Genomic DNA, 56,619 nt, shown 5'->3' with positions numbered 1-56,619 from the left:
AAAGAAGGCGACCGGGTTATAAAAGGGCAGGCGCTGTTCGAAGATAAAAAAATCCCTGGCGTGTTGTTCACCGCGCCCGCCAGCGGCGAGGTGGTGGCCATTCACCGTGGTGAAAGACGCATTCTCCAATCGGTGGTGATCCGCGTTGAAGGCGACGAGCAGCGAACCTTTGCCCGCCATGAGCGCGCCGCGCTGGCCTCGCTGCCCCGTGAAACAGTGCAAAGCCAGTTGCTGGATTCCGGGTTATGGACGGCGTTCCGGACCCGTCCATTCAGTAAAGCGCCGGTGCCGGGCAGCGTACCTGCGGCGATTTTCGTCACCGCCATGGACACCAATCCCCTGAGCGCCAACCCGGAGCCGATTATTCTCAGCCACCGCGCCATGTTTGATGCGGGATTGAGCGTGCTCACGCGCCTGACGCCGGGCAAAGTGCACGTTTGCCAGGCCAGCGGCGGCAAACTGGGCGGCCACACCAGCGGCCAGGTCACCTTTAACGAATTTGCCGGGCCGCATCCGGCGGGCCTGCCGGGTACCCATATTCACTTCCTGGAGCCGGTCAGCCTGCATAAGCAGGTATGGCACCTGAACTACCAGGATGTGATTGCCATCGGCAAGCTGTTCATCGACGGCGAGCTGTGGACCGAGCGCGTCATCGCTCTCGGCGGCCCGCAGGTGAAAAACCCGCGTTTGATTCGCACCCGCCTTGGCGCATCGCTGGATGAGCTCACCGCAGGAGAGCTGCGGGATGGCGATAACCGCATTATTTCGGGTTCGGTGCTCAACGGCGTGCGCGCCAACGGGCCGCATGCGTATCTCGGGCGCTTTCATTTACAGGTGAGCGTCCTGCCTGAAGGCGGCGATAAAGAGCTGTTCGGCTGGGTGATGCCCGGCAAAGAGAAGTTCTCCATTACCCGCACCACGCTGGGCCATTTCCTGAAAAACAAACTGTTCAACTTCTCCACCGATACTAACGGCGGGGAACGCGCCATGGTGCCGATCGGCAACTACGAGCGCGTGATGCCGTTAGATATCTTACCCACTCTGCTGCTGCGCGATTTGCTGGCGGGCGATACCGACTCTGCCCAGGCGCTGGGTTGCCTGGAGCTGGATGAAGAGGATTTAGCGCTCTGCACCTATGTATGCCCCGGAAAATATGAGTACGGCCCGGTGCTGCGCGACGTGTTAACCCGTATTGAGCAGGAAGGATAAGCATGGGTTTGAAGCACTTTTTTGAAAAGCTGGAGCCGCATTTTATCGAAGGCGGCAAGCTGGCGAAGTATTACCCGCTGTATGAAGCGACGGTCACCATCTTTTACACGCCGGGCATGGTCACGAAGGGCGCGTCCCACGTGCGCGACGCCATCGACTTAAAGCGCATGATGATCCTGGTGTGGTTCGCGGTATTCCCGGCCATGTTCTGGGGGATGTACAACGTCGGGCTGCAAACGATTCCTGCCCTTCACAAGCTCTACGAACCCGCCCAGTTGGCGCAGGTGATTGCCAATAACTGGCATTACCAGACGGCACAATGGCTGGGCGTGAGTTTTGCGCCGGACGCGGGCTGGATCAGCATGATGACGCTGGGCGCCGTTTACTTTCTGCCGCTCTACCTGACAGTGTTTCTGGTAGGCGGGTTCTGGGAAGTGCTGTTCGCTATCGTGCGCAAACATGAGATCAACGAGGGCTTTTTCGTTACCTCGATTCTGTTTGCCCTGATTGTTCCACCGACGCTGCCGCTGTGGCAGGCGGCGCTGGGCATCAGCTTCGGCGTGGTGATCGCCAAAGAGCTGTTTGGCGGTACCGGGCGTAACTTCCTCAACCCGGCGCTGGCGGGGCGCGCGTTCCTGTTCTTCGCCTATCCGGCGCAGATCTCCGGCGATCTGGTGTGGACCGCAGCGGACGGTTTTTCCGGCGCGACGCCGCTCTCTCAGTGGGCGACGGGCGGCGGCGAATCGCTGGTGGATGTCACCACCGGCCTGCCGGTGAGCTGGATGGACGCCTTCCTCGGCTTTATCCCCGGCTCGATTGGCGAAGTCTCCACCCTGATGATCCTGATCGGCGGCGCGATTATCCTGTTTGGCCGCGTCGCGTCATGGCGCATCGTGGCGGGCGTGATGGTTGGCATGATCGCCACCGCCACGTTGTTTAACGTTATTGGCTCCGACACCAACCCATTATTCTCCATGCCCTGGTACTGGCATCTGGTGCTCGGCGGGTTCGCCTTCGGGATGATGTTTATGGCCACCGACCCGGTGTCCGCCTCCTTTACCGAGAAGGGCAAATGGTGTTACGGCGCGTTGATTGGCGTGATGTGCGTGCTGATCCGCGTGGTCAACCCGGCGTATCCGGAAGGGATGATGCTGGCGATCCTGTTCGCCAACCTGTTCGCGCCGCTGTTCGACTACCTGGTGGTGCAGGCCAATATCAAGCGGAGGGCGTCCCGTGGCTGAGGTGAAAAGTTTCGATACCCCAGGCAGAACGCTGCTGGCGGTGCTGGTGCTGTGCCTGGTGTGCTCGGTGATTGTGGCGGGCTCGGCGGTGGGGCTGAAGTCGCGCCAGCAGGAGCAAAAACTGCTCGATAAGCAGCGCAATATTTTGCAGGTCGCCGGGTTGATGGCCCCTGAAATGACCAGCGAAGAGGTGAAATCCATTTACGACACGCGTATCAGCGCGCGTCTGGTTGATTTAAAAACCGGCGAATTTGTTAATAAAGATCCGGCGCAGTTCGATCAAAGCCTGGCACTGAAAGATCCGGAGCTCAGCATCGCGCTGCCAGCGGAGCAGGATCCGGCAGGCATAAAGCGCCGCAGCAATATTGCGGAAATCTATCTGGTGCGCGATGAGCAGCAGCAGGTTCAGGAGATCGTTCTGCCGGTCTACGGCAACGGACTGTGGTCGGTGATGTACGCCTTTGTGGCGCTGGATACCGATGGCCGCACGGTTAAGGGCATCACCTACTATGACCACGGTGAAACGCCAGGTCTGGGCGGCGAAATCGAAAACCCGAACTGGCAACAGCGCTGGATAGGGAAAAAGCTGCTTGATGAGAGTGGCAAGCCAGCGCTGAAGATTGTTAAAGGCAGCGCGCGTTCAGGCGATGAATTCGGCGTGGACGGGCTTTCCGGCGCGACGCTGACCTCCAACGGCGTGCAGCATAGTTTCGATTTCTGGATGGGTGAACTCGGTTTCGGCCCGTTCTTAAAACGCCTTCGTGAAGGAGCGCTCAACAATGGCTGAAATCAGCAACATGAAAGAGATCAAGCGGGTGCTGGTCAGCCCGCTGGTGGATAACAACCCGATCTCCTTACAGGTACTCGGCGTCTGTTCGGCGCTGGCGGTCACCACCAAGCTGGAAACCGCCTTTGTAATGACCCTGGCGGTGACGTTGGTCACCGCGTTCTCCAGCATGTTTATCTCGATGATCCGCCACTACATTCCCAACAGCGTGCGCATCATCGTACAAATGGCGATCATCGCCTCGCTGGTGATCGTAGTGGATCAGATCCTGCGCGCCTTCGCCTACGAGATCTCCAAACAGCTGTCGGTGTTTGTTGGCCTGATCATTACTAACTGCATCGTAATGGGCCGCGCTGAAGCCTACGCCATGAAATCGCCGCCGCTGGCGAGCTTTATGGACGGCATCGGCAATGGCCTGGGCTACGGCGTGATTTTGATTGTGGTCGGCTTCCTGCGCGAGCTTTTCGGTAGCGGCAAACTGTTTGGCGTAACCGTGCTGGATACCGTACAAAACGGTGGCTGGTACTTACCGAACGGCTTATTCCTGCTGGCCCCGAGCGCGTTCTTTATTATCGGGCTGCTGATTTGGGCGCTGCGTACCCTGAAGCCCGAACAGCAGGAAAAGGAGTAATTCCATGGCGCATTACATAAGCCTGTTTGTACGCGCGGTGTTTGTCGAAAACATGGCGCTGGCCTTTTTTCTGGGGATGTGTACCTTCCTGGCGGTGTCGAAAAAGGTGTCGACGGCGTTTGGCCTCGGCGTGGCGGTCACCGTGGTGCTGGGGATCTCCGTCCCGGTGAATAACCTGGTGTTCAACCTGGTACTGCGCGATGGCGCACTGGTGGACGGCGTTGACCTGAGCTTCCTCAACTTCATCACCTTTATCGGCGTGATTGCCGCGCTGGTGCAAATACTTGAGATGATCCTCGATAAGTACTTCCCGTCGCTGTACAACGCGCTGGGTATCTTCCTGCCGCTGATCGCAGTGAACTGCGCAATCTTCGGCGGCGTCTCGTTTATGGTGCAGCGCGATTATAACTTCAGCGAATCCATCGTTTACGGCTTCGGTTCCGGTATCGGCTGGATGCTGGCGATTGTCGCCATGGCGGGGATACGGGAAAAGCTGAAGTACGCCAATGTGCCAGCGGGTCTGCGCGGCCTGGGGATTACCTTTATCACCACCGGCCTGATGGCGCTGGGCTTTATGTCCTTCTCCGGTGTGCAGCTTTAAGGGATTGCTATGACAGAAATATTACTTGGCGTGGGGATGTTCACGCTGATTGTTCTGGTGCTTTCGGTGCTGATTTTGTTCGCTAAATCTCTGCTGGTTAACGCCAGCGATGTGGTGATTGAAATCAACGACGACGCCGATAAACAGTTCCGCGCGCCAGCGGGGGATAAGCTGCTCAACACCCTATCGAACCAGGGGATCTTCGTTTCATCCGCCTGCGGCGGCGGCGGCTCCTGCGGCCAGTGCCGTGTGACGGTGAAATCCGGCGGCGGGGACATTCTGCCCACCGAGCGGGCGCATATCTCGAAACGCGAAGCCAAAGAGGGCTGCCGTTTGGCCTGCCAGGTGGCGGTGCGCCAGGATATGAAAATCGAACTGCCGGAAGAGATTTTCGGGATTAAAAAATGGCAGTGCGAAGTGATCTCTAACGATAACAAAGCCACGTTTATCAAAGAGCTGAAACTGCGCATTCCTGAAGGTGAAGACGTACCGTTCCGCGCGGGCGGCTATATTCAAATCGAATGCCCGCCGCACGCGGTGAATTACGCCGATTTCGATGTGCCGCAGGAATATCGCAGCGACTGGGAAAAATTCAACCTGTTCCGCTTCCAGTCAAACGTGACCGAACCCTGTGTGCGCGCTTACTCCATGGCGAACTACCCGGATGAGAAGGGTATCATCATGCTGAACGTGCGTATCGCCACGCCGCCGCCGGGCGTACCGGATGCGCCGCCGGGGATTATGTCTTCTTATATCTGGTCGCTGAAGGCCGGGGACAGTGTGACCATCTCCGGGCCTTTCGGTGAGTTCTTTGCCAAAGAGACCGACGCTGAAATGGTATTTATCGGCGGCGGGGCAGGGATGGCGCCGATGCGCTCGCATATTTTCGACCAGCTGGTACGCCTGAAAACCAAACGTAAAATCAGCTTCTGGTACGGCGCGCGCTCGCTGCGCGAGATGTTCTACCAGGAGGAGTTTGAGCAACTGGCGCGGGATAACCCGAACTTTAGCTTCCATATTGCGCTGTCCGACCCGCTGCCGGAGGACAACTGGACCGGCTATACCGGCTTTATCCATAATGTCCTGTATGAAAACTACCTGCGCGACCACCCGGCCCCGGAAGATTGCGAGTTCTATATGTGCGGTCCGCCGATGATGAACGCTGCGGTGATCGCCATGCTGAAGGATCTCGGCGTTGAGGATGAAAACATCCTGCTGGATGATTTCGGAGGTTAATGATGCTGACCATTTTTATCGCCACCTTTGCTATCTTCCTGCTGGTGATTTTCGGCATGTCGCTCGGCGTGCTAATCAAACGCAAAACCCTCCAGGGCAGCTGCGGGGGCATCTCCGCGCTGGGGATGGAGAAGGTGTGTGATTGCCCCGAACCCTGCGATGCGCGTAAAAAACGTATCGCCCGGGAGGCCCGGCGCCAGAACCGCATTCTCTAATCTGAATCGCCTCCTTTCTGGAGGCGATGTCTTATCCGGCCCTTCTCAACTTGCCAAATCAGGCTGTATACTTATCCAGTGTTATTCCTGAGGTGGGCTATGCGCAAAATTATTCACGTCGATATGGACTGCTTTTTTGCAGCCGTGGAGATGCGCGACAACCCGGCGCTACGCGATATCCCCATCGCCATCGGCGGCAGCCGGGAGCGGCGCGGGGTCATCAGCACGGCGAACTATCCGGCGCGCAAATTCGGCGTGCGCAGCGCTATGCCGACGGGAATGGCCCTGAAACTCTGCCCCCATCTCACGCTGCTGCCTGGCCGCTTCGACGCCTACAAAGAAGCCTCCAACCATATCCGGGAAATCTTTCTGCGCTACACACCGCTGATTGAACCGCTGTCGCTGGACGAAGCCTATCTCGACGTCACCGATAGCCCACACTGCCACGGCTCCGCCACGTTGATGGCGCGGGAAATCCGCCAGACTATTTTTGATGAACTGCAACTCACTGCTTCTGCGGGCATCGCGCCGATCAAGTTCGTGGCGAAAATCGCCTCGGACTTAAATAAGCCCAACGGGCAGTGCGTGATCACGCCGGAAGAGATGCCCGCGTTTTTGAAAACCCTGCCGCTGTCGAAAATCCCAGGCGTTGGGAAAGTCACCGCCGGTAAGCTGGAACAGCTGGGGCTGGTGACCTGTGAAGACGTGCAGAAATGCGATCTGGCGTCACTGTTAAAACGGTTTGGTAAATTCGGGCGGGTGCTGTGGGAGCGCAGCCAGGGTATTGATGAGCGAGAGGTCAGCAACGACCGGCAGCGTAAATCCATCGGCGTGGAGCGCACCCTGGCCGAGGACATTCACGCCTGGTCTGATTGTGAAGAAATTATCGAACGCCTGTACCCGGAACTTGAACGGCGGCTTGCCAATGTTAAACCCGACCTGTTAATTGCCCGCCAGGGCGTTAAGCTTAAGTTTAATGATTTCCAGCTCACCACCCAGGAGCACGTCTGGCCGCGGCTGAATAAGGAAGACTTGCTCGCCACGGCGCGTAAAACCTGGGACGAGCGGCGCGCCGGGCGCGGCGTTCGGCTGGTGGGCCTGCATGTCACCTTACTCGACCCGCAGCTGGAGCGACAGCTGGTTCTGGGGCTTTGAATCTTACTTAAACAGGAGGCTGTGATGGTCAATGACGCGCCTGTTATTCGCCGCTATCATCCCCGGGATTTCCCAGATGTGGTGGAAGTGTTTCTCCGTTCGGTCGGCGAAGTGGCGGCCAAAGATTACAGCGAGGCGCAAACCCGCGCCTGGGCGCAAATTGATGAACAGCGCTGGATGGTTCGCCTGTCCCACGCCTGGACATTTGTCGCCTGTTATCAGGATGAGCTCGCCGGGTTTATTACCCTCGAGCGCGACGGCCACCTCGATTTGCTGTTTGTACATCCTGATTACCAACGGCAAAAAACCGCCACCGCGCTGTTGAATCGCCTGGAAAGCCAGGCCCGCGCCCAAAACATCGCCACGCTGTTTACCGAGGCCAGCATCACGGCGCGACCTTTCTTTGAACTGCATGGATTTAAAGTCATCACAAAACAGACCGTGGCGCTGCGCGGCGAAGAGCTGGTTAATTACCGGATGCAAAAATGGCTGGGCGAGGCGCTTACGCTGCTGGAATATCGTGAGCTGAGCGAATAAAAAAGGGCAACGTCGCGTTGCCCTTAACCTGAAACTTATTTCGCCGGAATGGCTTTCAGCAGTTCTGTGAGAAGCGTCCAGTACTGGCCGACGCTTTCAATATGAACCTGCTCATCCGGGGAGTGCGGCCCGGTGATGGTTGGCCCAATCGACACCATATCCATCTCCGGATACGGTTTCTTAAACAGACCGCATTCCAGACCCGCGTGGATCACCTGGATGTTCGGCGTCTTGTTGAACAGCTTCTGATAGGTTTCACGCACCAGCGCCATTACCGGCGAGCTGGCGTCCGGCTGCCAGCCGGGATAGCTGCCTTTGGCTTCGGTTTGCGCGCCCACCAGGCTGCCCAGTGATTCCAGCATGCCGACCACGTAATCTTTACCGCTGTCGATGAGCGAACGGATCAGGCAAATAATCTGCGCGCTGTCCTGCTCCATGGTCACCACGCCAACGTTCAGGGACGTTTCCACCACGCCTTTCGCCACGTCGGAATTACGGATTACGCCATTCGGCGTCGCGTTCAGCAGGCTGATAAACGCATCGCGGCTTTTCGCAGTCAGGGCGGATTTATCGGTGGTTGCGCTGTCCAGCAGCACCACCAGATTTTTCTCTACCATGGAGAGTTCGTTTTTCAGGATCTCCTGATAGTGGCTGGCGAGGTTTTTCAGCTCAGCGGCTTTGTCTGCCGGAACGGCAATGGTCGCGAAAGCTTCACGCGGAATGGCGTTACGTAGGGTGCCGCCGTTAAAGTCTACCAGACGCAGGTCCAGTTCTTTAGCGTGACCGGCCAGGAAACGCGCCAGCAGTTTGTTGGCGTTACCCAGGCCCAAATGAATATCGCCGCCGGAGTGGCCGCCCTTCAGGCCCTTCAGGGTCAGCTTGAAGGTTTCAAAACCGGCCAGAATCGCTTCGCGCTCCAGTTTCAGGGTAGTGATGAAATCGATGCCGCCGGCGCAGCCCATGTAGATTTCACCTTCTTCTTCAGAATCGGTGTTAATCAGAATATCGGCTTTTAACCAGCCCGGCTGCAAACCAAACGCGCCGTCCATACCCGCTTCTTCGGTCATGGTCAGCAGCACTTCCAGCGGGCCGTGGGCGACGGAATCATCCGCCAGCACCGCCAGCGCGGACGCCATGCCAATACCGTTATCCGCGCCCAGCGTCGTGCCGCGCGCTTTCACCCATTCGCCATCGATCCACGGTTGGATCGGGTCTTTGGTGAAGTCATGTTCGGTATCGTTATTTTTCTGCGGCACCATATCGAGGTGCGCCTGCAACACGACTGTTTTACGGTTTTCCATACCGGCGGTCGCCGGTTTGCGGATCAGGATATTGCCGACGCTGTCGCGCTCAGCTTCCAGTCCTTTCTCACTGGCCCAGCTTAAAATGTGTTCGGCGAGTTGTTCTTCATGATAAGACGGGTGAGGGATGGAGCAGATTTTGGCAAAAATATCCCACAGCGGTTGCGGGGAGAGTTGAGACAGTTCAGACACGTTAAGTCTCCTTGACGTTGGCCCGGCAAAAGGTGCTGCCGGTCACAGGTTTACCTGATGACGATGTACCACAAGCCAGGCTTGCGTGATGCCGTGAGCATACCACTTTCTGTTACGACATGTAGACCGCCTCACGTAAAAACCGCAGCGGATGCCGCACAGCACTGGTTTTTAGTGCGTCAGATCTCTATAATCTCGCGCAACCTATTTTCCCCTGAATACTTTTAAGCCGTTAAAAACAGGCCGGGACACTTCACATGAGCGAAAAATACATCGTCACCTGGGACATGTTGCAGATTCACGCCCGCAAACTGGCAAGCCGCTTGCTGCCAGCCGATCAATGGAAAGGCATTATCGCCGTGAGCCGTGGTGGTTTGGTGCCGGGCGCGCTGCTGGCTCGTGAACTGGGTATTCGCCATGTCGATACCGTCTGTATTTCCAGCTACGATCACGACAATCAGCGTGAGCTGAAAGTACTCAAACGCGCTGAAGGCGACGGTGAAGGCTTTATCGTGATTGATGACCTGGTAGACACCGGCGGCACGGCGGTCGCTATTCGTGATATGTACCCGAAAGCGCATTTCGTGACCATCTTCGCCAAGCCTGCCGGTAAACCGCTGGTGGATGACTATGTGGTGGACATCCCGCAGGATACCTGGATTGAGCAGCCATGGGACATGGGCGTGGTGTTTGTACCGCCATTGTCTGGCCGTTAATGCCAAACCCCGTTTTGCCTGATTGATATCAACGCCCGCTTGCCGGGCGTTTGTTTTTTTTAGCCCCTGACAGGCTACAATAGGGCCATTGAGCGTTATGGAGGCTGAACGACATGGCAAAAAATCTGAGCGAAACCCTGTTTAAACCCCGCTTTAAACACCCGGAGACGTCAACCCTCGTCCGGCGCGTGCATCACACCGGCCATCCCGCCATTCAATCCGCCCTTGATGGTAAAAATATTCCCCACTGGTACCGGATGATTAACCGGCTGATGTGGGTATGGCGCGGCATCGACCCGCGTGAAATCCTCGACGTGCAGGCGCGTATCGTGATGAGCGACGCCGAGCGCACCGATCCGGCGCTGTATGACACGGTGATCGGCTATCGCGGCGGCAACTGGATTTACGAATGGTCAAAGCAGGCCATGCTCTGGCAGCAGCGGGCAGGGCAGACGGATGATGAAGCGACCGCCGGCCGCCACTGGCTAAAAGCCTCTAACTTGTACAGCATTGCGGCGTATCCGCATTTAAAAGGCGACGAGCTGGCGGAACAGGCCCAGGCGCTGGCGAACCGCGCCTATGAAGAGGCGGCGCAACGCCTGCCGTGCAATATTCGCGAACTGGAATTCAACGTGCCGGGCGGTAGCCCTGTCAGCGGCTTTTTACACCAGCCGAAGGGCGACGGACCGTTCCCTACCGTATTGATGTGCGGCGGTCTTGACGCCCTGCAAAGCGATTACTTCAACCTGTTCGAGCAATATTTTGCCCCGCTGGGCATCGCCATGTTGACCCTTGATATGCCGTCGGTCGGCTTCTCCACCAAATGGAAACTCACCCAGGATTCCAGCCTGCTGCACCAGCATGTGTTGAAATCCCTGCCCGATCTCCCCTGGATTGACCACACCCGCGTGGCGTTGTTTGGCTTCCGCTTCGGTGCCAACGTGGCGGTGCGTCTGGCTTATCTCGAATCGCCGCGCCTGAGGGCGGTGGCCTGCCTGGGGCCGGTGGTACATCAGTTGCTGACCGACGCGGCGCTGCAAAATAAAGTGCCGGAAATGTATATGGACGTGCTGGCCAGCCGGCTTGGCATGTACGATGCGGCGGATAGCGCGCTGCGCACCGAGCTTAACCGCTATTCCCTGAAAACCCAGGGGCTGTTGGGACGCCGTTGCCCGACGCCGATGCTGTCAGGCTACTGGAAAAACGATCCTTTTAGCCCGCCTCAAGAGTCGCGCTTCATCACCTCGTCATCCTCGGATAGCAAACTGCTGGAGATACCCTTTAATCCGGTGTATCGGAATTTTGATAAAGCGTTAAAAGAAATTGCCGACTGGATTAACAAGCGATTTAGTTAATAGATTGCTAAATTCTAGTGATTTGGTAAAACAGTTGCTTCACCAAAGGAGATCGCAATGACGTTACCGAGTGGACATCCGAAGAGCAAGATGATTAAAAAGTTCACCGCCCTTGGCCCGTATATCCGGGAAGGGCAATGTGAAGACAACCGTTTCTTTTTCGATTGCCTGGCAGTTTGCGTCAATGTCAAACCCGCGCCGGAAAAGCGTGAGTTCTGGGGATGGTGGATGGAGCTGGAAGCGCAAGAGAAACGCTTTACCTATACCTGGCATTTTGGTCTTTATGACGAAGACGGTAACTGGCAGGCAACGCCGATTAAAGATCGCGAAGTGAATGACAAGCTGGAACAAACCCTGCGCGATTTTCACGAACGCCTGCGTGAACTGCTTGCGTCAATGGATCTCAGGTTAGAGCCGGCAGATGATTTTGCCGAAGCCAATATCAAACTCACCGCCTGATTCACTCCCCTGCTTTTCAACGCAAACCCCCGCTTGCGCGGGGGATTGGGTCGTTATTTGTGTTAACAACTTAGAACTGGTAATTCAGACCTAAAGCAACAACGTCGTCATTGTTGAGATGGAGGCCATTGTGCTTAGCCAACTGGTTGATTTTGTAATCCACAAACGTCGACATATTTTTGTTGAAGTAATACACCGCACCCACATCAATGTATTTCACTAAATTCACATCGCCGATGCCTTCAACGTCCTGGGCCCTGGACTGGACATAGCCCAGAGAAGGACGCAGGCCGAAGTCAAACTGATACTGCGCAACCGCTTCGAAATTCTGTGCCTTATTCGCGGCGCCAGCGTAACCGTTATTAAAATAAACCGGCGTCATATTGCGGGTTTCAGAATACATCGCCGCCAGGTAAATATTGTTGGCGTCGTATTTCAGCGCGGTTGCCCAGGCTTCAGCTTTGTTACCCTTGCCGTAACGCTGGATGTTTTGTCTGTCAGTACGCTCGGAATTGGTATAGGCGGCACCGATGCTGTAAGGGCTGCCCCCGAAGTCATAGGTTACTGCGGTACCGAAACCATCGCCGTTTTCGGTGCGGGCGCTGCGATTGTTATTCGTTCCCTGATACTGAAGGGTAGTATTCAGGCCATCAACCGCGCCAAAGAAATCGGTGTTACGGTAAGTCGCCAGGTTATTAGCGCGCTTGGTCATAAAGTTATCGACCTGACCAGAAGAGTCGCCGCCGAATTCCGGGAACATATCGGTCCAGGCTTCCACGTCATACAGTGCGCCCAGGTTGCGACCATAATCCAGTGAACCATAGTCCTGGAGTTTGAGACCTGCGAATGCCAGACGGGTTTTCTGAGTGTCAGTCGCGCCTTCTTCTTTATTACCCGCGAATTCCGCCTCCCAACGACCATAACCTGTCAGTACGTCATTAATCTGCGTTTCGCCTTTGAAACCGAAACGAACATAAGTTTTATCACCGTCTCTTGGAGAGTAGTCACTCAGGTAATGCATCGCTTTTACACGACCGTAGACATCCACTTTATTGCCGTCTTTATTGTACACCTCTGCTGCCTGGGCTGCGGAAGCGGTAACAATGCTCATCATCACTAATGCCAGTGTGCTTTTCTTCATTTTGTAATCCTTTTTATGAGTCCTTTTTATTACGACTCATCGTAGACGCCATTCCTCTATGCCACAGAAGGTATCTAAATGAGACGGAGAGAATTTTAAGCTGCCTGGCCGGTCTGGTCATGAATAAAAGTGAGATAATGTTTCTAAAAATGTCATTTTCAGAAATTTAAATAAATAGTGTATTAATAATCTTAATTTGTGATGTAATCATTAAAAATTATTTAAATTCAATGAGTTGAATTTTATTGCATTCAGGAAGCTATTTGCCCCCAGGGCGACAGGATGTTCAGAAAAGCAAAACCCCCGCTTGCACGGGGGATTTGGTAGCCAGACGTGAGTACTGCTTAGAACTGGTAAGTCATACCAACGGCAACGATGTCATCGTTATTGATGCCGAGCGCATTGTCGCTATCCAGTTGGTTGATACGGTAATCCACGAATGCGGACATGTTTTTGTTGAAGTAGTACACCGCGCCCACGTCGATGTATTTTACTAAATCAACGTCGCCGATGGTTTCAACGTTTTTGGCTTCAGACTGCACGTAGCCCAGAGACGGGCGCAGGCCGAAGTCGAATTGATATTGCGCAACGGCTTCGAAGTTCTGCGTTTTGTTAGCAAAACCGCCGGAGATTGGGGTCATGTTGCGGGTTTCGGAATACATTGTCGCCAGATAAATGTTGTTGGCGTCGTATTTCAGGCCGGTTGCCCAGGCTTCCGCTTTTTCACCTTTACCGCGAGGTTGCAGCTCTTGCAGATTGGTGCGATCGGAATTGGTGTACGCGCCGCCGATGCTGAATGCGCTGCCGCCGAAGTCATACGTTACTGCGGTACCGAAACCGTCGCCGTTTTCTCTGCTGGCGGTACGGCCTTCATTTTTACCCTGGTATTGCAGAGTGGTGTTCAGACCGTCAACCAGACCGAAGAAATCGGTGTTGCGGTAAGTCGCCAGGCCGCTGGAACGCTTGGTCATAAAGTTATCGGTCTGGCCGGAAGAGTCGCCGCCGAATTCCGGGAACATATCGGTCCAGGCTTCCACGTCATACAGCGCGCCCAGGTTACGGCCATAGTCGATAGAGCCGAAGTCCTGGAATTTAATACCGGCGAAAGCCAGACGGGTTTTCTGACCGCTGGTGCTTTCATCTTTGTTACCGGCGAATTCCGCTTCCCAGCGGCCGAAACCGGTAATCGCATCGGTGATCTGCGTTTCACCTTTGAAACCTAAACGTACATAAGTCATATCGCCGTCTTTCGCAGCGTAATCACTCAGGTAATGCATGGCTTTAACGCGACCGTATACATCCAGTTTGTTGCCATTTTTGTTATACACTTCAGCTGCCTGTACTGCTGATGCTGCTACAACGCCCATCACCACTAATGCCAACGTGCTTTTTTTCATTTTCAATCCCAATTTTTTATACGCGCTAAGTTTCGGACATTTGCCCCTTGAAAATCGGGATGAATCATAACGGCGCTGTATGAAAGATCTGTGACAGAGTGAGAAAAATTATAAAAAAGAATGAAACGATGTTTCTAAAAATGTTCAATCTTTGATTCCGGCTAAAATTCTCACGTTGCGCCGCACAATGTTTGGGGATTTAAAACGGGGCAGTTGGCAAGTCGCCTGACTCCTGTTACAACGTCTTTCTGATTGTTCTTTTACTAATTTTTGTTGAAACGGCAGAGAATCATGAGTGACAGCCAGACCCTGGTCGTAAAACTAGGGACCAGTGTCTTAACAGGCGGATCGCGCCGCCTGAACCGCGCCCATATTGTGGAACTGGTGCGCCAGTGCGCCCAGCAGCATGCCGCAGGGCATCGCATTGTTATTGTCACTTCCGGGGCCATCGCCGCCGGGCGTGAACACCTCGGTTACCCGGAGCTTCCCGCGACCATCGCCTCGAAACAGCTTCTCGCCGCAGTGGGGCAAAGCCGGCTGATCCAGCTCTGGGAGCAACTATTCTCCATCTATGGGATCCACGTTGGGCAGATGCTGCTGACCCGCGCCGATATGGAAGATCGCGAGCGCTTTCTCAACGCGCGCGACACCCTTCGCGCGCTGTTGGATAACAACATTGTCCCGGTGATCAACGAAAACGACGCCGTTGCCACGGCGGAAATCAAGGTTGGCGACAACGACAATCTTTCCGCGCTGGCCGCTATCCTGGCCGGGGCCGATAAACTGCTGTTGCTGACCGATCAGCAAGGGCTGTTTACTGCCGATCCGCGCAGCAATCCCCAGGCGGAGCTGATCGCCGATGTCCACGGTATTGATGACGCATTGCGCGCCATTGCCGGCGACAGCGTATCCGGTCTGGGCACCGGCGGGATGGGCACTAAACTGCAAGCCGCCGATGTGGCCGGGCGCGCCGGGATTGAAACCGTGATCGCCGCAGGCAGCAAGCCGGGCGTAATTGGCGATGTTATCGAAGGGCTGCCGGTGGGCACCCGTTTCCATCCGCAACAGTCGCCGCTGGAAAACCGTAAGCGCTGGATTTTCGGCGCGCCGCCAGCAGGTGAAATCAGCGTTGATGAAGGAGCGCAGACGGCAATTCTGGCGCGCGGCAGTTCTCTGCTGCCGAAAGGCATCAAAACCGTGACCGGTAATTTCTCGCGTGGCGAAGTGATCCGCATCCGCAACCAGGAAGGACGCGACATCGCTCACGGCGTCAGCCGTTATAACAGCGACGCGCTGCGCCGCATCGCCGGGCATCACTCCCAACAAATCGATGCCATTCTTGGTTATGAATATGGCCCGGTCGCCGTCCATCGCGACGACTTAATCCTCATCTAAGGAGCCTGCAATGCTTGAACAAATGGGTAAAGCGGCGAAAGCGGCTTCTTACCAGCTGGCGCTGTTATCGAGCCGCGAAAAAAACCGCGTGCTGGAGAAAATTGCCGATTATCTCGAAGCCCAGTCCGACGCGATCCTCAGCGCTAACCAGCAGGATCTGGCCGAAGCCAAAGCCAACGGTTTGAGCGACGCGATGCAGGACCGCCTGGCCCTGTCGCCGCAACGTCTGCACGCCATTGCTAACGATGTGCGTCAGGTGTGCAACCTTGCCGATCCGGTCGGGCAGAGCATTGACGGCGGCGTGCTCGACAGCGGCCTGCGTCTGGAGCGCCGCCGGGTGCCGCTTGGCGTGATCGGCGTGATTTACGAAGCGCGCCCCAACGTGACGGTCGATGTGGCATCGCTGTGCCTGAAAACCGGCAACGCGGCGATTTTGCGCGGCGGTAAAGAGACCTGGCGCACCAATGCCGCCACGGTAAACGTCATCCAGCAAGCGCTGGAAGAGTGCGGCTTACCGGCGGGCGCGGTTCAGGCGATTGAAAGCCCGGATCGCGCGCTGGTGTCGGAAATGCTGCGTATGGATAAATACATCGACATGCTGATACCGCGCGGCGGCGCAGGCCTGCACAAGCTGTGCCGCGAGCAGTCCACCATTCCGGTGATCACTGGCGGTATTGGCGTTTGCCATATATTCGTTGATGAGAGCGCGGAAATCGATGCGGCGCTGAAGGTCATCGTTAACGCCAAAACCCAGCGCCCAAGTACCTGCAACACGGTGGAAACCCTGCTGGTTCATCAGGGGATCGCAGCGCGTTTCCTGCCGGCGTTGAGCGAGAAAATGGCCGCCAGCGGCGTGACGCTGCATGCGGACAGCAACGCGTTTGAGCAACTGAAAAACGGCCCGGCGCAGCTGGTGGCGGTAAAGCCTGAAGAGTATGACGATGAGTTTTTATCGCTGGATATCAACGTCAAGCTGGTCACGGACATCGACGGCGCAATCGCCCATATTCGCGAGCATGGCACCCAGCATTCCGATGCGATCCTGACGCGCACTCTGCGCAACGCTGACCGTTTCGTCAACGAGGTGGATTCATCGGCGGTTTACGTTAACGCCTCGACGCGCTTTACCGACGGCGGGCAGTTTGGCCTGGGCGCGGAAGTGGCGGTCAGCACCCAGAAACTGCACGCGCGCGGGCCGATGGGCCTGGAAGCGCTGACCACCTATAAATGGATTGGCTACGGCGACGATACCGTTCGCGCCTGACGAAAAAGGGTGATGCTCAGGCATCACCCTTTTTTGGCTGCCCCCCTTCCAACTGCTCCTGCTTGCGAAACGCGCTGGGCGACAGACCAACCGCGCGATGAAAATCCCGCGAGAAATGCAACGGATCGTTATACCCCACCTGAACCGCAATCCGGCTGATGCTTTCCTGGGTTTCCACCAACAGTCGCCGCGCCTGAGACAGCCGGTAATTTTTTAACCACTTCAACGGGCTTTGGTTGAAGGTGGCCTGGAATAAGCGGAACAGCTGCGATTTACTCACCTGGCAGTAGTGCATAAATTTCTCGATATCCCAGTCATCGTTGTAATGGCTGTGGATCTGGTACAGCAGTTTGCCCAGCCCGCGATGGGTGATTACCTGCGACTGCGTGGCATCGTGGCTGCGATTTTCCAGCAGGGTAAATATCAGCTGGCTGCACAGCATATCGCAGTGGGCATCGGTCACCAGGGTATAGCTGTTCATCTGGTCAAAAATATGGTGATAAATTTCAACGATCTTTTCCGGCTGCCCGAACTGGAAAACCGGACGTTGAGGAACATCCATTATCTGCATGATATTGTTGAGTTTTGAACCCTCAATCCGCAGCCAGAGGATTTCCCACGGCGACTGTGGGTCGGGGTAATGCTCATGCGGCCAGCGCACCGGCAGCCAGGCGAGTTGCCCTTCACGTACCGGATAAAGCCGGTCTTCAATGCGAATAAACCCCGCGCCGCGCAGGCAAAACAGCAGCTCGTGGCCCACCACCGACTGACGGTGAACGTGGAAATCTGCGGCGGTATCGATATGCCCGGCGCGCAGGATCCGGTAGTTCATCAGTGTCGAAAACTCGTCGGAAGCGCGATACCAGTTGGCGAGCACTCGGGTGCGTTGTTTTTGCTTTTGCATAGCGGCCTGGTGTGTTATCTGTCCTTTTCCCCCGTGATGGTGGCATTTTTAGCCGTCCATTACGCAGTTGATTATGCGCAATTTTTGACCTGACTCACATTTCCATTGACATGGAAATTTCATCCATGTTCCAGAGAATTTTGCCTATCACGCTTATCCGCCATCCTGCCTAAAGTAACCACATCTTCACTGCGCACTTACAGGTTTTTTACTTATCAGACAGGAGCTGTCCATGATTGATTTTAACGATCCGCGCCAAATCGCCAGGGCGATTCAGTACACCAACGTCAACCCGGATTTGACGCGCGAAGGGGTGATTAAACATCTGGAAACCTGCATGCAGTATCAATTTGATGCCGCCATGATTGCGCCCTGCTGGGTTTCCCTTGCTAAAGAGATGCTGAAAGGCAGCGGCGTGCGGGTGGCGACCACGGTCAACTTCCCCATGGCGAACGACACCACGGCGATGAAAGTGGCGGTGGTACGCGAGCTGGCGAAAGAGGGCGCCGATGAGTTCGACTTCCCGCCAAACCCGGGCTATCTGCTGGGCGGCCAGGAGGATCTCTATTTCAACGAGCTGAAAAGCGTGGTCCATGTGGCGCACGACCTGGGGATGAAAGTTAAAGCCATGCTGGAATTTGGTTTCATCACCGAAGAGGCGTTGAAAATCAAAGCCACCCGTTATGCCTTTGAAGCCGGTATTGATTGGGTGAAACAGTCCAGCGGCTGGGGCAAGGGCGGCTGCGAAGCGACGGTAGAAGATGTCCGGCTTCTCAAAGCCAATATTCAGTTACCGTGCCGGGTAAAAGTATCAGGTAAGGTCAATACCCTGGAAAAAATGAAAGCGATGTTCGAAGCCGGAGCCGAACTGGTCGGCACCAGCTCCGGGCCGGAACTGGTTAAAGGCCTGACCGGGGATATCAACGCCTACTAATACATTGCCGCCGCAAGCGTCATTGCGGCGGCGCAGCGTTGTGCCACTGGCAGTCAAAAAGAGGAATGACTGATGAGTATTTTTATCCTTGGCAGTTATGCCAAAGCGCTGGTCATGACGGCAGATCGCATCCCTATGGCGGGCGAGACGTTAATCGGCAGCGATTTTCGCCAGACCTGGGGCGGAAAAGGCTCGGATATGGCGGTGCAGGCGGCGCGGCTCGGGGCGAACGTGGCCTATGCTGGGGTGGTTGGCGACGATACCTTCGGCCATGAATTTGTGACCCTGATGCGCGACGAAGGCGTCAATATCGATGCGTTGACCTTAACCCCGGAATTACCGACCGGAGCCGGGTTAATCATCAAAGATAATCAGGCCCGCAACGTGATAGTGGTGGATATGGGGGCCAATAAACTGTTCAGCCCGGCGCACGTGGACGAAGCAAGAACGCTTATCGAGCAGAGCCGCGTAGCGCTGGCGCAGCTGGAAATCCCGCTGGAAACTGCGCTCTACGGCCTGAATCTCGCTAAGCAGCTCGGCAAAATCACCATTCTCAACCCCGCCCCCGCCAGGGATTTACGTGGCGTAAACCTCAGCCATATCGATTACCTGACGCCCAACGAAACCGAAGCCCGCGTGGCGCTAGGTCTGGCTCCCGACGATGCGCGCAGTAATCGCGAGATAGCCGATCTGCTACTGGAGACCGGCTGCCGCTATGTGGTGATGACGCTTGGCGAAGCGGGCAGCGCAGTGTTTAGCCGCACCGATACGCTTGAAATCCCGTCCTGCAAAGTGGACGTGGTAGACAGCAACGGCGCGGGAGACAGTTTCAACGCCGGATTAGCGGTGGCGCTTAGCGAAGGACAGCCCATTGAAAAAGCCGCGTTTTTCGCCAATGCCACCGCCGCGCTGTGCTGTTGCGACTGGGAAACCGTGCCCTCCTACAAAACGCGTCAAGAAGTCGAACAATTTCTCGGTTGTTAATTATAAAAATTTAATTCGGAGAGATAACCATGAGACCTGAACGTATCCTACATCCTCAACTCGCGGCGGCGCTGTCCACCCTCGGCCATACCGATATTATCCTGGTGACCGACGCCGGTTTCCCTATCCCGCCACACGCGAATCGCATCGACCTTGGTTTCTGGCCCGGTATTCCCGACGTGACCGATATCCTGCGCGTGCTGCGCCATGAAGTGTTTGTCGAGGATATTAAATTTGCTCGCGAAGTCCGCGACTGCAACCCGGACCTGTACCGCCAGGTGCAGGATATCTTCACTGGCTCCGGGACGGATTTTAGCGAAGCCAGCCATGAAGTGCTGTGCAACGAGCTCGCTTACAAAGCCAAAGTGATTATTCGCTCCGGTTCGTTTAACCCGTGGGCTAACTTCGCGCTGGTGGCCAGTACCGATCCGTTCGCGTGGTTTGCCGACGGTACTCACGTCCAGCCGCTGCCCGCCTATGTCGCGCGCCGCCAGCGGATTAAAGAGAATCACGTCCCGGAACTTAACTAATCAGTCGGCTGTTGGGTAACCACAACAGCCGAATCAATAGCGGATTATCGCAGGCACACGACAGGGCGATACGGGCTGTTTTTCTGTTCATGAGGCTCGTATCCCGGTAAGGATTGTGACGATGAAATATCCATTTTATTTGTACTTTAGTTGTTGCGTGGCCATTTTCGGCGGGATCATGTTTGGTTTTGATATCGCGATAATTGCCGGCGCTATTCCTTTTATCCAGAGTTATTTCAGCTGGAATGAACTCCAGCTCGGTTGGGGTGTGAGCTCATTACTTGTAGGCTGTATTATCGGATCATTCGGGTCGGGATACGTTACCAATAAATATGGCCGCAAACGTGTTTTGATTGTCGCCGCGATTATATTTGGTATTTCCTGTGCGGGAACCGGTATCGCCACCAACGAGACCACATTCATTCTTAACCGCCTGCTAGGCGGGATTAGCGTCGGCGCGATTTCAGTGCTTTCGCCGATGTATGTGGCGGAAATGGCACCGGCATCAATGCGTGGACGGATGACCGCGGTTTACCAGTTGTGCATCATGCTGGGTATTTTGCTCTCCTATATGACCAATTATTTTTTAAAGGATTTGGAAAGTAACTGGCGGCTGATGTTTATCTCCGGCGTGTTTCCTGCAACGGTGTTTTTTATTGGGCTGCTGTTTATTCCGGAAAGCCCGCGCTGGCTGACCATTCGCGGACAAAAACAAAAAGCGCTGGCGATACTGCAACGTTTTTATTCCCCGGCAGAAGCGCAAAACATTACCGCTGACGTAGAGAAAAACCTCGCGGCTCATCACACTACCAAAGCCAGTGCGCTGTTTAATAAAGATTCACGTAGCAGCATTGTATTAGGATTGATTTTGGCGGTGCTGGTGCAGTTAATTGGCTGTAACGCCGCGCTGGATTATGCGCCGAAAATAATGATGGCCGCCGGGTTTTCTATTAGCTCTGCGCTCTATTTCAATATCTTTATGGGCGTCATCAATTTGATCGCGACCGTAATCGGCGTGGTGTTAATTGACCGGGTAGGGCGGCGGCCCCTCTATTTCTATGGCTCGTTGATTATGGGCGTGTCGCTGTTTTTCCTGGGCTTCTCGTTCCATCACTCCTTGCCGGTTCTGGTAACGCTGTTGTTTTTATTTTCGTATATCGCCTGCTTTTCCGCCTGTATCGGACCGGTATTCTGGACCCTGGTCTCGGAAATGTTTCCCAATGCGATACGCAGTAAAGCCGTGGCGCTGGTTTCTTTCACCCAGTGGATATTCAATTTCCTGGTGGTCTGGCTATTTCCTTTTACGCTCGCAACCTTCGGCGGCAATAACACGTTTTATTTCTTTGCCGTGATGTGCCTGATCCAGCTGGCGATTGCCAAATTTATGCTGCCAGAAACTAAAGGAAAATCACTGGAAGAGATCGAGCAGTTCTGGCTGCAAAAACAGCGCCATGCTTCTCCGCTTGCGGACAACGCGTCGGTGAAGGGAAGTGCGTTGCGCTGAATATATCCGGCGAGAACCGTTCTCGCCGTCAATCATAAACGGGGGCATCATGGATTCGTTAGAGCGCTTGTTAGAGCAGGCGACACGTCCGGCATTACCGCAGCGAAAAGACTACAAAATCGGTATTATCGGCGCGGGTTTTATCGTTGAGCATTGCCATCTGGTGGCGTACCAGAAAGCCGGGTTTATGCCGTATGGGATTACCTCACTGGATATTACCCATAGCCAGCGGCTGGCCGGAGCATTTCACATCCCTAAAATCTACGCTAACTGGCAGGAGATGGTATGCGACCCGCAAATCGAGATTATCGACATTGCCGTACCGCCGCATATTCAGTTAGAGATTGTGCGCTTTATCTGCGCCAATAACTCTCCGGCCAAAAATGTGAAAGCCATTCTGTGCCAGAAACCACTGGCGATGTCGCTGGAGGCCGGGCGTGAAATTGTCCGTCTGAGTAAAGAGAGCGGCATCCCTGTCGCGGTGAATTCCAATATGCGCTACGACCCGTCAATCCGGGCGTTAAAGTATATTCTCGATAACCAACTGATTGGCACGCCCGTGCTTGCCAGCATTGATATGCGCGCTATTCCTGACTGGCAGCCGTTTCTTCAGCAATATAAAAAGCTCGAACTGTATGCCATGGCAATCCACCATATCGACGCTTTCCGCTTTCTGTTTGGCGACCCGGTTAAAGTCACCGCCGTTTGCCGCACCGACCCGCGCACGACGTTTGATCATACCGATGGCATTACCCAATACACCTTCCAGTACGCCAATGGCCTGATTGCCACCAGTCTGGACGATGTCTGGGCCTGGCCGGGGGAACCCTGCGCTAAAAATAACTACATCAACTGGCGGGTGGAAGGCACCGACGGGCTGGCGGAAGGGGATTTTGGCTGGCACCGCCGTCCGCCAGAGTATTGCGGCAGTACCTTAAAACTGGCGTCACGCGAGTACCCCAACCGCTGGATCGTTCCGCAATGGGAGCGCCAGTGGTTCCCGGATGCGTTTATCGGCACCCTGGCGAGCTTGCTGTGCGCCCTCGAACACAGCGCCGAACCGGAAATCAGCGCCGAGGACAACCTGGGCACGCTGGCCTGTATCGAAGCCTGTTATGCCTCTATTCAGGAAGAGCGAACCGTTTATCTCAATGAAATCCTTCAGGAGAATACAAAATGATTAACGTCGGCATCTTTACCGGTTACTACCCCTACACCCTGGAAGAGACTATCGCGAAGATTAAGCAGGCAGGGATGGGCTGCGTGCAGCTTGACCTCGAATTTACCGATATCGATCTAAGCCGCGGGCATATTACTAAAGAAAAAGCGCACCAGGTGCGTGACGCGTTTCGCAAAGCCAACCTGCCGATTGTCGCTATCTCTGCATACACCAACCTGGTGCATCCGAACCCGGTAAAACGCGCGGAAAACATCGCGGCGGTGAAAGAGATCCTCGCTCACGCGCGGGACTTTGGCACGCCGTATGTGATCAGCGAAACTGGCACTTATAACGTCGACAGCGACTGGCTATACGATCCGAAAAACAGCACCGAAGAGGCCTACCAGGAATTTAAAGCCATCGCCCGCGAACTGGCTGCTTTCGCGTATGACCACGGCGCGGTGTTTCTGGTGGAAAACTACGTTAACAACGTTATCGGATCGGTTAGCCAGGTGGCGCGCCTGATGCGCGATGTCGATCACCCTGGCCTGGGTCTGGCGCTGGATCCGACCAACTATTTTGATGACAAAAATATCGACGCTATTGATGAGACGCTGCACAGCATTTTCAATGTACTGGACAGCAAAATTAAAATTGCCCATGCCAAAGATTGCAAGAAAACTGACGTGGTGATGGAGAAATTCGGCGACGGGGCGGCGGAACACAATAGCTTCCGTGGAGCCGGTTCGGTGGAACTGCCGGCGGCGGGGTTGGGGGCGCTTAACTACTTGCTGTATGTGGAGTTGCTCGCGAAAAATCATCCGAACATTCCGCTGATTATCGAGCATGTGGATGAATCAGATATCCCACGCGCCAAAAACTTTGTGGATGACGTGCTGATGGTAACCGGGGCGTAATTCCTAATCTGAATCAGGTATCCCGCGCAGCAGGGCGGGATACTTGCGTAAACTGGCGCAAAACTCACCACTTAATTCATAAGGCCATTGACGGCTTTGCCAGATTTACTTACCCTTTTACACCGTGTTCGCGCCCGTGAGCACGTCTTCTCTCAGGGCCGATATAGCTCAGTTGGTAGAGCAGCGCATTCGTAATGCGAAGGTCGTAGGTTCGACTCCTATTATCGGCACCATTTCAAGCTCTTCCCAAGTCTACCGAAATCAACTTAAAGCCCGTATACTGCGGCTTCAAGCCCGTATCTTATCTCCTGTTATCAACTGGACTCAATCGGAATCAAGTTACAGTTGGGGGCATAAGTGGGGGCATTCTGTGTTCGGTCCAGGGAGATGCCCCCAATGAAGCTAAATGCGCGACAGGTAGATGCAGCTAAACCCAGAGAGAAAGCCTATAAGCTGGCAGATGGTGCTGGTTTGTATCTTGAAGTCGTTCCCTCTGGTTCTCGATACTGGCGAATGAAATATCGCTTCAATGGAAAAGAGAAGCGTATGGCTTTTGGGGTCTATCCGGCAGTGTCCCTTGCACAAGCGAGGGCACTGCGTGATGAAGCTAAGAAAAAGCTGGCCGAGGGTATCGATCCGTCTTTCGCAAAGAAAGAAGAAAAGCTGGTTCGGGATGTGCAACTCAACAACACGTTCCAGTCTGTGGCGCTTGAATGGCACGGAACGAAGGTGAGCCGTTGGTCAGAAGGTTATGCCTCCGACATTATCGAAGCTTTCAATAAAGATATTTTCCCCTATATCGGCCAACTGCCGGTGAATGAAATCAAACCGCTGGTTCTGCTTAATGTGCTGCGTCGTATGGAAAGCCGTGGCGCGACAGAGAAGGCTAAGAAGGTTCGCCAGCGCTGCAGCGAAGTCTTTCGTTACGCCATCGTTACTGGCCGTGCGGAATACAATCCTGCGGTGGATCTAACCAGCGCGATGTCAGGACATGAATCGAAGCATTATCCCTTCCTTACCGTTGAGGAGTTACCAGACTTCTTTAAAGCTCTCTCTAGCTATACAGGCAGCCCGTTAGTTGTTCTTGCCGCACGTTTGCTGATCTTTACGGGGGTTCGCACCGGTGAGCTTCGAGGTGCTTTCTGGAGTGAGTTTGATCTTGAAAAAGCGGTGTGGGAAATACCTGCAGAGCGCATGAAGATGAAACGGCCTCACCTGGTGCCCCTCTCTACCCAAGCGCTGGAGATCGTACAGCTGCTCAAAGCGATGTCTGGACAATATCCTCTGGTGTTTCCTGGGAGGAATGATCCCCGCAAAACAATGAGCGAAGCGAGTATTAATCAGGTGTTTAAGCGGATTGGGTATACGGGGAAGGTCACGGGGCATGGTTTCCGCCACACGATGAGTACGATTTTGCATGAGGAAGGGTTCAATACAGCGTGGATTGAAACCCAGCTGGCTCACGTTGATAAGAATGCGATTCGCGGGACGTATAACCATGCGTTGTATCTGGATGGGCGGAGGGAGATGATGCAATGGTATGGAGGGTTTATTGAAAATTCTAGTTACTAAGTAAGGCATGATTATTACTTTTATGGGGAATCAACTTTGTTTAATTTATAATAAATGAAATCATTTCGTTGTTCATTAGAAGCTACCACCATGAATTTTACGTTTGTTAGTCTTATTTTTTTTGATTAAATTGGTTTTATCATACAGGTGTTTTACTTTATTTTCGCACAATAAGATGGGAATAGATCTTTAAAATTATTAGCGCAGAATAAATATCTTTATTTTTATATAAATTCAAACGATTGAGCTGAAAAGTGTTATTGAGAAAGATTAAAAAACCATAATGATATGATGGGTTTTCCTCGACTTTCCAAGAGATTCATTAGGCGTTATTATTAGCCTAATTAAGCATTATTTTGTCTCATTAGTTTTCTTATTTTTTTTCAATTTAATAAAGAAATAATTACATGACAATGAAGCTTGCTCCTCAATTGAAAAATACGCACGTTATAAAGGATATGCTAAAAAAAGTTAATGTTTCTATTTTTCTTTCAGATGGAAGACGCGTTGAAACATTGTTAGTTTACCTGCCTTCAATCAATGGAGTAATAAACCATACAGCATTTTTCGACTTGATAGCAAATGAGTTGCTCCATCACTTTGCTCTCACTTGTCAAGATATTGAGAAAAAACTTAAGCGAAATGGTGCTCAAGCTGCGGACATTCTTTTCAAAAAAGCGTTAAGTAAACTAAGTCAACAAACGGCACATGGTGAACTTGGTGAATTAATCCTATTTACTTTAGTTGATGTTTACCTAGAAGCTCCTAAGTTACTTAGCAAAATCTCCCTAAAAACCAGTCCGCAAATGCCAGTCTTTGGCGCTGATGGCGTACATATCCAGTACGTCAATAATAAAATACGTGTATATTTAGGTGAGTCAAAGCTTTATACGACCTTTAGTAATGCTGCAACCAAAGCTGCAAGTTCAATAGAAAAAGCCAAAAGTAGATATCTTGATGAGTTCAATTTAATCGATAGTTACATAGACCTCCCTCAATTAGATGAAGATGCAGAAGAAGAACTTCTTGGAATACTAAATCCATTTGAGAATAAAAATATTGATGATCATATTCATTCGCCTTGTTTTATTGGTTTTGCAGATAAAAATTTAATTGAGAGCTGTCTCAAAGGTGAAGATTTTCTTCAATGTTATATAAATATGGCATTCAATCATATTGACGATTATTATAAAAAGCTCGAGAAAAGAAGTGTGAATATTGAATCGTCAACATTAATGATTCTGCCTTTTACCGATACTGAGGCTTTAGTCAAGGATTTTATAACCCATCTTGGGATACAAAAATGAGCGAATTCTACACCAAATTGTCTAATCGGATAATAAATAATGAAAAATTCAAAAGTGGTACATCAGAGTTGTTTTCAGGCTATATTAAGATGCTTATTGGTGAAAAAGAAACCATTTGTAAGGAACTCGCAAAAAATATAACTACAGCCTCTCAGATTTTTTATAAATCTGAAGATGAAAAATATTTGAAAGAAGGTGCTAACCTTCTATCAATGTTAATCGATTCTTGTGGGACAGATTATCCTGAAATAATTCCTATTGCTGCACATGTTTTTACCAGCACCGGAGACTTTCCAAATATAGAATTACTTGAAAAACGCTTTCCGGAAATACATTTCAAACATAATTTCCTCTCAGAAGCTACATTTAATTTTCGTCGTTCATTAAATAATGTAGAGACTCTAAATATTATATTGACTGATTTTCAAAAAAGGCTTTGGGATGATCTACAGAGAGGTGATGATGTTATTACCGTTGCACCGACCTCTGCGGGGAAAACACATATTATACTAAATTATTTAGTTGATAGTGTACTCGATAGCCTTGATGGCGCATTTGCTGTAATTGTAGTTCCTACCCGAGCATTAATTACAGAAGTATCATCTAAAATTTATAATCTTGCTAAGGAAAGGGAAAGAGAAAAGGAAATTGAAATTTGTACTATACCAAGAGATGGTAATTTTTCAGACAAAACATTCTTTGTTATGACGCAAGAACGGTTACATGAGGTTCTGCTAAGAGGCGATATCAGCTTTAACTATCTTTTTATAGACGAAGCTCATAATATTTCTGATGAAAGTAGAGGGGTTCTACTTCATCTAACACTTGAAAAAGTCTTGGATAATGGTACTCCTCAGATCATTATTGGAATGCCATCACCACAATATCAGAATAGTTTCACAAGTGTATTTAATGATATTGCCTTTAAAAAGGAGATAACCAGCCATTCTCCGGTTTCAAAATTAATAATGAATGTGAGGCCGAAAGGAAGAAATCTTGAAATTGATAGATTGTATTCCGCAGACAAGGTGGTAATCCCTAAAAACTTTAAAGAAAAAAAACTTGCTGATATAGTTTATAGATTAGGGAAAAATCATAGCAATATTATTTATAGAAACCAAACTAACTATTGTGAATCAATAGCTCAAGATATTTCAAACAGAATAGAGGCTGTTGATGATAACGAAGCACTGATCGAAGCTTCTGAATATATTAAACACTTTATTCATGAAGAGTTTACTTTGGCTTCTAATCTTCTGAAAGGTGTTGCATTTCATTACAGCCCATTGCCGACATCAGTTAGAATTATGGTTGAAAATTTAGCTAAAGAAGGGCATGTAAAATATATATGCTGCACAAGTACTTTAGCAGAAGGAGTAAACCTTCCTGCAAAAAATTTATTTATTCAAAATCCATTCTTTAAACAGAAATTCCAAAGCCCAGAAAGACTTGAGGATGTAAAAATAAATAACATCACTGGAAGGGCAGGTCGAATGCTTCAGCATTTTTCTGGTAATGTTTTCCTTATTGAGCAGGATAAATGGGCCTTTGATGATTATTTTACTGAAAGTGATGAACTCAAAGAAGAAAAAATACCAACCTATTTTAAATTAATCAATGATAAAACTGATGATGTGATAATGGCTCTATCAGGTCAGTATCCTAGGGAGGATGAGCAATATAAATTTTACTCAGTAGCTAATAAGTTAATTAAAGCTTTTGATAATGGTAGCCTTGATAATACACTTTCTGCTCCAGAGGTAAAACTTGATAGCCATATGATTCGCAGATTGAAGAATGATGTTGAGCAGGCATTTTTAAATTTGAAAGTATCATCCCTGATTTTAGAGTCTAACCCTACGATAGGATATATTCAGCAGAATAAAGTCTATGAGTTTCTAATGAGCGAGCTTGATTTACATGAATGGTCATTACCACACCCTAAATCGGAAGATTTGTATGAGAGATTATTAAAAATTTCAAGTAAGCTTATTGAGTATGGCGTATTTATCCCATCTGGAAACTATACAGCTAAATATATCTGTCTTATATCTAAAAAATGGATTCAAGGAAATAGCTTAAAAGAAATGATATCGGAACAGATTTATTGGGATAATGCTTCTCCTTCGCAGGACGCCAATGATGAAGATGAAGGTATAAATGAGGTTAAAGTTAATAAGTCAGTTCGTAATGTTATAAATGTAATTAATAGCGATGTTAGATTTAGGCTATCAAATGCAATAAAATGTTATTATACACTTTTTGTATTGGCAGCCAGAATGAAAAGAAGTAATGTTCAAAGTGTAAAATTACATTACTTTTTGGAAATTGGTGCTAGTGACGAGAGGATGATGGATTTATTAAACCTTGGATTGTCACGAGAAGCATCTAAAGAAATTGATGAGAAAGTGCCTTCTGGAGTGCCAATTAAAAATCTTGCTGATTTAATTAGATTATTAGACTCAGAAAGCATTTCTCGAATACACGTTGTTATAAAAAAAGAAATGGAACATTTAGTTAATCGTTCTTGAATTTTAACAACTCCTGAAGAGCTGATCTCAATACACCAAACGATACGTCTTTATCAATAAATTTGTTGCGTGTATTGATTTCAGTTTTAAAGGTGAGAAACGAATTAGAAAAATCCATATTAATTGAGTTTCCTTGATTATCTTTACCCTTAACTTTCAAACCTGAACAACCATCGTGATCGGATAAAAAGTTAACTATTTCAACAACATGTTCTTTTGTAAGTTGATTATAATTATCATTATTGAATGCCAAATCAAATGATAATTGCATTCCAGGCCCAATAAGTGGTGTAGAAGCCAGTTCTTTGAAAAATGTTGGTGCATCATCAGCTAAATCAACTAGATAAGAAGAATTCATTTTAAAATGAAGACTGTCAAATTCAGGAATGTTATTTAGTGTTGTAAACTCTTTTCTCCTAGGAATAAGATCAAGTTTTATCTTATTCCTGCGATCGGTGTTAAATTGCTCCAATATAAATCGGCAGATACTTTTTATAGTCCCACTGGGCCCAGAGGTAAAACCAAAGATGATCTTCATTGAGGGTATTACAGTAATAAAGTAGGGGTCGCCTATGATACCTTGGTTCAGGCTAATTCCACTTATTACACCATCTCTAGTTGCTTTGATTTGCCATGTATTGCGCTCTTTAACAATAGTGGTATTAAAAGTTTTTAACCCATCATGAAGACAATAATGATCAACTTTAATTAAATGTTTTCTGTCCCGATGGGAAATTACTCTAACGTTCTCATCTAATTCCGATACTGTAGCATAGTTAAGAGCAAAATCATCAAAATACTCATCTTTAGTATCTATTTTAAAAAAAATGACCGTGACATTTTTTTTTATTTTATTTGCACTCATTTTTAAATCCTCACAACACATCGGCAGATACATGTATAAATAACCAGTATCTTATCATGAAACATTATATCTTGTCTAATGATAAATAATATTTTTTCAATGGAGAATACTTAAATTAGCAATGGAATAATTTAATGGTGAGTGTTTTTAAAGTTTTTAATTTATATTAAGATGAGTGGCCTTTTTTATAAAAAATTTATTTAGTTAGAACAGCTTGCATAAAATTAGTGTTTTTTTTGCAAGGTGAGTGTGGTAATTATTTTTTATTAGGCTGAATTTTATTATGGAATGTAATCTTTCAACTGTATTTTTATTTCTTTGATTTGAAAGAATTCCGTAAGGGTTATATTTAGATTAATGGATGTGTTAGTAGGAGTGCTTTTAAAGTATGTTAAAAAGAACTAATTTCAGTGATATCGAGAGTTCATTTCTTGAAACTACAATACATTTATGTTGATGATTCATGTTGTCTAAATACGGATCAAAATTAAAGGGAGTTGTAATAACTAACATTAACTCCTTTTTTCTATACAAAGCTTCGCTGAAGATGCCACCTCGAGTATCCTGCTGCGCAACAACATCCTCTATCTTCAGCGGTTTATGCAAGTTTGAATCAATCCATTGAGTTATCTCATCGATGATGTCTTCTGTTCTGAACATAAATCGACGCTCACTATAAGAGGGTTGAGACACATCCTGTTCGAGATGCTAATGATTTACTTATAGATTTCAGCAACCCCGTGCAGTCGATTATTCCCCGTGGTTGACAGAATTTTGAATGATGTTGCTCCTTGCTCATCAGCCTTACGAGAGAGCGCATTCGATAAATCATCAAGCGTATAGGCATTGCTGGCTGAGACTACACCAATCTTTTCTTTCCCATCTGCATGGTTAATTTCCTGAGCGGCAGATGCGGCATTTACTGCAATAAATCCCATGACAAATGAAGTAATAAGTAGTGATTTCATATCTAATACCTCTTTTAAAATCTATGTTTGAAACTGGACTCGTATCAGGAGAACTTTCCCCCTCTGTACATTCAAATATACAGACCTTAGCTGTCATGAGGCTGACCGCTATATGATAAAATTGTCAGGGTTGTAGATTAGTTAATTTTTTGAATACAAATTCAGCTCGTTAACAATGCACCCCGGTTCTTCCCTGAGAGGCATATTGTCTATGTCTAAAACCCCATCATTTTTTTGTGGATCATCAGTCTGCAGGTCTGCAAACAGTGGGGTAAGATCCTGTGGTGCTTCACCTCGTTCAGCCACCAGCTCGAACGTTTTATTTTTTGCCTCGTCGTTGGTCAGGGCACTGACCAGAACCTCTGCGATTTGCTCACGGGATATCACACCATCTTCCGGTGTCCCTGTGTGGCGACGATCCCCCTGAAGCATAACAATTCTGTGTTCATCATCATTGTTGTAATCAAACCAGCCGGGCCTGATGATGGTATAGGGGTGACCACTGGCCCTGACCAGACGCTCGGCGCGTCTTTTCCAGTCATGAACCTCAGTGCGTTGATTCCAGGTGCTGAGCCGTTCAGTCACGCCAATCGTGGTCATCAGGCTGATGCGAACAGGCGTATCCTTGAAAATTCGTAAAATATTACGTACTCCGCCGTAATCGATTGCTCTGGCACCAATACGACCCTGACCATCGGAACCGAGCGTAAAAATGATGGCATCAATATCTTTCGGCAATTCGGTGAGTGTTTCAGGCATTGAAACATCGCCGTAAAAAACATCTGTTCCACGAGGAAGCAATTTTACTTTGCGTTTATTTCTGACCAGCGCCACAGGCTGATGGCCCATTTTAATAGCGGTATTGACGACATGAAGGCCAATACTTCCTGTCGCGCCTGCAATGAGTATTTTCATGATAAACCTTCTGATAATTCAGACTTATTTTCGATACGGTCAGAATATCAATTATCATTATTGTCAGTAATAGGGCTAAAATGATTGTGTCTATGAATACCCTTCATGAGTATGCGATGAAGGGAATGCCTCCATAAGGAAATCGCCGATGCTCAAAGAAAACTTCAACGAACTGCAAATCTTTCTTGTGGTGGCAAGGGAGCGAAGTTTTACCAAAGCAGCGGGTAAACTGGGCGTTTCTCAGTCTGCACTCAGCCACGCGATGAAGGCCCTGGAGGAAAGGTTGAATATCCGCCTTCTGACCCGCACGACCCGAAGCGTTGCCCCTACAGAGGCCGGTGAGAGAATTATTGCCTGTCTTGAACCTCGTATTGCCGATCTGGAGCAGGAGCTGGAATCGTTGGTTCAGCTGAACGGCACTGCCTCCGGCAATATCCGTTTATCTGCCGGGGAGCATGCCGTGCGAAGTCTGGTATGGCCGAAGCTAAAACCCTTCCTCAGGGAATATCCGGAAATCAATGTTGAACTGGTGGTTGATAACGGCTTTGTCGATATTGTTGAGGGGCGTTTTGACGCCGGGATCCGCCTGGGCGAAAGCGTGGATAAGGACATGATTGCGGTAAGAATTGGGCCGGACATGAGAATGGCTGTGGTAGGAGCGCCGTCTTATTTCGCTGCAAATCCTGCACCTGAAACGCCGCACGAGCTGCAAAATCATCGGTGTATCAATATGCGCCTGCCGACAGCCGGTGGGCTTTACCACTGGGAGTTTGAGAAGGAAGGGAAACCGCTACGGGTCAGAGTGGAAGGGCAGGTCACGTTTAATCTGCAGGCAGAAAGGATTGATGCGGCGTTATCTGGTTTTGGCATTGCCTGCATACCTGAAGACAGGGTGCAGGATTATATAAAGTCAGGAGAGCTTATTCAGGTTCTGCAGGACTGGTGTCCATCTTTCCCCGGATATTACCTCTACTACCCGAGCCGTAAGCAGCATCCGCCCGCTTTTGCGCTGATGATCGATGCGCTTCGCTACCAGGAATAACGGGTCCGTAGACCCGTCCGGGTATTAACGGCCTACGCGGGCCTGGTGCTCAGGAGAGTAACGTTCGCCGACGATTTTAATCGTTTCAAGCGCCTGGGTTATCTGTCGCGAGTCATCCTGAGAAAGGATGATGTCGGCGGCCCCCAGGTTTTCCTCCAGCCGGTGCAGTTTCGTGGTACCAGGGATAGGAACAATCCACGGCTTTTGTGCCAGCAGCCATGCCAGCGCGATTTGTGCAGACGTCACGCCTTTCTCTGCCGCCAGTTCACCCAGCAATGAGACCAGCTTTTCATTGGCTTCAATCGCCTGCCCGGCGAAACGCGGCACGGTGCTGCGGTAATCATCCTTGCCAAAAGTGGTTCCTGGCTTAATCGATCCCGTCAGGAATCCTTTGCCTAATGGGCTGAAGGGTACAAAACCAATACCAAGTTCCTCCAGTAACGGCAGGATCTCCTGCTCAGGCTCGCGCCACCACATTGAGTATTCGCTTTGTAGGGCCGTGACAGGTTGTACAGCATGCGCACGACGAATGGTTTGCGCACCCGCTTCGGACAGACCGAAATGTTTAACTTTGCCTTCAGCTATCAAGTCTTTTACCGTACCCGCAACATCTTCAATCGGGACATCCGGATCGACACGGTGTTGATACAGCAGGTCAATGACATCAGTCTTAAGACGGCGTAATGATCCTTCCACAGCTTCACGGATATGCTCCGGACGGCTGTTTAAAATCTGCTGCTTGTTGTCGTCGCCAAAAGTAAAACCAAACTTAGTGGCGATGACCACGCGGTCACGAAATGGTTTTAAGGCTTCGCCGACAACCTCTTCATTAAGGAAAGGGCCATACACTTCAGCGGTATCGAAAAAGGTGACGCCACGTTCAACCGCTGCGCGAATGAGCTCGATAGCCTGACGAGTATCGGTCGCCGGGCCGTAGCCGTGGCTTAAGCCCATGCAACCGAGCCCAAGCGCGGAAACTTCGAGTCGGGATTTACCCAGATAACGTTTTTGCATTGAATGAATACCTCTCTTATCGCGACTTAAACATCCAGTTTGCGGCCAGTCAGCCATTCCACCATCGCCGGGTCACGGTGGGAGAAGAAGGCGCTGGTAGCGGTATCGAGGGCGGCAATTTGCAGCATATCCTCAGCGCTGAGTTCAAAATCGAGAATATTGATGTTCTCAGCCATGCGTTCTTTGCGGACCGATTTCGCCAGTGAAACGATGCCTCGCTGGAAGATCCAACGCAGCACAACCTGGCCCACGCTTTTACCGTACTTCTGGCCAATTGCTGTTAGCACGGGATGCTGGAACAGACCATTTTTACCCTCTGCAAACGGTGCCCAGGCTTCCGGCTGAATGCCACGGCTTTGATTCCACGGAACCGCATGCAGCTGCTGGTTGAAGGGGTTTACTTCAATCTGGTTTACCGCAGGGGCCACTATGTTAAAGGCGATAAGGTCGGCCAGTCGGTCTGGATGGAAGTTGCTGACGCCAATGGCGCGAATTTTGCCTGCCTGCTGCAGTTCTTCCATAGCACGCCATGCCCCATGGACATCGCCGTAAGGCTGGTGAATCAGATACAGGTCGACGTAATCAAGTTGCAGCCGGTTCAGGGAGCGTTCGAACTGTGATTTAGCGCCTTCGTAATTGGTATCCTGTAGCCAAAGTTTGGTCGTTACAAAAAGTTCGTTACGTGCGATACCGGTCTGTTTCAGTGCGTTCCCGACCTGGGTTTCATTCTGGTAAGACGCTGCGGTATCGATCAGGCGGTATCCCGTATCGATCGCATCAATAACCGCTCTTTCGCATTCAGCGGCATCAGACATCTGAAACACACCAAAGCCCAGTAGGGGCATTTCAATACCGTTGTTCAGTTTTACAGTTTGCATGACGTTATCCTTCAGCTGTTGTGTAGGAAAAGCATAACGCAAAGTGATTTATTCGATTAGATGGGGTAATTAGCTAGGGTTTATTAGATGTGTTCATTAATTTGGAGGGGCTCAAGGTCGGCTTTGTGCCAGGAGGGGACATTACAGATATGGCCGCGCGGTGTCACTTGCGGGGGTTACATGATTTACCTGTAATCAAGTGCAATAGCAAACGGGCAAATATTCTTGAGGCTGCGGGGAAGTGCAGCCTCAGTGATATGACTGTGGAAAGCGGTTTATTATTTCTTTGCTGCTCGAATCAGGCCGTCAAGCCATTCCTGATGACCATTAAGCATTGGGTTTGGGCGGGTATTTGCCAGATCTTTTGCCGGGACTCCGTTCTGTGTTTCCTGCGTTAGGATACGGACCCTGTGACCGGAAAGATCCTCCAGTAGCCACGCATGATGGACATCGAGTCGTTGAGCGGTATCTTTTTCACCGGCCCATCCGTGCCATGCCAGACGAGCAGGTTTACCTTCAGCAGGTGGAACAAACTCCACAACCTGAGCTTCAACTGGGAAACCAAACGTGCTGAAGTAGAAGCGAACCCCATTTTCCAATTCTGGACCTTTGTTGTCATAAAAGCGCACAACGGCGGAATTTTTATAGTATTCCGGCCATAGCAATGGCTGACTCAGGAGCGGCCAGACATCATTGACGTTCAGACCTGAGATGATCATTTCATTAGAAACAAAGTTATCGGTAAAACCCGGAACAAAGCCTTCTGGCCAGTTAATCGCGTTCATAAATTTCTCCAATTGCTATAGTTGAGTGCACTGCGTGTGTCATTACGGCAGTAACGTGATGACAGTGATTATGGTGCAATGGAGTTATAAGGCGAATTGTCATTACTTATATTCTTAATAAGATAAATTATATCAGGACGCGGGATGTTGGCTTACTTCTGCGCATAAAGCACGAATCCACTGATGACTTGGGTCACGATGGGTTCGCTCATGCCAGGCCATGCTCTTGGTAAAGCCGGGTACTTTCAGGGGCAAAGGGAGAATGATGAGATCGTTGTTAGTCAGGACCATGCGGCGAGGTACAACTGCAATCATATCAGTCACTTGTAATATATCAGGTATCACCTGAAAACTATTAACTGACATGCCTACTCGTCGTGTCAGACTGAGCTTAGCCAGTGCTTCATCTGTAACACCGGTGAAGTTACCTTCTGAAGACACCAGAATATGTTCCTGTTTGCAAAATTGTTCGAGCGTCATTTCTGAACTCGCTGCCAGAGGATGATGACGTCGTGCTACGCAGACATAATCTTCTTCATAGAGCGCTCTTCCATGCAGGTCTTCGGGGGTTGTTTGCGGTGTTATCAAAGCCAGATCAACTTCACCCCGAGATAACTGCTGATACATTCGCTCATTGTCCACGGGCCGCACGGCGATTTTAATATACGGTGCACGTTGTTTTAGCTCAGCCATCAACGGAACGACAACAGCCTTAAGTGCATAGTCCGTTGCGACGATGGTATAAGTCAGTTCCACCGTCACGGGATCAAATTTCTTTGGTTTCAGCAGGATAGCGATATCGGTGAGGATTTGTTTTACCGGCGTAGAAAGTTCGTTGGCCCGCATTGTGGGGACCATACCGTGGCTGGTGCGAACAAAGAGTGGATCGTCAAAGTAATCACGCAAGCGAATAAGCATACCACTGACGGCAGGCTGCGTCAGTGAGAGGCGCTGTGCAGCCCGAGTCACGCTTCCCTCATCCAGTAATGCATCAAGGGCCTTAAGAAGGTTAAGGTCGAGGGTTCTGATATCATTTTTCATAATGAACTAGCCTGACAGATATTAAAATTTTAATTCAGGCTAAATGCTCGGGAAAAGGTTGTCTAGAAGGTTTGCGAGTGTTTTCCTTTTGGGGGAACTTCCATTTCTGGATGGTAGGCCTTGTACGGATAAGTCCGCTCTTCAACTCAAAGCAGACCTTAGAATTGAAAGCAGAGAGACTACCTGACACAATTTTGCACAGTGAAGAGTCGGTCGTTGTTAACGTTCAGATTTTCAATGTATCAATGACCATCCGCAGGGCGGGAGAGACGTTGCGATGGGGATAATAGAGAAACAATCCTTCCATTCGCAGGCTGTAACGCTGCAACACCCTGATAAGCTTACCGCGTTCTAAATCATCCGCGACCAGTTCAACAGGAACATAGGCCAATCCGAGGCCCAGTCGGGCGGCCTCTGCTTCCATATAGCTGTCGGATAAGGCCCATTGCCCTTCGGGTTGATGAGTGATTTTTTTATCATCCTGAGTGAGTTCCCACTGGTATACGCTGCCGTCGGCAAACTGATAGGCGATACAGGGATGCGTCTTTAAATCTGTCGGGGTTTGCGGAAAAGCGTAGCGACGAAAATGTTCCGGAGTCCCCACAATCGCCATCTCCATATCGGGCGTGATGCGCACCGCGACCATGCCCTGGCCGACTTCAGGCCCCAGACGGACACCAGCATCGAATCGCTCTTCGATGATATCGACGAACCGGCTCTCATTCATCAGTTCCAGTCTGATATCAGGATAGCGCTGTTTAAATACCGCCAGCTTTGGCAGCAGGCATTTATCAATCGCGTGCTGGCTGGCATTGATACGTACCGTACCGGAGGGCGTCTCTCGATAGTGCGCCAGCGTGGCAAGCCCAAGATCTAACGTATCAAATCCAGATGCCGTCTTCTGGTAGAGCTGCTCGCCTGCTTGCGTCAGCGATAGTTTACGCGTGGTGCGCACCAGCAGCTGGACGCCCAGCCTTTCTTCAAGCTCGCGAACAGAACGGCTGACTCCTGACTGAGCAAGCCCCAGCCGCTGAGCCGCTGCGGTAAAGCTGCCTTCTCGCACCACCTGCATAAACAGGTACAGCTCGTTGTAGTTCTCCCTTTTCGCCATTGAAAAATCCCCCCGGAATGACAGCAAATTCAGTATTGATTTATAACAATATGGTATCAATCTTAGCAGTAATCGCCCCCTAATCAGCACTAATTCTGCTCACTATAATGACCCCATCAAAGCAAAGCACCGCAGCGTTGTCCGTCGGAAACCTGTATCTCTCTGTTGTTTTTTATGGGGATTTTTATGAAAGCCTTCACCCGAACGCTAAAAACCGCGATGCCGGCCATGCTGTTATTCGCATCATTAAGTGGAGTCACGACAATGAGTTATGCTGATTCAACCAATCCTAATGCCCCTGTGTCCATGACAGATAAATGGGATAAAACGTTCGCCGAGAGCCAGAAAGTCGAACATCGTAAAGTCTCGTTCCCGAACCGATATGGCATCACCTTAGTGGGCGATCTTTACCTGCCTAAAGACCGTGGCGATCGCAAGCTGGCGGCGATTGCGGTCAGTGGGCCATTTGGCGCGGTGAAAGAGCAATCCAGCGGCCTGTATGCGCAGACGCTGGCGGAACAAGGGTTTGTTACCCTGGCGTTCGATCCTTCTTACACCGGGGAAAGCGGCGGCTATCCGCGAAACGTCGCCTCACCGGATATCAACACTGAAGATTTCAGCGCGGCGGTGGATTTCTTAGGGCTGCAAAAAGAGGTGGATCGCAACCGTATCGGGCTGCTCGGTATTTGTGGCTGGGGCGGCATGGCGCTGAACGATGCCGCGATGGATACCCGCGTTAAAGCGGTGGCTACCAGCGTGATGTACGACATGAGCCGGGCGATGGGCCATGGTGTGGGGGATGGCAAAGACCGTTATTCCACCGCCGACCGTCGTGCTGTTCTGCAATATCTGAATGAACAGCGCTGGAAGGATGCGCAGAGCGGCACGTTCGCACACGGTGCTCATGATATTAGCGTCGACAGCAACGGCAAGGTCAGCGCGGGCGAGCGCGTTCTGCCAGAAACGCTGCCAGCAAATCCACATCCGGTACTGAAAGAGTTCTTTGACTACTATCGCATGCCGCGCGGCTTCCACGAACGTTCCGTTAACTCGACCGGGGCGTGGACGGCAACGATGCCGATATCATTTATGAATATGCCGCTGCTGAGCTACGCCAGTGAAATCACCATCCCGACGCTGATTGTGACTGGTGAAAAAGCGCATTCACGCTATTTTGCTGAAGATGCTTACAAGGCGGTCGGTAGTAAAGACAAAGAGCTGGTGGTGGTGCCTGGGGCAAATCACGTGGATCTGTACGATAACGTGGCCGGAAAAATACCTTTCGCGAAATTCGAACAATTTTTCCAGACCAAACTGAAATAAACCCTCTCCTGAATTGATGCAAAGCCACCGGCCTCTGGCTGGTGGCTTTTATCCTGGCCTTCGTGAAATTTCACTATGTCGACGCTAAACCAAACACCATCACCTCATCATCAGCGCGCATACTGGGGCGGTATTTTTGCCATGACCCTGTGCGTGTTTGTGCTGATTGCTTCTGAATTTATGCCCGTCAGCCTGCTCACGCCGATTGCCCGCGATTTAGGCGTGACGGAGGGTTTGGCTGGGCAGGGGATTGCTATCTCCGGCGCACTGGCGGTTCTGACCAGCCTGACGCTTTCAACGCTAGCAGGAAAGATGAATCGTAAATTCCTGCTGCTGGGAATGACGGTTCTGATGGCCGTATCGGGGCTTATTATTGCGCTGGCTTCCAGTTATCTGATGTATATGATCGGTCGCGCGATGATCGGTATGGCGATTGGCGGATTCTGGTCGATGTCTGCGGCAACGGCGATTCGTCTGGTGCCGCAGCAACAGGTCACGCGTGCGCTGGCGATTTTCAATGCCGGTAATGCGCTGGCGACGGTCGTGGCCGCGCCGCTGGGAAGCTATCTGGGTGCCACGGTCGGATGGCGAGGCGCTTTCTTGTGCCTGGTGCCCATCGCGGTGGTCGCCTTTATCTGGCAGTGCATCAGCCTGCCCAGTATGGATGCGAATAAAAGCCGCACGTCACCTGGCGATGTATTCCGCATACTTAGCCGCCGCGTGGTTGCGGTTGGCATGCTGGCCTGCGGCCTGTTTTTCATGGGCCAGTTTACGCTATTTACCTATGTGCGCCCGTTCCTGGAGACCGTGACGCGGGTTGATTCCTCAGGCTTGTCGTTGATTTTGCTGATTATCGGCGTAGCCGGTTTTATCGGCACGCTGGTTGTTTCGACATTCCTCAACAGAAAATTCTACCCTACGCTGATGGCCATACCTGGGTTGATGGCCGTCATTGCCATCGGCCTGATGCTGACCGGGCATCTGGTCTGGACGGTTTCGTTGCTGTTAGGGCTCTGGGGCATGCTGGCCACCGCTGCGCCAACCGGATGGTGGACATGGATTGCGCGTACGTTGCCTGATAACGCAGAAGCCGGAGGCGGGCTCATGGTCGCGGTGATTCAGCTCTCCATCGCCCTTGGATCAACGGCAGGAGGCATCGTGTTTGACCACCTCGGTTGGCAGAGCACGTTTGCCATGAGTAGCGTGCTGCTCCTTTGCGCGGGCGTACTGACCTTTTTTACCGCACGCCAGAAGGCCGGTGCGCGTTAATCCGGCGAGGGCCCGCGCTCCAGAAAAGTGGAAAGCGCAATATAGCTGCGTACGGAACGTACGCCCTCAAGGCTCTGAATCTCCATCAGGAAATTTTCCAGCGATTCGGTATCGGCGGCGCGTACTTTGATAAAGACGCAGCCGTCGCCGGCAACGGTATGCAATTCTTCCACCTCCTTGCGGCTGGTGAACTGCAAAAGGGCGCGCGTCGCCTGATAGCTACTGGTGTCGATAACCAGAAACGTTAACAGCGTCCGTCCCAGCTTGCAGCCATCCAGGACCGCCACGGTACCCTTGATCACCCCATCGCGCTTCAGTCGTTTTACGCGATCGTGAACCGCCGGGGCTGATAAGTTCACAATCTCACTCAATTCCGTGTAGCTGCGTCCTGCATCCTCTGCCAGGGCACTTAATATTTTTCGGTCAATGGCATCCAATTCCGCCGGTTTATGTCTTGTCTGCCGAATACCATCTTTTTCTTTATCAAATGCGCTCATAGGGCTTCTCAATCTGAATGAAAATATGAATATACTTAATTCTACCTAATATTATTAAGCCATAAAACGAATAATGGAGTTGCAATGCCTATCGCACTTTTCGCCCTCGCCGTGGGCGCATTTGGTATCGGCCTGACGGAATTTGTCATCGCCGGGATCCTGCCACAAATCGCAGCAGAATTTAGCGTCAGTATCCCGAAGGCGGGAATGATGGCGACGTCATACGCGCTGGGCGTATTTATTGGTGCACCGCTGTTAACGATTATTGGCGCGAGGATCCCCCGCAAGGCCATGCTGATTACGCTGGCGGGTATTTTTACGGTCGGTAATATCATTACGGCCATCGCGCCGACGATGGTGATAGCAATTGTCGGTCGTATTATTACCTCTTTTAATCACGGTGCCTTTTTTGGTATCGGCTCGATTATTGCCGCATCGCTGGTGGCACCCGGACGCCAGGCAAGCGCCATTGCCTTTATGTTTTCGGGGCTGACGTTAGCCAATCTGCTTGGCGTTCCGGTGGGTACGTGGCTTGCGCAAACCTTTAGCTGGCGGCTGGTATTCTGGATCATTGCTGGTATTGGGGTGCTGACGATGGCAAGCATAGCCGTGCTGGTTCCGCATATTGCGAAAGGCAAAGCTATTGCTTTACGCAACGAACTGAGAGCCTTTGTTGACCCGCAGGTGCTGCTGGTCATGGGGATCACGATTTTCGGTCCGGCCGCCTTTTTCACCTCGATTACCTATATTGCGCCAATGATGGTGCAGGAGGCCGGTTTCTCCTCAGGCGGCGTGGCAGGGTTAATGGTGCTGTTTGGTCTGGGACTTGCTGTCGGTAACTGGATTGGTGGACGCTTCGCTGACCGCTCTCTGTTTGGCACGCTGTTCGTTACCCTCGCGGCTCAGGGGTTGGTGCTGCTGGTCTTCTGGGCGGGTGTTGAAAGCCAGTGGGTTGCCGGCATCTCAGTCTTCCTGATGGCGGCCTTCGGCTTCGCGACGGTCTCACCGATTCAGAAACTGGTTATGGAGCGCGCCAGCCATGCGGGAGCCCCGACAATGGCGGCCTCGGTCAATATCGGCATGTTTAATCTGGGAAATGCGCTGGGGGCATGGGCCGGTGGGGTAACCATTGCTGCGGGTTTTGGACTGGCTTCTCCGAACTGGGCGGGCGCAATTCTGTCCTTCATTGCGTTGGGCCTCGCTGTTCTTGCATGGCAAAGTGCGCGTAAAGGTTATATTTTGCCGGTACTTGAATAAGTTACACAAGGCGATGAGCGCCCACTATGTGTTGGGCGCTCTTTTAAATGATTTAGGTGATTTTCTAAAACGGCTACTGCAAATTTTTCTCTTTCAAGAATTTACTCACCAAATCAGCAATCTGCACATTATTTAAATCAGAGAACGGGAAGTGGGTATTCCCTTTGATTCCCACTTCAGGCAGATGCGTCACCGTCACATCCCCGCCATGCTTATTCACCACGTCACGCCACTCACGAGCCATCGCCAGGCGTACGCGCCAGCTGTCCTGCGCGGGCATGGCAACCGGTTTATCCGGTATGTTATCGCCGTAAATAATCAGAATCGGGATTTTGGTCAGTGCCATAAACTGCTCCATTGGCACAGGCTCACCCTTCAGCGTGTCAAACGCGCTTGGCATAGGGGCAGGGAGTTCTTTTTCCGGGAAGACAAAGCTGCTGCCTGGCTCGAAGGCGACAATGGCTTTGACCTTGTCATTTTTCATCGCCGTGTACCAGCCTGGTCCGCCACCCTGAGAGTGGGTGAAGAGGATAGCTGGGCCGGATTTATTCACGACGGCGGACATCGCATCAGAGATGACATTGATATCAAACGGCCCGGTGTTCGGGGTCATCTGACGGAAATACTGGTTCAACGCTTCTTTGTCGTGAGAAAACTGAACACCTTTAAAATACTCTGGCCACACGCCAACTCGGAACTGGTTAAACCACATTTGTTCATCCGGTTTAGGCGTAACAGTACCTTCTACCGTCGTGCGCCCGGCGCTGCCCCGACGTGGCTGATCGACAAGATAGGTTGAGAATCCGCGCCGCAGGAAGATGTTCTGGAACCCTTCGCGGCCATCCGGGGTACTTTCCCAGGTACGGGAGAACTGACCTGCGCCGTGCAGCATGACGATAGGGTATTTATGCGGATTCTCCGGGATTTGGTAGAACACTGAGGCATGATCGCCATGATAGGTTTGGCCAGCTGAATCCAGCGGCTTTTTTGCATCAAATGTTCCTGGTGCGGTGATGATAGTGCCACCAGCAGAAAAGCTTCCTTGTTCCTGAATGACCAGCGGCTCGGCATAGACCGACTGAGCCACCAGGCCGCCCGCCATTACGCAGATGGTCAGCGTTTTTAAGATTGTCTTCAAGATTACATCCTCTGTTATGTTTGCCGCTCAATAATATCTGAGTTGTCCGCGTTAATTATTTAGCACCCCTGATTGCCCTTATTTGGCAGACTCATGAATGCGGACGATTAACTGCGTATTGTCTCTAACCAGCTGGTGACCGTTTCAGTGGTTCTTCGCTCCTGGTCGCATTCAATGACCAGCGGTTTTTCCCGACGTGCAGTCGGGGCAAGACGGGTAAGGATGTCGTCGCTGTCTCCTTTACCGTAGCCACCGTGAGTAATGAAGGGGATGATTAACTTGCCCGCAAGGTTGTGGCTGCTGAGAAATGTTTGCACTACAGGCGGCACGCTGGTCCCCCAGATCGGAAAGCCTAAATACAGGGTCTCGTAGCGTGAGATATCTGCGACGCTATTTTTCAATGCGGGTGTTACTCCCCGCTCACGCTCATTTTTCGCCTGTTCAACGGTCTGAAAATAGTCTTCCGGATAAGGCGTAGCCGGTTCGATTTCAAACAGATCGGTATTCAGGCTGCGGTGAATGACGCCCGCAATCACCTGTGTATTTCCGCTGCGGGAAAAGTACGCCACCAGAACACGGCTTTTACCCTGCACGTTTGCGGTTCCGGTCGCAGCTGAGGCAAAAGAAACGTTCGCCAGCGTCAGCCCGGCAAGTGTGGTGATTAACATTCTGCGGTTGGGATCATGCTCCATAATCCACTCCTAATTGTTTGCGAGCGCCTGCTGCAGCGCCTTTTCAGCTCGCGTTGCTGCATCACTTTCGCCATGTTCACGCAGAACCTGTGCCAGCTGGCGCAGCTGCGACGCCGTCAGGCCGACCCGCATGCTTGCTCGCGTATGCGACAGCAGTTGTGATTCGACGCCCGGCGTGGCCGCTAATGCGCCAACCGTTGCCAGCTCGCGGCTTTGCCAGTCGAGGTTATCACGGGCGAAAATGTCGCCGAAAAGGTGCGTTTGCAGGAACTGGTTAATCACCGGGGCAAAATCAAACAGTGGGCCCTGGACGGGAGCGCCTGAGATTTTTGTCTGGTTTGCGGTACCGACACGGCGAAGCTCATCCCCGACAGGGATCGGGGCAATCGGTTCTTTACCCTCAACGTCTTTGATACCACGTTGTTTACGTGCTTCGACGACCTTCATCAGTTCACTAAGCGCATTCAGGCTACGGGGGAAGCCCGTATAGGCATAAAGCTGGACGAGAATCTCTTTGGTTTCGTTTATCGTGAGCCCTGCGTCAAGACCCTGATTCAGGGCTGCATTCAGCTTATCCATCTGGCTGCTGGCCATCGATGCCGCAATCAACGGGATGGCCTGTTGGCGGGCTGACAGCGTATCTGAAACCGTTTGTTCGTGGTTCATTTCTGAGGCTCCTTTATTGACGGACGCAGCATGTGCCGCGAGACCAAAACCAAAGGTCAGCAGTACCGCTGCCGCTAATGTTTTAATGGGCGTGGTATTGTTCATCTGTCACTCTCTCCATCCAGTTAACGCTTTTGCCATCCACAATCCCAGTTATCGCCAGATGCGTCATCGCGCTGCCGGGGGCCGCCCCGTGCCAGTGTTTGACGCCCGCCGGGCAAGAGACAACGTCACCGGCGCGGATAACCTGCACCGGCTGGCCTTCTTGCTGGGTGAGCCCAACACCCGAGGTCACAATCAGCCGCTGACCTGCCGGATGCGTATGCCAGGCGGAACGAGCGCCGGGTTCAAACGTGACATAAGCCCCGGAAACAGGGATGTCGTTATCCGGTTTGAAGAGAGGATCAACCCTGACACGACCGGTAAAGTTCTCGGCTGGCCCGAACACCGCATTCTGACTTCCTGCGGGGGCGATATGGACAGCGGGATTTTGTTCCGCTGCCCAGGATGAAAATGTGAAGAAGGGCAGTAACAGCCCGAGGTAACGTAAATGTCCGATCATGCAAAGCGTCCTTATCAATGAAGAGGGGATTGCCTGCGATGATTTTATCGGGAGGGTAATGACGTCAGGCTGACGCCCCCCTGACAATTCTGTCAGCTAACCCGGGTCCCGGCTCAGTACCGGATTGAGCATTGTCTGCCGCTTTATCCGCTTGTAGCGCAAAGGTGAGGCCAAAAGTATTGATGCCACCTTCACTACGGGCAAAGACATCTCCCCGGTGCATAATGGCGACGGCACGCACGATCGACAGGCCCAGTCCATGATGGGTATCACTCCTGGCCCGGGAGGTGTCGACGCGATAAAAACGCTCGAAAAGCCGGTGTAAGTGCTCTGGCGCTATAGGCTCGCCCGGGTTTGAAACTTCAACACAGGCTTGATGACCTTTTTCGCTTAAGCGTACCGTAACTGTACTATTGGAGGGTGAATGCCTTGCGCTGTTTTCCAGTAAATTGGCCAGTGAACGGTGGAACAGCCGCCGGTCGATGTGCGCGGTGACATCTCCCTCTACATCCAGAGAAAGCTGTTTTTCAGCAAAAGAAGGCTCTACATATTCCGCTGTTTTCAGGGTTTCTTCTCGCAGGGACACCTTAGTCAACTGGGACGCATGTTCACCCGCGTGGGCATGGGACAGGAACAGCATGTCGTTAACGATAGACGTCATGCGTTCAAGTTCTTCCAGGTTGGAGCCCAGTAACTCTTCCAGTTCATCATGTGAACGTCGGCGTGAGAGACCCAGCTGCGTCTGGCCGATCAGATTAGTTAGCGGAGTCCGGAGCTCATGCGCAACATCGGCATTAAAGCTTTCGAGCTGCCTCCAGGCGACCTCTTGCCGTTCCAGCACGCCATTAAAAGATGATGCTAATTGCTGTAATTCGTCAGGTAATGCTTCGGTATTCAGGCGCTGACCATGGTCCCCGGGAGCGAGATGCCGGGCCTGTTTACTGAGCGCCCCAACGGGACGAAGACCGATCCTTGAAACGATGTACCCCAGTAAGGCGACAATCACGACGCCCAGTGCGGTAATGATCAGCAACGTACGCGTGAACGCATCGAGTGTGCCCATATACGGCGTGGAGTCGATGGCAACCACATAGCGCAGCTCAGGCCGCTCACCGTTGGCGGGGATCATTTTCACTAACAGAAACAGCGAGCATGCACCTTCTGATGCGCCGGGCACTTTATTAAAGCCTTCCCGCAAAGAAGACCACTGAACGCCCACCGGTGGTGTTCCCCCCATGCTAAAGCGTGGGTTATCGCTCACTATCCAGTAGCGAACGCGTTCACCTTCAGAATTGGTTAATACGGTAAATTTATTGGCAAGCAGTGACCAGCCGTCAGCAGAGGTTCGTGCGGTGATCCACGGACTCATTAATGATTCCCGGAATAGCAGCTCGTTGTGCATCTGCTTTTGCAAAGAGTCATGCAAGGAGCTTCTGAGCAGGATGCCGATAACGGAAACAATCAGCAGCGCGGATAAGGCAAACATCAGCGCCAGGTGAACGGAGATGGAACGCTTAAGCATGCTTATCCCCTTCATTTATTCGGACCGGACTTCGAGGACATACCCCATGCCACGAACGGTATGTAACAGCTTGATATCGAACGGCGCATCCACTTTGGCCCGAAGTCGTTTAATGGCCACTTCAACCACGTTGGCATCGCTGTCGAAATTCATGTCCCATATCTGCTCCGCAATCATCATTTTTGACAGAATCTCTCCCTGATGCCGGGCCAAAAGGCTCAACAGGGAAAACTCTTTCGCGGTCAGCTCCAGCCGTGTTCCGGCGCGAAATACGCGACGAGCCAGCAGGTCGAGATGCAGATCGTGAATTTGCAGCTGGGTGATGTCTGCGCCATCCGTAGCGCGGCGGCGCACCAGTGCCTGAATACGCGCCACCAGCTCAATCAGCGAGAAGGGCTTGGGCAGATAATCATCCGCGCCAAGGCGAAGTCCTTTAACGCGTTCATCGACCGAACCCCGAGCCGAGAGCATCAGCACCGGCGTCTGTTTGGCTGCTCGCACACCCTCAAGTACCCGGTAACCATCCATCCCCGGCAGCATTACATCCAGTATTATCGCGTCGTAGTCGAACTCCAGCGCGTAATGAAGTCCTTCCGCGCCATCTGCAGAGACATCTACCGTAAACCCGGACTCACCCAGCGCACGGGAGAGATAGGTTGACGTTTTTTCTTCATCTTCGACTAACAACAGGCGCATAACGGGACTTCCTCTTAACTTTTCATTGGTGCTTCAACATCGGAATAAACCTGCACGGCATCCGGCAGACGTTGCCCCTGGATAGTGATCGCATCCAGTGAGCGGGTGAGCTCGGTCATCTCAGCGGAAGTCAGCGATACGCCGGTAGCCGCTGTGTTTTGCAGCATATGGTCTTTATTGGTGGTGCCAGGGATGGGGACAATCCAGGGTTTACGCGCAAGGAGCCATGCCAGAGCAATCTGTCCCGGTGCCGCATTTTTTCGTATTGCCCAGGATTTCAGTAGTTCAACCAGCTGTAAGTTGTGTGGCAAGTTTTCAGGCGAGAAACGCGTTTCTGTCGCGCGGAAATCACCGGCAGCGAACCGGGTATTCTCATCAATCCAGCCCGTTAAAAACTGCACGCCGAGTGGGCTCCATGGCACGAACCCAATGCCCAGTTCTTCACACACTGGAAGCACCTGTTTTTCAGGGCCACGCCAGAGCATGGAGTATTCACTTTGCACGGCGGTAATGGGTAATGCCGCATGGGCGCGCCTCAACGTGTTGATGCCCATTTCTGACAGACCCCAGTGCAGGACTTTCCCCTGATCCATTAAATCTTTCACCACACCGGCGACATCTTCAATGGGGATCTGTGGATCAACCCGGTGTTGATACAGTAAATCGATACGATCGGTACGCAGGCGTTTGAGCATATTGTCGACGACCTGTCGGATATGCTCAGGTCTGCTGTTAAGGCCTGGCAGACGCTTACCCGTCTGTTGGTCAATGTTCCAGCCAAACTTGGTGGCGATAACGATTTTGTCCCTGAACGGGGCGACGCCTTCCCCGAGAATTTTTTCGACTTCAAACGGGCCGTAGGCTTCAGCAGCGTCAAAGAACGTTACCCCTTCATCAAATGCCCGGTGGATAACATTGATCATCTCGGGACGCCAGGGAACGGACGTGTCGTATTTACGACTCATGTTCTGCACACCCAGACCGACGGCAGATACTTCCAGCTTCCCGAGTTTACGCTTGCCCGGAGCAGCATCGCGTTGGCTGGGTTGTCTGGATGAATCGACCTGAGAGGATTGGCTCGCCGCTGATACGTGCGGAATCAGCGAGGCGGCGGCAATACCGGCTCCGGCGACTAATAGTTTGCGCCGCTCTGGCATTGTTGGGGCATTCTGTCTTTTCATTGATCGCTCCGTTTCTCAGAAAATTGAACATGAATCTCATTTAAGCGAGACCATTTTGCCTTTGGATTGCCAACATAAAGCTGACGGCTACCTGACAGCGCTGTCAGAAATGCTTTCCCATCCCAGCCTGTTTCCTGACAAAAATGTTATTTCCCTGTCACGATGCTGACAGCCCTCTCCGCCTAATCTGAGCCTGCAAATTTGACTCTGCGGGCCTGTATAACCAGGCCGACACTCATCGGGAGAGACCATGAAATTCACGCTTATCAGTGCAATGCTACTCACGGCAATGGCCGGAGTGACCTCAGTCAATGCGGCTGATTACAAAAAAAATCCATTCACACTCGTCTATGACGGTGCCATAACTGAGAACGTCAAAGGCAAGGTCAACATTCATCCCGTGAAATACGATCTGCATGGCATCCAGATTGCTGCGAATGTCTATACCCCTGCTAACTACGATCCCGCCAAAAAATACCCTGCTGTAGTGGTGGCACATCCTAATGGCGGCGTAAAAGAACAGGTCGCCGGGTTGTATGCTCAGCGTCTTGCCGAGCAGGGATACATCACGATTACCGCCGATGCGGCGTATCAGGGCGCTAGCGGTGGGATGCCGCGCAGCGTGGATAAACCTGCTAATCGTATCGAGGACATTCACGGCATGGCTGACTACATCAGTCAGTATCCTGGTGTAGATACCGCCCGCCTTGGTCTGCTGGGTATTTGCGGAGGCGGCGGGTATTCACTTGTTGCGGCTGAAACTGACAAGCGGTTCAAATCGATAGCAACCATCAGCATGTTTAATTCAGGCCTTGTGCGCCGCAACGGTATGCAGGATTCACAGCTGGATACTATCCAGCAGCGTCTTCAGCAGGCTTCTGACGCACGTGCTCAGGAAGCAGCCGGAGGAGAAGTGCTCTACTCCGGCGATGCCAACCTGACTGATGAACAGATTGCTAAATTACCTTTTGCCTTGTATCGCCAGGGCTACGAGTACTACTGGAAAACCCACGCGCACCCGAATTCCACGTTTAAATACACCACCAGCAGTCTTCTGGATTTGATGAGCTTTGACGTAACGGACCATATCAATCTCATCAATAAACCGCTGCTGATGATTGTCGGTACAAAAGCGGATACGCTCTATATGACTGAAGACGCGTTCGCGAAAGCCACTAGTACGAAGGACAAAGAACTCTTCCTGATCGATGGCGCTACCCATATCGAGACGTATTGGGTGCCCAAATACGTTGACCAGGCAATGCAAAAGTTAGACGTCTTCTTCAATAAGAATATTTAGTTAGCCTCCGATGATGCCCCAGCCGCGCAGGCTGGGGTATGTCCATCAGCTGTAGCCATTTTCCGCTTGCGTGTTCACGCGATAGACCCAGATTAACGAAGTTGCGGTTAAAGATAATTACGCTGCTTAAATAGGCGCTATGAATAGAATTCATAGACCTAATCTGGAACCGGGAATGAAAACGATGAGACTGATGTGACAGGATGGATCTGGATAGAGTGAATCATTCACTTCAAATTACTTTCAGGCGGAGAAGCAAATGAGTTCGCAAGAGCCAACATTTAGTGAGGTAGTAAAAAACAGATACTCGGCAAGAGCCTTTCTTCCAACTCCTATCCCCAGAGAGATCCTCAAAGACATTTTGCTCGAAGCGCAATGCGCACCATCCAACTGCAATACTCAACCCTGGTCCCTGCATATTGTTGCAGGAGATAAACTTCGTGAATTAAGCCACGCACTGACGGAAGATCTGAGGGCGGGGAACTACAGTCTTGATTTTACCTTTGATAAAGAAGCTTATCCCGAGCCATTCAGGCAACGGGCTTCGGAGCAGGGGCGCTCGTACTATCAGGCACTGGGCGTTGCGCGGGGGGATAACTTAAGTCGCTCAGAAGTGGTCGAGCGTAATGTGAGATTTTTCGGCGCGCCTCATGTTGCTCTGCTGTTCATTCCTGCTGTAGGGGACAACGTTCGCGTAGCCTCGGACGCCGGTATGTATGCCCAGACATTCCTGCTTTCTCTGGCAGCTCGAGGTTACGCAGGCGTTCCACTGAACCGCTCCGGTTTTCCTGGAGAGTATTTTGCCTGAGTGATCAGGCTGCCACATCCCGGTCATTCAGCGAAGCGTAATAGGCTTTTTCTGCCTCCACTGGCGGGATATATCCGGTCCGTTCCATCAATCGGTGATTATTGTACCAGTCCACCCATTTCAGCGTAGCCAGCTCAACATCCTGTCGGGTTTTCCAGCTTTGCCTGTGGATCACCTCCGCTTTGTACAACCCGTTGATACTTTCTGCCATCGCATTGTCATATGAGTCGCCCGTGCTGCCTGTTGAAGCCAGCAGCTCCGCGTCCTGCAGCCGTTGCGTGTACGCCAGTGACACATATTGCGAACCTTTGTCGCTGTGATGGATGGTACCGCTCGGGCGTCTGGCCCACAGCGCCTGCTCCAGTGCATCCAGCACGAACGACGTTTCCATCGTGGATGAGACCCGCCAGCCCACGATAACACCGGCGAACACATCAATGATGAAGGCCACATATGCGAACCCCTGCCAGGTGCTGACGTAGGTAAAATCGGCCACCCAAAGACTATCGGGCCGTTCAGCCACGAACTGCCGGTTCACCCGATCCTGCGGTGTTTCGGCTTTGTTGCTGCGGGTGGTTCTGACACTTTTGCCGCGTGTCACCCCACGTAGCTGCAGGGCTTTCATCAGGCGCTCAATGGTGCAGCGGGCAACGCCGACACCTTCACGTTTTAGCTGTCGCCAGACCTTACGCACACCGTAAACGCTGTAGTTTTCTTCGTATACGCGCTGTATCTCAGGTATCAGCACGGCATCGCGTTTATCCCGACTACTGCGTCGTTCAGGACACTTCCGGCGTTGCTGATGCCAGTAGTACGTTGACGGAGCAATATCCAGCTCATGACAGACTGGCCCGACCCCGTGTTCACCGCTCAGATTTTCCAGAAGCGGCATTATTTTTTCCAGTGGCGGTCGAGCTCCGCCTGGGCAAAATACGCTGAAGCCTGACGCAGAATATCATTGCTGCGGCGCAGCTCGCGGACTTCCCGCTCCAGTTCTTTCAGACGCTGGCGTTCGCTGGCAGTCAGCGCATTCTGCTCATCATCAACGGGCTCCTGCTGACGGATCCAGATACGCAATGTCTCGGGAGTGCAGCCGATCTTAGGGGCAATGGAGCAGATAGCGGCCCATTGTGAGTTGTAGGTATTCTGGTTTTCCAGAACCATACGAATAGCGCGTTGACGAACTTCAGGGGGAAATCGGTTATGTTTTGTCATCCTGGTTACCTCTCTCAAAGAGTGTAGTCTCCAGGAAAACCGGAGCGGTTCACACAGGCAGTGCTGAGTTATTTTGCCCAAACGGTGCGTCGAATATTAAATGTTCCTGAGAGTTTCAGGCTGCTTTACGGTATTTCTTTTGGGATCCCAGATAAAAGACATCCCTCCCTGAGTTACAGGGAAGGGCGGGTATCTCTGGACGAAAGTGTCGTCTGGCATCAATAACTACGTTTTATTTTTTTATCTGAACGGTCAGTGCCATCAGGGCGCTGGCTGCTGTAAACAACGCAATTATCCAGCCCATCGTCCATGGTGTGCCATCACTGAACAGGGCAAGAAGAAGTGAAGAGATGATGCCGCTGCCGTATTGTAACGCGCCCATTAGCGCCGATGCGGAGCCAGCCACATTAGGCACTGCGTCCAGAGCGCAAGCCGTGGATGTCGCCGCGATGATGCCATTCATAGAGAAGAACACGAACACAGCACCGACAATCACGGTAATTCCACCCACACCCAGGCCGGTGGTGACTGCCAGCACTATTGCCGCAATAGCGGCGATGAATACGGCATTCCTGAGCAACGCTTCTAGTGGATAGCGGTGAACCAAACGTCTGTTGACCATGCTCACCGCCATCAGTCCAACAATGTTTACTGCAAACAGCCAACCGTAATGCTGCGGGTCAACGCCGAAGTATGTGATGTACACAAATGGGGAACCGGTGATAAAGGCGTAGGCTGCAACGTAGTAGAACGTCAAGCACAAAGTAAATCGCATGTATCTGGCGTTGGTGAGCAAGGCATAGTAGTTGTGAAATGCTCTGGTTACGGAGGCGTGCGAGCGTTTTTCAGCAGGTAATGTCTCCGGCAACCAGAATAAAGACATCAGCATTAATGTCCCGATAATCGCCAGCAGCCAGAAAATGGCATGCCACGAGGTGACTTTAATCATCTGCCCGCCGATCAGGGGCCCGGCAATCGGCGCGATGGCCATGATGATCATCAGAGTCGAAAGCATTTGTGCTGCACGAGTGCGGCTAAACAGGTCACGGATCATTGCTCGAGCCAGCATCGGCCCGGTACAGGCACCTAACGCCTGAAAAACTCGCCAGAAGACAATTTGTACAATATCTGTTGATAACGCGCAGCCCACCGAGCCGATGATAAATAGACCTAAACCGATAAACAGCGGTAGACGGCGTCCATAACGATCGCTAATTGGTCCCCAAATCAGTTGTGCAATGCAAAAACCGATAAGGAACCCTGTGATTGTCAGCTCTGCGTCACCCTGTAAATCTTTTGCCATGACCGGCATAGCCGGAAGATAGATGTCGGTTGATAACGAAGTAACAGCCATTAACGCGCTGAGAATGAGTAGAAACGAGAGACCGGTTTTTTTAGCTGTAGCTGACTGTGTTTTTGCCTGTTGATTAAGCATGGTGATCCGTTGGACATGAAGAGATAGGGGTATGTTAACGGGTTTGTGCTTGTTGATAATCACAGGCAGGAGGATTGGGACTATGAGTGATATTCATTAATCGAAAAGATTATTGCAGGTTTTTTGGGGCCAGCGATAAGCAGTATTCTCATAGTGTTACCGAACTGCAATGCCAGTAGAAATGGGTGGCAATAACTACGTTGTCGGAAAACTCTTGGCAAAAGCAACTGGCGAGGCCATTTGCAATGCCGTATCTCGTAACTCAGCATAACGCTTATCGAAATCTGCTGGCTTATTTCTCTCTATCCGATGGACTTTTATTTCCTTTAACTCCCCGTCCGGTTCGACTTCACGCCATGCAGCCGCCAGCAATGACATTACTTCCTGAATTTCATCCGATGCAGAAGAGTCATATCGGGGAAGACTGCAAACACCCAAATTGAATAGCATCATCATCCGACATGTCGAGGTACTTTCTGCCTCCCACAGCCAGCGAAGAAGAGTAGGCTGCGACGGTTTACCCGCTTCAATACGTATCTTTGAATATTCGCCAATTCTGCAATAGGCTTCAGCGTGAAAACGTAGCAACTGGGCATTACCTTGTTGTACGTTGTCGCAGGAGTGGCAATTCGCATACTGTAGAGTAAACCCCAGCGCAGACAGTTGTGGGTAATGATCAGTCGCCTGCTGCAATACTCTACGAATAAGCATGACATTGTTACCATCAGAGTTCGTCTTTAACGCTTCATTTTCAGCGCAATTGTTCATCAGTTTCTCTTTCAATAATGGAAATAAAGGGCGTGTGTAAAAGGGGAAGTTGTGGCCGAAAAAGTCGTTTTCTGCTTTTGACGCGGGTTACTGCGGTTAGGAGCATTCCACGTTCGGGCATGCCATGAAATCGGCTGATGCCATAAAGGTTTCATCATGCAGAAAATGCGATACCTGCCCGTTCGGGGCAAGAACCAGCACTACCGGACTCTTGCAGTGGAAACAGTACAGTTTCCAGAATGAGGGATAGCGAAAATCTTCTGCATTGACCAGATTCCCCCATTCATCGACCGCGCATTTAGCAGGTTGTTGTTTCATACCGATACCTTAAAATTTTGCCTGGCAGGGGATGCAGGCAAATCACCGCACCACTGGCCTTCTGGTAAAACTCTGCTGATGTGTTGCTGGAGACCTTCACAGGCCTGTTGAAACTTGCAGGTATCGGCAGAACTTGCCCGTCGGCAGTAGAGCAGTGAGGCTTTACTTAACTGCTCAAGAGCTCTCAAACGCCAGCCACGCCGCTCGGCATCACTGCAACATCCAGCCAGGCTATCCCGGCAGATCCTTAGCCGGGTGATGTGTAAACGGTATTCCGCCACTTTTACCGCGATTGTGTTCTTTGGCTGTTTCATTTTTGATTTCCCTTGTTTGACAGGTATGAGAAATACCCGACAGGTAAGCTGCCGGGTATAAATGGAGTTGTGGAATTGTTGATTCAGTAAAGGTCGGAACGTCAGGCTTCCAGAGGCAGGTTCAGTCACGACTGCGAGGACATTATTTGTCGCCGTATAACGGGGTTTGTTCAGGATGCAGAGCCAGTTGCGTAGCCGTAGGATCAGGGGCCTGGCTTACGTGGACGCCCTGCCGCTGATCGTGGAGGAACGTCATTACAGCCGTATGCACACAAACCTTCTTTTTGTTCTTCCTTAGCCAGATAGCTCAGAACATGACGGATATTGTTAATGCTTTCCGGATCGTTATACCGAACAGGTATATTGATATTTCTAGAATACTGCGGCCGATATTCACATCGGTGCGATACGCCGTCCCGGTGCGTTATTTCCTCCCAAAGTGTATTTGCTGTAAGGGCAAAGGGATAAGAGTGCTGTGTTTTTTGTCTGTCCAGCCAGAATACGACATGCGCATGGTATCTATGTCGTTCAGTCCATTCGACAACCCAGAAATAGCCCACCACACCTTTCTCTTTTGTCATTTTTTCCATTAGTTCACGCAAGTCATGTTCAAGTGTTTGGTGATTTAAGTGTGAATACCTGGCACTTTCCTTTTGGTAGAAAAAATCCATACGTAATGCCAAAAGACATGAGTATCTGTTTATCATTTCATCGATATGTGCATTAAGAACTGAAGCCAGGAACCAGTCTTCATTAAAAGTTCTATCTGAATTTTTTAGCATGATTATTCCACTGCTGATGATGAGAGAGGCCAGTGCAAGCACTAAGTTAATGCATGTTTCATGCAAGACTTTTCTTTAAGGCAATGCTGAGCTGATACTTAAATTAATTATTGCTTTAAAGACGAGACTGGTTGTTCCAATAGTATTTGCGAGGGTGTTTAAAAGAGATATTGACAGTAAGCGGTGAATATAAGAACAAATGAGAGTGAGTATAATTATATTAAAAAACCTATATTAAATTACGTAACCTTGCTGTGTAAAACACCAACACTAAAGGTTCTAACCTCGAGATGCTTGTATTTTATCCAGCATCCATTTTTCCACTTCGCTTTTTAGCCAGCGTGAACTGCGACCCAGTTTAATTGGTGCAGGGAACGCATTCTCTGAAATTAATCGGTAGAACCATTTGTCTGTCATGTTTGTATAGGCGGTGATGAACGTCATATCAACGAGCTGATCATTCAGTAAAGATGTGGTTGTCTGGGTGCTGGATGATATCGGATGAGTTTTGTTTGTCATGGAAATGCTCCCGCAATGTAGTGTGAGTTCGGGAGGCGATGTGTGGTACCCAGTGGTACCTTGGATATTCACCTCACACCATGGTACTCAACAGTAAAAAAATACAGTTAATATCTTTTATGCTCAGTATGTGCCCTTTTTTAGGGTGTACTTAAGAGAGTCCTATCGAGCCGCCTGCAAGCAAATTTTAGACTGTGTAAAGCTATGTTGATTTTCCAGAAGTACCTCTCAAGGTTGAGATTCACAGCTCTGCGCGTTTAGCGCATAGCAAGCTATGTCATAGCGCTAACGAGGCTTTCACCGCCATGATCGATTTTTTCGCGCATGCTAAAAAAACGAAATTTACAAATGAGAATGACAATCACTATCAGATTTATTGGTGTTAGACACCTTTAATTTTTAAATTCCAGGTTGGTATTCAAAAGGGAGTGTTTCTTTCTTACCTGACGCCCATAGCAATATATTATCTTTGATTTTGATTACATCCGTACTAAAGAAAGAGTTGTAAAGCTCCAATAATTCAGGATAAGAATCCAAATCCAACTCAAGCATCATGAAGATAAT

57 protein-coding genes, 1 tRNA gene and 1 other annotated feature (2 of these 59 only partly in view) are annotated in these 56,619 nt (G+C 51.0%); of the genes, 30 read left to right on the top strand and 28 right to left on the bottom strand.

What is annotated here, in order from left to right; all coding sequences use genetic code 11:
- From FHW74_RS20660 to FHW74_RS20620, 9 genes are all read left to right on the top strand, one after another.
- Positions 1-1,209, top strand: the 3' portion of a protein-coding gene (locus FHW74_RS20660; protein WP_183172187.1) for a Na(+)-translocating NADH-quinone reductase subunit A. The gene continues 135 nt to the left of window position 1, outside the view; 1,209 of the gene's 1,344 nt are visible here — the last part of the coding sequence; the start codon falls outside the window, past its left edge; it ends in the stop codon at positions 1,207-1,209.
- Positions 1,210-1,211: 2 nt separating this feature from the next.
- The gene (locus tag FHW74_RS20655) at positions 1,212-2,450 is read left to right on the top strand and encodes an NADH:ubiquinone reductase (Na(+)-transporting) subunit B (protein ID WP_183172186.1); all 1,239 of its coding nucleotides are present in this window, start codon (positions 1,212-1,214) and stop codon (positions 2,448-2,450) included.
- Positions 2,443-3,237 carry a Na(+)-translocating NADH-quinone reductase subunit C gene (locus tag FHW74_RS20650; RefSeq protein WP_183172185.1) on the top strand — a complete coding sequence of 265 codons (795 nt, stop codon included), beginning with the start codon at positions 2,443-2,445 and terminating at the stop codon, positions 3,235-3,237. Before FHW74_RS20655 ends, FHW74_RS20650 begins: the two co-directional genes overlap by 8 nt.
- Positions 3,230-3,868, top strand: a complete 639-nt coding sequence (locus FHW74_RS20645; protein ID WP_125295131.1) for an NADH:ubiquinone reductase (Na(+)-transporting) subunit D — start codon at positions 3,230-3,232, stop codon at positions 3,866-3,868. The genes FHW74_RS20650 and FHW74_RS20645 overlap by 8 nt, the downstream gene beginning before the upstream one ends.
- 4 nt (positions 3,869-3,872) lie before the next feature.
- Positions 3,873-4,469 carry an NADH:ubiquinone reductase (Na(+)-transporting) subunit E gene (gene nqrE / locus FHW74_RS20640; RefSeq protein ID WP_125295130.1) on the top strand — a complete coding sequence of 199 codons (597 nt, stop codon included), beginning with the start codon at positions 3,873-3,875 and terminating at the stop codon, positions 4,467-4,469.
- A 9-nt stretch (positions 4,470-4,478) separates the two neighbouring features.
- Complete coding sequence (gene nqrF / locus FHW74_RS20635) at positions 4,479-5,705, top strand: NADH:ubiquinone reductase (Na(+)-transporting) subunit F (protein ID WP_183172184.1); 1,227 nt, start codon at positions 4,479-4,481, stop codon at positions 5,703-5,705.
- A 2-nt stretch (positions 5,706-5,707) separates the two neighbouring features.
- Positions 5,708-5,920 (top strand): (Na+)-NQR maturation NqrM, encoded by a 213-nt coding sequence (gene nqrM / locus FHW74_RS20630; protein ID WP_183172204.1) that lies wholly within the window; start codon positions 5,708-5,710, stop codon positions 5,918-5,920.
- 99 nt (positions 5,921-6,019) lie between these two features.
- Positions 6,020-7,075 carry a DNA polymerase IV gene (dinB, locus tag FHW74_RS20625; protein ID WP_125295127.1) on the top strand — a complete coding sequence of 352 codons (1,056 nt, stop codon included), beginning with the start codon at positions 6,020-6,022 and terminating at the stop codon, positions 7,073-7,075.
- Positions 7,076-7,099: 24 nt separating this feature from the next.
- Positions 7,100-7,612 (top strand): GNAT family N-acetyltransferase, encoded by a 513-nt coding sequence (locus FHW74_RS20620; protein WP_183172183.1) that lies wholly within the window; start codon positions 7,100-7,102, stop codon positions 7,610-7,612.
- Between the two features lie 35 nt (positions 7,613-7,647).
- Here the strand turns inward: FHW74_RS20620 and pepD are convergent, their stop codons facing one another.
- Entirely contained in the window at positions 7,648-9,105 is a 1,458-nt protein-coding gene (pepD, locus tag FHW74_RS20615; RefSeq protein WP_183172182.1) for a cytosol nonspecific dipeptidase, read from the bottom strand.
- Positions 9,106-9,362: 257 nt separating this feature from the next.
- Between pepD and gpt the strand changes: the two genes are divergently transcribed.
- The 3 genes from gpt (at position 9,363) to crl (ending at position 11,635) form a co-directional block, all read left to right on the top strand.
- Positions 9,363-9,821, top strand: a complete 459-nt coding sequence (gpt, locus tag FHW74_RS20610) for a xanthine phosphoribosyltransferase (RefSeq protein ID WP_183172181.1) — start codon at positions 9,363-9,365, stop codon at positions 9,819-9,821.
- A 113-nt stretch (positions 9,822-9,934) separates the two neighbouring features.
- Entirely contained in the window at positions 9,935-11,176 is a 1,242-nt protein-coding gene (frsA, locus tag FHW74_RS20605) for an esterase FrsA (protein WP_183172180.1), read from the top strand.
- A gap of 57 nt (positions 11,177-11,233) precedes the next feature.
- Positions 11,234-11,635 carry a sigma factor-binding protein Crl gene (crl, locus tag FHW74_RS20600; RefSeq protein WP_183172179.1) on the top strand — a complete coding sequence of 134 codons (402 nt, stop codon included), beginning with the start codon at positions 11,234-11,236 and terminating at the stop codon, positions 11,633-11,635.
- A 70-nt stretch (positions 11,636-11,705) separates the two neighbouring features.
- On the opposite strand, the gene phoE (FHW74_RS20595) is transcribed toward crl, so the two are convergent.
- Positions 11,706-12,776, bottom strand: a complete 1,071-nt coding sequence (gene phoE / locus FHW74_RS20595; RefSeq protein WP_183172178.1) for a phosphoporin PhoE — start codon at positions 12,774-12,776, stop codon at positions 11,706-11,708.
- A gap of 344 nt (positions 12,777-13,120) precedes the next feature.
- On the bottom strand, positions 13,121-14,173 hold the full coding sequence (phoE, locus tag FHW74_RS20590) for a phosphoporin PhoE (RefSeq protein WP_183172177.1): 1,053 nt from the start codon (positions 14,171-14,173) through the stop codon (positions 13,121-13,123).
- Positions 14,174-14,464: 291 nt separating this feature from the next.
- On the opposite strand from phoE (FHW74_RS20590), the gene proB reads away from it, so the two are divergent.
- Both proB and proA read left to right on the top strand, forming a co-directional pair.
- The gene (gene proB / locus FHW74_RS20585; protein WP_125295120.1) at positions 14,465-15,568 is read left to right on the top strand and encodes a glutamate 5-kinase; all 1,104 of its coding nucleotides are present in this window, start codon (positions 14,465-14,467) and stop codon (positions 15,566-15,568) included.
- Positions 15,569-15,578: 10 nt separating this feature from the next.
- Positions 15,579-16,832, top strand: coding sequence for a glutamate-5-semialdehyde dehydrogenase (proA, locus tag FHW74_RS20580; protein WP_183172176.1), 1,254 nt, complete (start codon positions 15,579-15,581; stop codon positions 16,830-16,832).
- Positions 16,833-16,848: 16 nt separating this feature from the next.
- Here the strand turns inward: proA and FHW74_RS20575 are convergent, their stop codons facing one another.
- Positions 16,849-17,736 carry an AraC family transcriptional regulator gene (locus FHW74_RS20575; protein WP_183172175.1) on the bottom strand — a complete coding sequence of 296 codons (888 nt, stop codon included), beginning with the start codon at positions 17,734-17,736 and terminating at the stop codon, positions 16,849-16,851.
- Positions 17,737-17,968: 232 nt separating this feature from the next.
- Here FHW74_RS20575 and deoC point away from each other — a divergent pair, with 232 nt between their 5' ends.
- The 10 genes from deoC (at position 17,969) to FHW74_RS20525 (ending at position 29,174) form a co-directional block, all read left to right on the top strand.
- Complete coding sequence (gene deoC, locus FHW74_RS20570) at positions 17,969-18,670, top strand: deoxyribose-phosphate aldolase (RefSeq protein WP_125295117.1); 702 nt, start codon at positions 17,969-17,971, stop codon at positions 18,668-18,670.
- 72 nt (positions 18,671-18,742) lie between these two features.
- The gene (locus FHW74_RS20565; RefSeq protein WP_183172174.1) at positions 18,743-19,654 is read left to right on the top strand and encodes a ribokinase; all 912 of its coding nucleotides are present in this window, start codon (positions 18,743-18,745) and stop codon (positions 19,652-19,654) included.
- 29 nt (positions 19,655-19,683) lie between these two features.
- Positions 19,684-20,184: a D-ribose pyranase gene (gene rbsD, locus FHW74_RS20560; protein ID WP_183172173.1), complete on the top strand. Its 501-nt coding sequence runs from the start codon at positions 19,684-19,686 to the stop codon at positions 20,182-20,184.
- Positions 20,185-20,305: 121 nt separating this feature from the next.
- Entirely contained in the window at positions 20,306-21,688 is a 1,383-nt protein-coding gene (locus FHW74_RS20555) for a sugar porter family MFS transporter (protein ID WP_183172172.1), read from the top strand.
- Between the two features lie 49 nt (positions 21,689-21,737).
- Positions 21,738-22,868: a Gfo/Idh/MocA family protein gene (locus tag FHW74_RS20550; protein ID WP_183172171.1), complete on the top strand. Its 1,131-nt coding sequence runs from the start codon at positions 21,738-21,740 to the stop codon at positions 22,866-22,868.
- Positions 22,865-23,764: a sugar phosphate isomerase/epimerase gene (locus FHW74_RS20545; RefSeq protein WP_183172170.1), complete on the top strand. Its 900-nt coding sequence runs from the start codon at positions 22,865-22,867 to the stop codon at positions 23,762-23,764. The genes FHW74_RS20550 and FHW74_RS20545 overlap by 4 nt, the downstream gene beginning before the upstream one ends.
- 157 nt (positions 23,765-23,921) lie before the next feature.
- A tRNA-Thr gene (locus tag FHW74_RS20540) sits at positions 23,922-23,997 on the top strand.
- Positions 23,998-24,160: 163 nt separating this feature from the next.
- Complete coding sequence (locus FHW74_RS20535) at positions 24,161-25,336, top strand: integrase arm-type DNA-binding domain-containing protein (RefSeq protein ID WP_183172169.1); 1,176 nt, start codon at positions 24,161-24,163, stop codon at positions 25,334-25,336.
- A 407-nt stretch (positions 25,337-25,743) separates the two neighbouring features.
- Entirely contained in the window at positions 25,744-26,643 is a 900-nt protein-coding gene (locus FHW74_RS20530) for a DUF1837 domain-containing protein (RefSeq protein WP_069596264.1), read from the top strand.
- The gene (locus FHW74_RS20525; protein WP_183172168.1) at positions 26,640-29,174 is read left to right on the top strand and encodes a DEAD/DEAH box helicase; all 2,535 of its coding nucleotides are present in this window, start codon (positions 26,640-26,642) and stop codon (positions 29,172-29,174) included. Before FHW74_RS20530 ends, FHW74_RS20525 begins: the two co-directional genes overlap by 4 nt.
- Here FHW74_RS20525 and FHW74_RS20520 read toward each other — a convergent pair.
- The 4 genes from FHW74_RS20520 to FHW74_RS20505 all read right to left on the bottom strand — a co-directional run bounded on the left by FHW74_RS20520 (position 29,161) and on the right by FHW74_RS20505 (position 31,922).
- Positions 29,161-30,039 carry a hypothetical protein gene (locus FHW74_RS20520; RefSeq protein WP_182320379.1) on the bottom strand — a complete coding sequence of 293 codons (879 nt, stop codon included), beginning with the start codon at positions 30,037-30,039 and terminating at the stop codon, positions 29,161-29,163. The genes FHW74_RS20525 and FHW74_RS20520 overlap by 14 nt on opposite strands.
- A gap of 381 nt (positions 30,040-30,420) precedes the next feature.
- A complete protein-coding gene (locus FHW74_RS22940) occupies positions 30,421-30,732 on the bottom strand; it encodes a hypothetical protein (protein ID WP_255459957.1) in 312 nt (103 codons plus the stop codon).
- Between the two features lie 23 nt (positions 30,733-30,755).
- Complete coding sequence (locus tag FHW74_RS20510) at positions 30,756-31,007, bottom strand: DUF1471 domain-containing protein (protein ID WP_058668610.1); 252 nt, start codon at positions 31,005-31,007, stop codon at positions 30,756-30,758.
- A gap of 141 nt (positions 31,008-31,148) precedes the next feature.
- Positions 31,149-31,922 (bottom strand): SDR family oxidoreductase, encoded by a 774-nt coding sequence (locus tag FHW74_RS20505; RefSeq protein WP_058668611.1) that lies wholly within the window; start codon positions 31,920-31,922, stop codon positions 31,149-31,151.
- 148 nt (positions 31,923-32,070) lie between these two features.
- Here FHW74_RS20505 and FHW74_RS20500 point away from each other — a divergent pair, with 148 nt between their 5' ends.
- Positions 32,071-32,964 carry a LysR family transcriptional regulator gene (locus FHW74_RS20500; protein ID WP_016243455.1) on the top strand — a complete coding sequence of 298 codons (894 nt, stop codon included), beginning with the start codon at positions 32,071-32,073 and terminating at the stop codon, positions 32,962-32,964.
- A 24-nt stretch (positions 32,965-32,988) separates the two neighbouring features.
- On the opposite strand, the gene FHW74_RS20495 is transcribed toward FHW74_RS20500, so the two are convergent.
- The 5 genes from FHW74_RS20495 to FHW74_RS20475 form a co-directional block, all read right to left on the bottom strand.
- Entirely contained in the window at positions 32,989-33,978 is a 990-nt protein-coding gene (locus tag FHW74_RS20495) for an aldo/keto reductase (RefSeq protein ID WP_183172167.1), read from the bottom strand.
- 26 nt (positions 33,979-34,004) lie between these two features.
- Positions 34,005-34,856 (bottom strand): aldo/keto reductase, encoded by an 852-nt coding sequence (locus FHW74_RS20490; RefSeq protein ID WP_183172166.1) that lies wholly within the window; start codon positions 34,854-34,856, stop codon positions 34,005-34,007.
- Positions 34,857-35,134: 278 nt separating this feature from the next.
- Positions 35,135-35,641 (bottom strand): SRPBCC domain-containing protein, encoded by a 507-nt coding sequence (locus FHW74_RS20485; RefSeq protein ID WP_183172165.1) that lies wholly within the window; start codon positions 35,639-35,641, stop codon positions 35,135-35,137.
- Positions 35,642-35,773: 132 nt separating this feature from the next.
- Positions 35,774-36,682: a LysR family transcriptional regulator gene (locus FHW74_RS20480; protein ID WP_103770800.1), complete on the bottom strand. Its 909-nt coding sequence runs from the start codon at positions 36,680-36,682 to the stop codon at positions 35,774-35,776.
- A gap of 226 nt (positions 36,683-36,908) precedes the next feature.
- The gene (locus FHW74_RS20475) at positions 36,909-37,793 is read right to left on the bottom strand and encodes a LysR family transcriptional regulator (RefSeq protein ID WP_100730053.1); all 885 of its coding nucleotides are present in this window, start codon (positions 37,791-37,793) and stop codon (positions 36,909-36,911) included.
- Between the two features lie 264 nt (positions 37,794-38,057).
- Here FHW74_RS20475 and FHW74_RS20470 point away from each other — a divergent pair, with 264 nt between their 5' ends.
- Positions 38,058-39,116, top strand: a complete 1,059-nt coding sequence (locus tag FHW74_RS20470) for an alpha/beta hydrolase (RefSeq protein WP_133123798.1) — start codon at positions 38,058-38,060, stop codon at positions 39,114-39,116.
- A 141-nt stretch (positions 39,117-39,257) separates the two neighbouring features.
- Positions 39,258-40,385: an MFS transporter gene (locus tag FHW74_RS20465; RefSeq protein ID WP_128347774.1), complete on the top strand. Its 1,128-nt coding sequence runs from the start codon at positions 39,258-39,260 to the stop codon at positions 40,383-40,385.
- Here FHW74_RS20465 and FHW74_RS20460 read toward each other — a convergent pair.
- The gene (locus FHW74_RS20460; RefSeq protein WP_087050470.1) at positions 40,382-40,882 is read right to left on the bottom strand and encodes an Lrp/AsnC family transcriptional regulator; all 501 of its coding nucleotides are present in this window, start codon (positions 40,880-40,882) and stop codon (positions 40,382-40,384) included. The genes FHW74_RS20465 and FHW74_RS20460 overlap by 4 nt on opposite strands.
- Before the next feature lie 84 nt (positions 40,883-40,966).
- Here FHW74_RS20460 and FHW74_RS20455 point away from each other — a divergent pair, with 84 nt between their 5' ends.
- The gene (locus tag FHW74_RS20455; protein WP_183172164.1) at positions 40,967-42,139 is read left to right on the top strand and encodes an MFS transporter; all 1,173 of its coding nucleotides are present in this window, start codon (positions 40,967-40,969) and stop codon (positions 42,137-42,139) included.
- A gap of 73 nt (positions 42,140-42,212) precedes the next feature.
- Here the strand turns inward: FHW74_RS20455 and FHW74_RS20450 are convergent, their stop codons facing one another.
- The 7 genes from FHW74_RS20450 to FHW74_RS20420 all read right to left on the bottom strand — a co-directional run bounded on the left by FHW74_RS20450 (position 42,213) and on the right by FHW74_RS20420 (position 48,596).
- Positions 42,213-43,277 (bottom strand): alpha/beta fold hydrolase, encoded by a 1,065-nt coding sequence (locus tag FHW74_RS20450; protein WP_183172163.1) that lies wholly within the window; start codon positions 43,275-43,277, stop codon positions 42,213-42,215.
- A 107-nt stretch (positions 43,278-43,384) separates the two neighbouring features.
- On the bottom strand, positions 43,385-43,969 hold the full coding sequence (locus FHW74_RS20445) for a flavodoxin (RefSeq protein ID WP_183172162.1): 585 nt from the start codon (positions 43,967-43,969) through the stop codon (positions 43,385-43,387).
- 9 nt (positions 43,970-43,978) lie between these two features.
- Complete coding sequence (locus FHW74_RS20440; protein WP_183172161.1) at positions 43,979-44,740, bottom strand: carboxymuconolactone decarboxylase family protein; 762 nt, start codon at positions 44,738-44,740, stop codon at positions 43,979-43,981.
- Entirely contained in the window at positions 44,718-45,197 is a 480-nt protein-coding gene (locus tag FHW74_RS20435) for a cupin domain-containing protein (RefSeq protein ID WP_183172160.1), read from the bottom strand. Before FHW74_RS20435 ends, FHW74_RS20440 begins: the two co-directional genes overlap by 23 nt.
- Before the next feature lie 64 nt (positions 45,198-45,261).
- A complete protein-coding gene (locus FHW74_RS20430; protein ID WP_183172159.1) occupies positions 45,262-46,719 on the bottom strand; it encodes a heavy metal sensor histidine kinase in 1,458 nt (485 codons plus the stop codon).
- A gap of 15 nt (positions 46,720-46,734) precedes the next feature.
- Positions 46,735-47,415, bottom strand: a complete 681-nt coding sequence (locus tag FHW74_RS20425; protein ID WP_021571249.1) for a heavy metal response regulator transcription factor — start codon at positions 47,413-47,415, stop codon at positions 46,735-46,737.
- Between the two features lie 14 nt (positions 47,416-47,429).
- A complete protein-coding gene (locus tag FHW74_RS20420) occupies positions 47,430-48,596 on the bottom strand; it encodes an aldo/keto reductase (RefSeq protein WP_183172158.1) in 1,167 nt (388 codons plus the stop codon).
- A gap of 274 nt (positions 48,597-48,870) precedes the next feature.
- On the opposite strand from FHW74_RS20420, the gene FHW74_RS20415 reads away from it, so the two are divergent.
- Positions 48,871-49,896 carry an alpha/beta hydrolase gene (locus FHW74_RS20415; RefSeq protein WP_255459959.1) on the top strand — a complete coding sequence of 342 codons (1,026 nt, stop codon included), beginning with the start codon at positions 48,871-48,873 and terminating at the stop codon, positions 49,894-49,896.
- Between the two features lie 259 nt (positions 49,897-50,155).
- The gene (locus FHW74_RS20410) at positions 50,156-50,704 is read left to right on the top strand and encodes a nitroreductase family protein (RefSeq protein ID WP_255459956.1); all 549 of its coding nucleotides are present in this window, start codon (positions 50,156-50,158) and stop codon (positions 50,702-50,704) included.
- A 4-nt stretch (positions 50,705-50,708) separates the two neighbouring features.
- Here FHW74_RS20410 and FHW74_RS20405 read toward each other — a convergent pair.
- From FHW74_RS20405 to FHW74_RS20375, 7 genes are all read right to left on the bottom strand, one after another.
- A protein-coding gene (locus FHW74_RS20405; RefSeq protein ID WP_369707198.1) for an IS3 family transposase occupies positions 50,709-51,919 on the bottom strand; the annotation gives its coding sequence in 2 pieces (ribosomal slippage) (positions 50,709-51,634 and positions 51,634-51,919; 1,212 coding nt in all).
- Positions 51,525-51,641: a sequence feature (AL1L pseudoknot), on the bottom strand. (Overlaps the previous gene by 117 nt.)
- A gap of 232 nt (positions 51,920-52,151) precedes the next feature.
- Positions 52,152-53,354, bottom strand: coding sequence for a multidrug effflux MFS transporter (locus FHW74_RS20400; protein WP_183172156.1), 1,203 nt, complete (start codon positions 53,352-53,354; stop codon positions 52,152-52,154).
- Positions 53,355-53,549: 195 nt separating this feature from the next.
- Positions 53,550-54,122 (bottom strand): hypothetical protein, encoded by a 573-nt coding sequence (locus FHW74_RS20395; protein ID WP_040240812.1) that lies wholly within the window; start codon positions 54,120-54,122, stop codon positions 53,550-53,552.
- Positions 54,123-54,218: 96 nt separating this feature from the next.
- Positions 54,219-54,440 carry a hypothetical protein gene (locus FHW74_RS20390; RefSeq protein ID WP_040240815.1) on the bottom strand — a complete coding sequence of 74 codons (222 nt, stop codon included), beginning with the start codon at positions 54,438-54,440 and terminating at the stop codon, positions 54,219-54,221.
- 517 nt (positions 54,441-54,957) lie between these two features.
- Entirely contained in the window at positions 54,958-55,536 is a 579-nt protein-coding gene (locus FHW74_RS20385) for an inovirus-type Gp2 protein (RefSeq protein ID WP_183172155.1), read from the bottom strand.
- Between the two features lie 279 nt (positions 55,537-55,815).
- On the bottom strand, positions 55,816-56,055 hold the full coding sequence (locus tag FHW74_RS20380; RefSeq protein WP_183172154.1) for an AlpA family transcriptional regulator: 240 nt from the start codon (positions 56,053-56,055) through the stop codon (positions 55,816-55,818).
- Positions 56,056-56,454: 399 nt separating this feature from the next.
- On the bottom strand, positions 56,455-56,619 hold the 3' portion of the coding sequence (locus FHW74_RS20375; RefSeq protein ID WP_183172153.1) for a hypothetical protein. 987 nt of this gene lie beyond the right edge of the window; only the last 165 of its 1,152 coding nucleotides appear in the window; the start codon falls outside the window, past its right edge; its stop codon occupies positions 56,455-56,457.

It is taken from the genome of Atlantibacter sp. RC6, from assembly GCF_014193285.1.
Classification (GTDB): domain Bacteria; phylum Pseudomonadota; class Gammaproteobacteria; order Enterobacterales; family Enterobacteriaceae; genus Atlantibacter.
This window is presented reverse-complemented; position numbering and strand designations above follow the sequence as displayed.

What these genes read in the sequence shown, in the direction of transcription:
- FHW74_RS20655 (WP_183172186.1), top strand. Translation starts at nt 1,212, where the DNA reads ATGGGTTTGAAGCACTTTTTTGAAAAGCTGGAGCCGCATTTTATCGAA.
- FHW74_RS20645 (WP_125295131.1), top strand. Translation starts at nt 3,230, where the DNA reads ATGGCTGAAATCAGCAACATGAAAGAGATCAAGCGGGTGCTGGTCAGC.
- nqrE (WP_125295130.1), top strand. Translation starts at nt 3,873, where the DNA reads ATGGCGCATTACATAAGCCTGTTTGTACGCGCGGTGTTTGTCGAAAAC.
- nqrF (WP_183172184.1), top strand. Translation starts at nt 4,479, where the DNA reads ATGACAGAAATATTACTTGGCGTGGGGATGTTCACGCTGATTGTTCTG.
- nqrM (WP_183172204.1), top strand. Translation starts at nt 5,708, where the DNA reads ATGCTGACCATTTTTATCGCCACCTTTGCTATCTTCCTGCTGGTGATT.
- dinB (WP_125295127.1), top strand. Translation starts at nt 6,020, where the DNA reads ATGCGCAAAATTATTCACGTCGATATGGACTGCTTTTTTGCAGCCGTG.
- FHW74_RS20620 (WP_183172183.1), top strand. Translation starts at nt 7,100, where the DNA reads ATGGTCAATGACGCGCCTGTTATTCGCCGCTATCATCCCCGGGATTTC.
- gpt (WP_183172181.1), top strand. Translation starts at nt 9,363, where the DNA reads ATGAGCGAAAAATACATCGTCACCTGGGACATGTTGCAGATTCACGCC.
- frsA (WP_183172180.1), top strand. Translation starts at nt 9,935, where the DNA reads ATGGCAAAAAATCTGAGCGAAACCCTGTTTAAACCCCGCTTTAAACAC.
- crl (WP_183172179.1), top strand. Translation starts at nt 11,234, where the DNA reads ATGACGTTACCGAGTGGACATCCGAAGAGCAAGATGATTAAAAAGTTC.
- phoE (WP_183172178.1), bottom strand. Translation starts at nt 12,776, where the DNA reads ATGAAGAAAAGCACACTGGCATTAGTGATGATGAGCATTGTTACCGCT.
- phoE (WP_183172177.1), bottom strand. Translation starts at nt 14,173, where the DNA reads ATGAAAAAAAGCACGTTGGCATTAGTGGTGATGGGCGTTGTAGCAGCA.
- proB (WP_125295120.1), top strand. Translation starts at nt 14,465, where the DNA reads ATGAGTGACAGCCAGACCCTGGTCGTAAAACTAGGGACCAGTGTCTTA.
- proA (WP_183172176.1), top strand. Translation starts at nt 15,579, where the DNA reads ATGCTTGAACAAATGGGTAAAGCGGCGAAAGCGGCTTCTTACCAGCTG.
- FHW74_RS20575 (WP_183172175.1), bottom strand. Translation starts at nt 17,736, where the DNA reads ATGCAAAAGCAAAAACAACGCACCCGAGTGCTCGCCAACTGGTATCGC.
- deoC (WP_125295117.1), top strand. Translation starts at nt 17,969, where the DNA reads ATGATTGATTTTAACGATCCGCGCCAAATCGCCAGGGCGATTCAGTAC.
- FHW74_RS20565 (WP_183172174.1), top strand. Translation starts at nt 18,743, where the DNA reads ATGAGTATTTTTATCCTTGGCAGTTATGCCAAAGCGCTGGTCATGACG.
- rbsD (WP_183172173.1), top strand. Translation starts at nt 19,684, where the DNA reads ATGAGACCTGAACGTATCCTACATCCTCAACTCGCGGCGGCGCTGTCC.
- FHW74_RS20555 (WP_183172172.1), top strand. Translation starts at nt 20,306, where the DNA reads ATGAAATATCCATTTTATTTGTACTTTAGTTGTTGCGTGGCCATTTTC.
- FHW74_RS20550 (WP_183172171.1), top strand. Translation starts at nt 21,738, where the DNA reads ATGGATTCGTTAGAGCGCTTGTTAGAGCAGGCGACACGTCCGGCATTA.
- FHW74_RS20545 (WP_183172170.1), top strand. Translation starts at nt 22,865, where the DNA reads ATGATTAACGTCGGCATCTTTACCGGTTACTACCCCTACACCCTGGAA.
- FHW74_RS20535 (WP_183172169.1), top strand. Translation starts at nt 24,161, where the DNA reads ATGAAGCTAAATGCGCGACAGGTAGATGCAGCTAAACCCAGAGAGAAA.
- FHW74_RS20530 (WP_069596264.1), top strand. Translation starts at nt 25,744, where the DNA reads ATGACAATGAAGCTTGCTCCTCAATTGAAAAATACGCACGTTATAAAG.
- FHW74_RS20525 (WP_183172168.1), top strand. Translation starts at nt 26,640, where the DNA reads ATGAGCGAATTCTACACCAAATTGTCTAATCGGATAATAAATAATGAA.
- FHW74_RS20520 (WP_182320379.1), bottom strand. Translation starts at nt 30,039, where the DNA reads ATGAGTGCAAATAAAATAAAAAAAAATGTCACGGTCATTTTTTTTAAA.
- FHW74_RS20510 (WP_058668610.1), bottom strand. Translation starts at nt 31,007, where the DNA reads ATGAAATCACTACTTATTACTTCATTTGTCATGGGATTTATTGCAGTA.
- FHW74_RS20505 (WP_058668611.1), bottom strand. Translation starts at nt 31,922, where the DNA reads ATGAAAATACTCATTGCAGGCGCGACAGGAAGTATTGGCCTTCATGTC.
- FHW74_RS20500 (WP_016243455.1), top strand. Translation starts at nt 32,071, where the DNA reads ATGCTCAAAGAAAACTTCAACGAACTGCAAATCTTTCTTGTGGTGGCA.
- FHW74_RS20495 (WP_183172167.1), bottom strand. Translation starts at nt 33,978, where the DNA reads ATGCAAAAACGTTATCTGGGTAAATCCCGACTCGAAGTTTCCGCGCTT.
- FHW74_RS20490 (WP_183172166.1), bottom strand. Translation starts at nt 34,856, where the DNA reads ATGCAAACTGTAAAACTGAACAACGGTATTGAAATGCCCCTACTGGGC.
- FHW74_RS20485 (WP_183172165.1), bottom strand. Translation starts at nt 35,641, where the DNA reads ATGAACGCGATTAACTGGCCAGAAGGCTTTGTTCCGGGTTTTACCGAT.
- FHW74_RS20480 (WP_103770800.1), bottom strand. Translation starts at nt 36,682, where the DNA reads ATGAAAAATGATATCAGAACCCTCGACCTTAACCTTCTTAAGGCCCTT.
- FHW74_RS20475 (WP_100730053.1), bottom strand. Translation starts at nt 37,793, where the DNA reads ATGGCGAAAAGGGAGAACTACAACGAGCTGTACCTGTTTATGCAGGTG.
- FHW74_RS20470 (WP_133123798.1), top strand. Translation starts at nt 38,058, where the DNA reads ATGAGTTATGCTGATTCAACCAATCCTAATGCCCCTGTGTCCATGACA.
- FHW74_RS20465 (WP_128347774.1), top strand. Translation starts at nt 39,258, where the DNA reads ATGACCCTGTGCGTGTTTGTGCTGATTGCTTCTGAATTTATGCCCGTC.
- FHW74_RS20460 (WP_087050470.1), bottom strand. Translation starts at nt 40,882, where the DNA reads ATGAGCGCATTTGATAAAGAAAAAGATGGTATTCGGCAGACAAGACAT.
- FHW74_RS20455 (WP_183172164.1), top strand. Translation starts at nt 40,967, where the DNA reads ATGCCTATCGCACTTTTCGCCCTCGCCGTGGGCGCATTTGGTATCGGC.
- FHW74_RS20445 (WP_183172162.1), bottom strand. Translation starts at nt 43,969, where the DNA reads ATGGAGCATGATCCCAACCGCAGAATGTTAATCACCACACTTGCCGGG.
- FHW74_RS20440 (WP_183172161.1), bottom strand. Translation starts at nt 44,740, where the DNA reads ATGAACAATACCACGCCCATTAAAACATTAGCGGCAGCGGTACTGCTG.
- FHW74_RS20435 (WP_183172160.1), bottom strand. Translation starts at nt 45,197, where the DNA reads ATGATCGGACATTTACGTTACCTCGGGCTGTTACTGCCCTTCTTCACA.
- FHW74_RS20430 (WP_183172159.1), bottom strand. Translation starts at nt 46,719, where the DNA reads ATGCTTAAGCGTTCCATCTCCGTTCACCTGGCGCTGATGTTTGCCTTA.
- FHW74_RS20425 (WP_021571249.1), bottom strand. Translation starts at nt 47,415, where the DNA reads ATGCGCCTGTTGTTAGTCGAAGATGAAGAAAAAACGTCAACCTATCTC.
- FHW74_RS20420 (WP_183172158.1), bottom strand. Translation starts at nt 48,596, where the DNA reads ATGAAAAGACAGAATGCCCCAACAATGCCAGAGCGGCGCAAACTATTA.
- FHW74_RS20415 (WP_255459959.1), top strand. Translation starts at nt 48,871, where the DNA reads ATGCTACTCACGGCAATGGCCGGAGTGACCTCAGTCAATGCGGCTGAT.
- FHW74_RS20410 (WP_255459956.1), top strand. Translation starts at nt 50,156, where the DNA reads ATGAGTTCGCAAGAGCCAACATTTAGTGAGGTAGTAAAAAACAGATAC.
- FHW74_RS20400 (WP_183172156.1), bottom strand. Translation starts at nt 53,354, where the DNA reads ATGCTTAATCAACAGGCAAAAACACAGTCAGCTACAGCTAAAAAAACC.
- FHW74_RS20395 (WP_040240812.1), bottom strand. Translation starts at nt 54,122, where the DNA reads ATGAACAATTGCGCTGAAAATGAAGCGTTAAAGACGAACTCTGATGGT.
- FHW74_RS20390 (WP_040240815.1), bottom strand. Translation starts at nt 54,440, where the DNA reads ATGAAACAACAACCTGCTAAATGCGCGGTCGATGAATGGGGGAATCTG.
- FHW74_RS20385 (WP_183172155.1), bottom strand. Translation starts at nt 55,536, where the DNA reads ATGCTAAAAAATTCAGATAGAACTTTTAATGAAGACTGGTTCCTGGCT.
- FHW74_RS20380 (WP_183172154.1), bottom strand. Translation starts at nt 56,055, where the DNA reads ATGACAAACAAAACTCATCCGATATCATCCAGCACCCAGACAACCACA.